We start from the raw sequence: 49,098 nt of genomic DNA, 5'->3' as shown, positions 1-49,098 counted from the left end.
CATCCAGACCGGCGAATACGCCAAGAGCTTCATCCTGGAAAACAAGGCCGGTGCACCGACCCTGATGTCGCGTCGTCGCATCAACGCCGAACACCAGATCGAAATCGTGGGCGAGAAGCTGCGCGCCATGATGCCCTGGATTAAGGCCAACAAGCTGGTCGATCAAAGCAAGAACTGATCTGCCGCTTGTGCAGAAAAACGCCACGGTTCGCCGTGGCGTTTTTTTTTCGCCCCTGCACCCCCTGCGCATCGATGTGGATGACAGAGCGCCATGCTGAAGGGCGATGTCGTTACCGCTTGTTGCATTTGCTCAAGAACCAAGCGGATGGGTAGTCGTCGAAGTGCAGGGTGAATGACTTGAATATGAAGTTATCATCACCCGTCCACGACCAAGAATAAAGAGGATCCCCTATGACACCTTCCCGCAAACTGATGTTGGGCGCCGCTTTGGCGACCGCTTGCCTGGCATCGCAGGTCCAGGCGCAGACTCCGGCGCAAGCCCAGGGCAGCATGCCGGCTGCCGTCGCCACCACCGGTACCATGGTAGTGGTTCCCGCCAATGGCGAGATCAGCGTACCCAATGACCAGGCCCGCGTGACCCTGCAGGTTGAAGAGCAAGACAAGGACAAGGCCACCGCTGCCTCCCGCGTGAACCAGAAGATGAAGCAGGGCATCGAGCTGTTGAAGCGCCAGGACCCGCAAGCCACGCTCAAGAGCTACGGCTACTACACCTATGCGGTCTATGCCGAGCCGCCCCAGGTCACGCCCCAACAACCGCGTCAGCCGGCCAAGGCCCGCGCAGTGGTGGGCTGGCGCGTCGGGCAGTACCTGGAGATGACCACCGAGAACCTGAGCGCGCTGCCCAAGACCGTGGCGTCGGCACAGAGCCTGTTGAACCTGAACGGCCTGCAGTTCGGGCTGAGCCCGGCGGCTGCCCGCAAGCTGGATGAGGCCCTGGTCAAGGCCACCTATCGCAACCTGGAAGAGCGCGTCGGCTTCATTGCCAACGCCATGCATCGCGCTCCGTCGGACGCCGTGATCGAGACAGTCGACTTCGAAGGCTCGGGCAACTATGCGGCACCGGCCGCCGCCCCCATGGCCAAGGCCGCCATGATGCGTTCGGACATGGTGCAGGAAAACGCCAGCGTGGCCGAACCCAGCTTCGAGCCGGGCGAATCCACCGTCAACATGCGTCTGGTCGGCAAGGTGCGTTTCAAGTAGGCAGGACCGGTGTCAAGAACTGTCAGCCTGCACGGGCTGACAGGGGAGGGAGGCTATAATCGGCCTCCCTTTCCGTTTTAAGGATCAACATGCGGAACATCGCCAAGCTCATCCTTCCCGTCGCGGCCGTCCTGCTGGCCGGTAGCGCCCATGCCGACATCTGTGCCGACCTGCGCGCCATGCAGCAGCAGGCCCCCTCGCATTTCGACGGCTGGAAGAAGGATGGCCAGGACTCGGTCGTCAAGGGCGACAAACGTGGCCCCGTCTACCTGTCCAATTTCATGCTTGATGGAGCCGAGGTCTGCACCATCTCCAGCAACTCCTCCGTCTATTCCTGCGTCTGGCGCCTGGCGTCACCGGCAGATCTGGGGCGCGCCTACCAGCGCATGGTCAACGACATCAAGGCCTGTGCGCCGCTGGGCAAGGAGCCTGCCGGCATCATCGCCGACGAACCTCAGCAGCGCAGCCAGGGTGACCTGCGCCAGGTCACCGAGGTGACCGGTTTCGACTATGCCGACGTCGAAGCGACCGTGCTGGTCGGCCAGATGCAACTGACCGGGCCGAAAGGTCTGGCGCGCAATGAACTGAAGTTCAGCTTCTCGCATCCCCAGGCCCGCTAGCGGCCGCTCGTCTGTACGGCCACCACCGCTCATCCCGGGTCGACAGCCACCGCCGGTGTCGACCTGCCCCGCGGGCGGATTGGCAAAACCTCTCCCAGACCGTCAAATAGCGTCCGTCAAGCGCCCCGGGCGGCGCATTTCGTTGCAATTAACGTGCGCTGGACTAGAATAGGCACGCTTTTACTTTTGAACTTTCCGCGAGCACAGCGCGATCATTGGAGCAACATTGAACAATAACCACTATCCCCACCCCATTATCGCCCGCGAAGGCTGGCCCTTCCTGACTATCGCCGTGGTCGTGGCACTGCTGGCCACCTATTTCTGCGGCGCCTGGTCCTTCCCACTGTGGATCATCGCGCTGTTCGTGCTGCAGTTCTTCCGCGATCCGCCGCGCGTGATCCCGCAGGCCGCCAATGCGGTGCTGTCGCCGGCCGATGGCCGTATCGTGGTGGTGGCCACCGCCCATGATCCCTATACCGACCGTGAAGCCCTGAAGATCAGCGTCTTCATGAACGTCTTCAACGTCCACTCCAACCGCGCCCCGGTGGATGGCAAGATCGAGAAGGTGCAATACTTCCCCGGCAAGTTCGTCAATGCCGACCTCGACAAGGCTTCGCTGGAAAACGAACGCAATGCCCTGGCCATCACCACCACCAGCGGCCACAGCGTGACCTGCGTGCAAGTGGCCGGCCTGATCGCCCGCCGCATCCTGTGCTACGTCAAGGCCGGCGACACCCTGGCCCGTGGCCAGCGCTACGGTTTCATCCGCTTCGGGTCGCGGGTGGACGTGTACCTGCCCCTGACCGCTGTTCCCAAGGTCAGCGTGGGTGAAAAGGTTTCCGCGACCGAAACCATTCTGGCCGAACTCTGATCACACCCGAATAGCCTGCGCCCGCCGCCGCATGGATGAGGCGGGTGGTTTTCTGCATAACCTCTACTGGACATCGATGCCAACACTAAGACGACGCAAGGCCAAGGCCGGCATTCCCTTCCCGAAATCCCTGCGCAGGCCCAAGGCGGCGCAACTGGACGAATCCGGGCAGGTGGTGGTGCGGCGCCGGTCGCGCGGGATCTACCTGTTGCCCAATGCCTTCACCACGGCCGCGCTGTTCTGCGGCTTCTACGCCATCGTGATGGCGATGAACCTCAAGTTCGACTATGCCGCCATCGCCATCTTCGTGGCCATGGTGCTGGACAGTCTGGACGGCCGGGTCGCCCGCATGACCAATACCCAGAGCGAGTTCGGTGCCCAGTACGACAGCCTGTCCGACATGGTCTCCTTCGGTGCCGCGCCGGCGCTGGTGGTCTACGAATGGTCGTTGCGCGGCATGGGCAAGCTGGGCTGGCTGGCGGCCTTCGTCTATTGCGTGGGCGGGGCGCTGCGGCTGGCGCGCTTCAATACCAACATCGCCGTGGTCGACAAGCGCTACTTCCAGGGCTTGCCCAGCCCGGCGGCAGCGGCGCTGGTGGCCGGTTTCGTCTGGCTCATGGATGACCTGCGCTTTGCCGGTACCGACCTCAGCTGGTACGCCTGGGTGATCACTCTGTACGCCGGCATCACGATGGTGACCAATGTGCCGTTCTACAGCTTCAAGGACGTCAATTTCCGCAAGCCGGTCCCCTTCATCGCGGCACTCCTGGTGGTGGTGGCGCTGGTGCTCATTTCCAGCGATCCGTCCAAGGTCTTGTTCGGCCTGTTCGTGCTGTACGGCCTGTCCGGCTATGGCGTCTATCTCTGGCGCCGTCTCAAGGGCCGCCCGGTCAGCATCGTGCAGACCAAGGATGAGCACGGGGACGAGCCCCATTGAGTTGCCCGGGCCATGGCCCTTGATGGTCATGACCATGCCAGTTACGCAGACACCCGGCCCCGTGCCGGGTGTTTTGCTCCCGGGCCAGCGCGGTTTTTTTGGGGTCGCCTTCACATCCGGCAAGTTTTTGCTAAACTGCGTTCAGCGCTTTATATATTTCTTCACAGTTCGCAATCGCGACATGAATGAAAATAAATCATGGCAATCGATACCACACTGACATCGCTGGGCAGTCTGAACTCCTACGGGCTTCCCGCAGAGAGTGGCGCCAGCAATCCGGTCAAGGCCAGCGACAATCCGGCAGCGGTGGCGCAGGCCATCGAACTGTCGACCGATGCCTCGGTGATCGTCAGCCTGGGAGGCGGCACCGCGGTGCAGGGGCAGGACGCCCTGACCTATAACGCCGCCGGCCTGTTCGATGCCATCGTCAGCGCCGGTTCGGCCGACAATACCTCGCCCGACCTGACCCAGAACCAGGCCAGTCAGTCCTATTACCAGGGCATCCTGGCCAGCATCACGACGCCTCCCACGGCCGCTGGCGTCTATGACGGCAACGGCCAGTTCAGCGGCAATGGCGGCCTCTCGCCGGATCTCACCTCACTGCTCAAATCCGACCCCAGCCTCACCAGCACCATCGTTGGCGACCTGGTCAATCAGGGCATCGTCGGCAGCCTCATTTCCACGACCGCCTGAGCGACCAGGTCGTCAAGTCGCAATCAGCGCAGCCAGTTGCTCGCGCAGGGCGGTATCGCGCGCGCTGCGCTCGCTGATGCGGTGATCGACGCCGGGCAGGTCGATGATGCGGCAGTCCGCCCCTGTGGCGTGTTGCCGTACCAGTTCCGCCACCTCCGCCGGTATCACCGCATCCTCGCTGGCCCGCACCAGGGTGAGGCGTCCCCGATAGTGGCGCATCAACGTCAGCACTGCGGCCTCGCGCCAGCTGCCGGGGCGGCGCAGGGCTGCGCTGAAGGCCGGCCCGAAGGGCAGGCTAAACGCCGCGCCATCATAAATGGCGCCCACCAGGGTGACCACGTGGGTGATCTGGTTTTCGGGGCGGCAGGCCAGGCGCAGCGCGATTTCGCCGCTCATGCTCACACCCACTACCGTGCGTGGCACGACGGTGTAGCGCGCCAGCGCCGCCTGAGCTTCATCGAGCCGTTTGGACAGGGAATTGGGGAGCCGGGCACTGCTGGAACCGTGCCCGGAAAAATCGATCGCGGCGCTGGCGCAGCCATGCCGGGCCAGGGTCTGGCGCAACGGCCATTGGCGCTGCCGGTGGCCATGTCCGGCACCGTGCAGCACCAGCGTATGGATGGCCTGACCATCCCCGGCACGGATCAGATCGACCGCCAGCGTTTCACCGCCGACGGCCAGCGTCATTTCCTCGCGCAGGCTGTCGGCCTCCGGCGGCATGGACTCAGTCGCCGGAATGGCGCCGTTCCAGCCCGGGACTGGTGGCGTAGTAGTGGCGCTTGGCTTCGTACATCAACGCATCGGCACGCTGCACCACGTGTTCCAGGCGCTCGCCCGGGGCGGCCGTGGCGGCCCCCATCGACAGGCTCAGCGTCACGCCGGAGTAATACTGGTTGTTGATCTCCACCAGCTTCTCGATCTGGTCCATCAGCAACTGACAACCGCGCTCGTCGGTGGCGGGCAGCAGGATGGCGAATTCGTCGCCGCCGGTACGCGCCACGCTGCCCGGCCGTTCAACCGCCTTGCCCAGCACTTCGCCCACCCGGCGCAGCAAGCCGTCGCCGGTGGCATGGCCGAGCTCGTCGTTGACTTCCTTCAGGCCGTTCAGATCGGCCACGATCACGCTGACCGGGAACGGGCCCTTGCGCTCCAGGCGGTTCAGTTCATCGACCATGTAGGCGCGGTTGTGCAGCTTGGTCAACTCGTCGTGCTTGCCCAGGAATTCCAGGTAGGCCTCGGCCTTCTTGCGGGCGGTGATGTCGGTCAGCGCCACCAGCACCAGATCCCAGTTGTCTTCGTGGCCGGGGAAGACCGAAAACTGCAGGTGAACGTGCAGGATCTCGCCATTGAGGGCGTAGTTGACCACCTCGCGATGGTGCAACAGGTTGCCGTTCCACAGTTCGATGAGCTGCTCGTTGAAATGCGGACGCATGTCATCGCGGAACACATCCGACAGGCGCGAGAGCAGGGTGGCCTTGTCCGGCGCGCCGAACATGGACAGGGTCTGCAGGTTGACATCGATGACGCGGATCTCCTGCATGCAGCGTTCCACGAACTCGGGGTGGACGTCGGTGAAGGTGCGGAAATCGGTGATGCCGATGCGGTGCAGGTCGTCGAAGAGCCGCTTGACGGCGCTGAAGTCCTCCACCCATAGCGAGATGGGCGAATACTCGAACAGCCCGCGCGCATAGTTTTCGCTGCGCGAGAGTTTCTTGCGGGCCGTCTCGCGTTCGGTGACGTTCTCGATGGCCAGCAGCACATAGTCCCAGCTTTCTTCGCTGCCCGGCATGATGCGACCTGACAGCTGGATGTCCAGCCGCTTGCCGCCCAGGGTGTAATTGACCGTGTAGCTGGAGAAGGTAGTGCCACCGTTCCAGAGCTGCACCATTTCATCGATGAAGGTATCGATCATGTCGTCCCGGAAGACCTTGTCCAGGTTCGCCACCAGATGCGCCAGGTCGCGTGCCTCATACCATTCCAGCGTGCGACGGTTGACGTCGACCACCCGGATCTGCATGGCGCAGGCCTGGGCGCGCGAGGTGTCCTGGGTCAGGTAGCTGCGCAGGTCGGTAATACCCGCGGCGCGCCATTGGTCGAACAGGCGCTTGAGGCCGCTGTAATCCTCTTTCCACAGGGAAACCGGCGTCAGGTCGAAGGTATCTTTTTCGGAAAGCGCCGGGGCGGCGGCCGGCGGAGGGCTTGCTGGGGACGGATCGTTCTGCATAACACTTCATCTTTTGCTGATGGTGAAGTGTAATGGTTTTACAGAAACTCCTGCACGTCCTGCCCGCCTGTTTGCGTGATTTCACACAAGTTTTATGCGTTCCAGCGCTAAAAATGGGCGAATTTGTTGACCGATAGTTAATTATCGTCCTTCACCGCCATCGCCGGCCCTCGTTTTCCGCTCCCGCTCACCGCGCCCGGCTCGGGTTCAGCGCGTGTCGCCAGCCTCCCAGGCGTCGCCACAGCGTCAGCAGTGGCGCATGCCAGCGCTGGCGCCGGTTGACCAGACAGAGCAGTTCCCCGCCCTGCGGCGCGAGGACGCCGACCCAGCCATCGTGCTGCAGCAGCAGGCATTCGCCATCGGCCAGGCGGCTCTGGCGGCTGACCAGGCGATCGACCTGCCATTGCGCCGCTTCGGTCACGCGCAACAGCGGGGCGTGGCACAGCAACTGGCTACCGGCCGGCAACCATAGTTGTCGGTGCTCGCCGCGACCCAGTGGCAGCCTGCGGGCTGTGGCGTGCGGGTCGGGAACAGGGGGATGGCTGGGGATGGGCATGCACTTTCTCCGAGGTGGTGGGGATGAGTGCAGTCTAGGGAGGCGCAGGGCGGTGCAACAGGCACAGGAAAATGCATGCTGCTGCGAAACAGCCTTGGATTTTTTGCCCTGTTATCGTTTCTTTTCGAATACTCTGTATCTGTTCCGGTTTGCCCCGGAAGAACATCATGACTGTTATGGATACCAGCCTGCGCCTTCCCGATCTCTCGCCAGCACCGCCCGCACCGCCGTCGGCGCTTCCTGAACCCCAGTTCGCGCCCGGTCCCGCCGAAGGCGGTCGCCAACCGCTCTACCGCCGGCTGGCGGACCACTATCAGGGCGCGATCCAGTCCGGCACCCTGGTGGCTGGCGACCGCATGCCTTCGGTGCGCGACCTGATGCGCCAGCATCAGGTGAGCCTGTCCACCGCCTTGCAGACCCTGCGCCATATGGAGGAGGGCGGCTGGCTGGAAGCCCGTCCGCGTTCCGGCTATTTCGTGCGCCAGCCGCGCCGCTCGGCCATCCGTCCGGTGCAGGAGCCCAAGAGCCTGATGGCCATCGATCCCGAGCAGTACGCCGGCATCCATGAAAAGGTGTCGCAATACATCGCCCTGCGCCAGAGCGGTGCGCCGCGCATCGACCTTTCCGGCATGACCTGCGCGCCCGAGCTGTATGCGGTGGAAACCTTGAAGCAGGCCGCCATGCGTGCCCTGCGCGACCGCCCCGAGCTGCTCACCAGCGCCATGCCGCACAACGGCAATGCCACCTTCCGCCAGGCCGTGGCGCGGCGGGCGCTACACCATGGCATGCGCATCGATCACGAAGAAGTGGTGGTCACCCACGGCTGTATCGAAGCGCTCAACCTGGCCCTGCGGGCGGTGGCCGGCCCCGGTGACACCATCGCCGTGGAGTCGCCGACCTATTTCGGCCTGTTGCAGGCCCTGGAAAACCTGGGCATGAAGGCGCTGGAGATTCCGACCAGCCCGCATACCGGCATCTCGGTGGAGGCGCTGGAACTGGCGGTGCGCACCTACGGCAATATCAAGGGCGTGGTGGTGGTGCCTAACCTGCAGAACCCGCTGGGCTGCATCATGCCCGACGAGCACAAGGACAAGCTGGTGCGCCTGTGTGAAGAATTGCGCCTGCCGCTGATCGAAGATGATGCCTACACCGAACTGGCCGACGGCAACGTGCCGCCGTCCAGTCTCAAGAGCCGCGATCGCAGCGGCAATGTGATCTATTGTGCCTCCCTGAACAAGGTGCTGGCGCCGGGCATGCGCCTGGGCTGGATGAATGGCGGGCGCTGGCATGAGCGGGTCAAGATGCTCAAGTTCACCCATACCCGCGCCAACGAGGAATGGACCCAGGTCACCGCCGCCGACTTCATCGCCAGCCCGGCCTACGACCGCCACCTGCGCCGCCTGCGCCAGTTGCTCAAGGAACAGCGCGAACGCATGGCCGAATCGATTGCGGCCTATTTCCCCGAGGGCACGCGCCTGAATGTGCCCAATGGCGGCGTCGGCCTGTGGGTGGAGCTGCCGGTGCAGGTGTGCTCGCAGCAGATGTTCGAACGGGCGCTGGCCGAGGGCGTGGGGGTGTCGCCGGGTGCCATCTTCTCCAATTCCAACCGCTACGGGCATTTCCTGCGCATCTGCTGCGGTCATCCTTTTACCCGCGAACTGGACCAGGCACTGCGCCGCCTGGGCAGCATCGGGCATAGCCTGGCCGCACAGTAGGGCCGTCGGTAACATGAAGTTTTCGTCAGGCCGCCCCGGGTACAGTCCCGGGGTGGCCTTTTTGCATTCCGGGCCGGTGATGAGGCAGGGATGGCAGAGAATCAGGCATTGCCCGAAAGCGCGGGCTGCGTCAGACTTGTAAAGAACATGTAAAGACGAAGGTTTGCATTCTCACGCGTGCTGCCTAGATCCGATGTCCTTTCCGGGAGACCAGTCCATGCCTGAACCCCAGCAGCAGACGCAGCACGCCCACCAGGTCCGTTTGCACGCGGCGATCGACGCCCACATGGCCGGGCGCCTGGACGAGGCCCGTGCTGTCTACGAGGCGGTGCTGGAAGAGGACCCCATCGAGCCGGTGGCATTGCACTTCTACGGCATCTGGCTGCATCAGGCCGGGCGCCATGAAGAAGCGCTGGACAAGCTGGAACTCTCCAGTGCGCTGGAGCCCGACAACGCGGCCTGGCACAACGACCTGGGCAATGTGCTGTTTGCGCTGGGCCAGGTGGAAGGCGCCGAACAGGCCTACGCCGATGCGCTGGCGCTGACGCCGCAAGACCACACCGTCTGGAACAACCTGGGCGCCGCCCTGCTCCAGCAAGAGCGCCGGGAAGACGCCATGGCGGCCTTCGAGCGGGCGGTGGAGATTGCCCCCGAGTTTGTGCCCTCCCTGCTGCACCTGGGCAGCCTGCATGAAGCCGCGGGCGACAAGATGCAGGCCTCGCACTACCAGTGCCGCGCCTACGTTCTGCCGCCGATGGAGGGCAAGTCCTGGGAGATGGTGGGGATTTCCTTCTATTTCCTCGGCCGTCTGGAGGAGGCTGCGCAAGCCTATCGCGCCTGGCTGCAAGAGCAACCGGACAACCCGATCGCAGCCCACATGCTGGCCGCCTGCTCACAGGACGAGGTGCCCGCCCGTGCCTCGGACCGCTACATCGAATCGCACTTCGACCGCTACGCCGAGACCTTCGAGACCAACCTGCTGCAAAGCCTGGCCTATCGTGGCCCCAGTCTGATCGCTCAGGGCCTGGCGCGACTGATGGCGCCGTCACGCCAGTTCGCCACCGTCGACATCGGCTGCGGTACGGGTCTGTGCGCGGCCCAGGTGGCGCCTTTCTCGCATCGCATCATCGGCGTCGACCTGGCGGGCAAGATGCTGGAAAAGGCCGCCAGCACCGGGCTCTACGCCCATCTGGAAAAGGCCGAGATCGGCGACTACCTGGCGCGGCATCCGCAATCCTGTGACCTTGTCACCGCCGCCGACACGATGATCTACTTCGGCGACCTGGATCAGGTCTTCGGCGCGGTCGCTGGCGCTTTGCGCAGTGGCGGCTATTTCGCCTTCACGGTCGAGGCACTGACGGCCCATGACCCCGCCGAGGACGGTTATTGCCTGCATGCCAGCGGTCGCTATCGCCACGGGCGCGACTATGTACGTCGGGTATTGCAGGCGCACGGCATGGAGGTGCTGCACGACAGCGACGAGATCCTGCGCGAGGAAGTGCGACAGCCGGTGAAGGGCATGCTGCTGGTGGCCCGCCGCCGCTGACCGGATCGGGTATTCAGGCCGCCGCGTGCAGTGCGGCTTCGACCTGGTTGCGGGTGGGGATGGGTTCCACCGCGCCATAACCGGTGGTGGACAGGGCAGCGGCCACGTTGGCGTAGCGCGCCGCCGCGAAGGGATTGCTGCCGCGCATCAGCTCGGCCATGAAGGCGCCGCCGAAGCAGTCGCCGGCGCCGGTGGCATCCAGTGCCTGTACCGGATACGGGGCCACCATGCGCCGCTCTTGCGGCGTGGCCACGTAGCAACCTTCCTTGCCCAGCTTGAAGGCCACCAGTTGCACGCCATAGCCCAGCAGGCGATCGACGATGGCGTCGCGATCTTCCAGCCCGGTCAGCGTGGACACGTCTTCCCAGCTCGGCAGGCAGATATCGCACAGGCCGAAGGCCTGTTCCATCTTTTCGCGGGCGCGCTCCAGCGACCACAGGCGCAGGCGCAGATTGGTGTCCAGCGAGGTCGGCACGCCGGCAGCACGGGCCTGGGCCATGGCGGCCAGGCCTGCTTCGCAGGCGCTTTCACTGATGGCCAGGCTGATCCCCGACAGGTGCAGGGCAGCCGCGCCGGCGATGCTCTCCAGCGGCAGGTCGGCCGGCTGGTACTGGCTGGCCGCCGAGCCGGCGCGGCGGTAGTGGAACTGATGGCCGCTGTCGTCATGGGTGACGAAATAGATGCCGGTGCTGGCGTCCGGGCGCACGGCCACGTGCTGCACGTCGACCTGTTCACGCTGCCACAGGGCCAGCAGGTCCTGCCCGAAATGATCATCGCCGACGGCGCTGACATAGGCCGAGGCCGCCCCCTGGCGGGCGGCGGCGATGGCGAAGTTGGAGGTGTCGCCGCCATATCCCTGCAGGAAATTGCGCGGCGACGCGATGCTCTGGTTGAATTCCACCATGGCTTCACCATAGGCGAGGATCTGCTTGCTCATGTTGTGCTGAAACGAAGTTGAAGTACGCAGGAACGAAAATGAATAAGAACCGGGATGGAAACCCGGATGAACCGGGCGGCCTCAGAAGAAGGTCTGCACGATGTCGGTGACATCGAAGCGCGCATCCACCACCACCAGATGACGCCACTTGTCGAAGGTCAGGCAGGGGTGGGAGATGTCGAAGGCAATCATGTCGCGGACCTTGATGTCGTCGCCTGCGGCGATCTTGAGGTAGGCGTGCTGGTCCATCATGCCGGTGACTTCCCAGTGCGCTGGCGTGGCCTGCGGCTGGGTGTCATGGCCCGGACGGAAGCGCGTCACCGGCGCCGGCAGGCCGGCATCGAAGGCGGCGTCGCGCTTGCCCAGGGCGATGATGGCCTTGTCGCTTTCCGGGATGGATTGCACGTAGGCCCATAGCTGCAGCGCCGGCTGCAACTGGCTGCGCATGCTGTGCGCCACCGGATTGCGCACCTGGATCTGGGCCTGCGCGGCGCGGTAGATGCCCACGTCGTGGGTCAGGTAGCAGCCCGGGCGCAGCACCACGTCCAGGGCCGCACCGATATCGGCCTGGCCGAATTCTTCGGCCACCACGTCGTACCAGGCCGAACCGGCCCCGGTCAGCACCGCCGGACCGTGCGCCAGGCGGCGCGCCAGCTTGCCCTGCGCGGCCAGTTCGCCGATACAGGCTACTGCGCGTTGCAGGAAGCGGCGGATATCGACCTCTTCCTTGAGCACGCCTTCATACACTTCCACCCCGGCCAGGGCGAGGCTGTCCCAGCGTTCGATCTCGGCCAGCACGGCAGCCTGCTGGTCGGCATTGCGCACGCCGGTGCGACCGCCGGCCGGGCCCAGTTCCAGCAGCACGTTCAGGGTTTGCTTGCGTTCGGCGAAGAAGCGGCCGAGCTGCTCCACCAGGTCGGCCGAATCGACCAGGCAGAAGAATTCGAAGGAGGGATCGGCCAGCAATTCCGAAATGATGGCCATGTTGCGCTTGCCCACCAGCTGGTTGGCCATGATCACGCGGCGCACGCCGTGGTGGTAGGCCGCCAGGGTCTGGTGCGCAGTGGCTAGGGTGATGCCCCAGGCGCCGGTGTCGAGCTGGCGCGCAAACAGCTTGGGCGCCATGGTGGTCTTGCCGTGCGGGGCCAGCTTGACCTGGTATTGGCCGACAAATTCCTGCATCCACTTCAGGTTGTGGGCGATCTTTTCTTCATACAACACCGCGGCCGGCAGGCTGATGTCCTCGTTGAGCAGGTTCCAGCGCACGCTGCCGGCCTGCTGCGGCGACAACGGCTGGGGCAGGGCGCCCAGACCCTTGTTGAGCGGGTCGACGATGCCGGGCTGATAAGGTCCGTGGTAGTTTGTATCATTCATCGCATTAATTCCTGTGAAATTAGGATTGACGTAATAATAGCCTTGAATTTACTATGTTTACGCCGTGTTAGTAAATAACATAAATTATTCTTGCGGCTCTTTTTGGTGCATCCGGCATGCACTTTTCTGGGTATTTTCCGCCGACCAGATCCTTTCACCCCATGGCGCAGACATTGGACATCATTTCCCGCATCAGCGAGCGTAGCAGCACCTTGCGACTGGCCGAACAGAAGGTGGCCGAGGCCATTCTGGGCGACCTCTCGGCCGCCGCCAGCGCCAGCATCGGTGAGCTGGCCGAGAAGGCCGGGGTGTCGGTGGCCAGCGTGACGCGCTTTGCCAAGGCCATGGGCTGCCGCGACGTGCGTGAATTCAAGTTCCTGCTGGCGCAGGCGGTGGCGGTGGGACAGCGCTTCTTCGATGGCGCCAAGACCCTGCCGTCGGAGCAGCCGCCGGAACTGGCTGACGTGGTCTATCGCGACATCCATGCGGTGCTGGAGCTGAACCGCGCCATGCTTAACCCGGACATGCTGATGCAAGCCGCGCACCTGCTGCAGGGCGCGCGCATGATCTACTGCTTCGGCATGGGTGGCGGCTCGACCATGATGTCCGACGAGGCGCGCTATCGCCTGGTGCGCCTGGGGCGACCGGTGGCGACCTATCACGATGCGGTGCTGCAGAAGATGGTGGCCGCCACCCTGGACAAGGAAGACGTGCTGCTGGTCTTCTCCACCACCGGCAGCGTGCCGGAACTGCTGGCCAGCTGCGAGGTGGCGCGGGAATACGGCGTCAAGCTGATCGCCATCACCGCCCTCGGTTCGCCACTGGCCAGGCTGGCCGATGTGCTCTTGCCCATCAAGACGCTGGAGACCGACCTGATTTTCAAACCGTCCTCGTCGCGCTACGCCATGATGGCGACGCTGGACATGCTGGTGCTGGAGCTGGCCCTGCTGCACAAGGAAAGCAGCCAGGAACGGCTGCGCCGCCTCAAGTACGTGCTCGACGCACATCGCGGCGGGGGCGACCTGCACCAGCCGCTGGGAGACTGACATGATATCCACCACCCATACCGAGGACGGGGAGCGTCGCTGCGACACCCTGTTCCGTCACGCCCTGGTGATCGACGGTTCCGGCGCCGAGCCCCAGGTGCTCGACGTGGCCGTCCACCAGGGCCGCATTGCCGCCATCGGCCAGCTCGACCAGTGGCATGCCGCGCAGGAGATCGATGCCACCGGCCGCGTGCTCTCGCCCGGCTTCATCGACGTGCATACGCATGACGACACCAATGTCATCCGCACCCCGGAGATGTTCCCCAAGCTGTCGCAGGGCGTGACCACGGTCGTGGTCGGCAACTGCGGCATCAGCGCCGCGCCGGTCACGCTCAAGGCCGATCCGCCGGACCCGATGAACCTGCTGGGCAAATCCGAGGCCTTCCACTATCCGACCTTTGCCAGCTATGTCGAGGCGGTCAATGCCGCGCAACCGTCCATCAACGTGGCCGCGCTGGTCGGCCACACGGCCCTGCGCAACAACCATATGGACCGTCTGGACCGCGCTGCCACGCAGAGCGAAATCGACGGCATGCGCGCCCAGTTGCGCGAGGCGCTGGAGCACGGCGCGCTGGGCCTGTCCACGGGTCTGGCCTATGGCAATGCCATCAATGCGCCCACCGAGGAGGTGCTGTCCCTGGCCGAACCGCTGGCCGAGTTCGGCGGCATGTATGCCACTCACCTGCGCAGCGAATTCGCCGACATCCTCGATGCCATGGACGAGGCCTTCCGCATCGGCAAGCATGCCCGCGTGCCGGTGGTGATCTCGCACCTGAAATGTGCCGGCGTGGAAAACTGGGGCCGCAGCAGCGAAGTGCTGCAGGCGCTGGAGGCGGCGGCGCGGCACCAGCACGTGGGCTGCGACTGCTATCCCTATACCGCCAGCTCATCCACACTGGACCTGAAGCAGGTGACGGCCGACTACGACATCCAGGTCACCTGGTCCGAGCCGCATCCGGAGCAGGGCGGCAAGATGTTGAAGCAGATCGCCGCCGAGTGGGACGTGGACCTGCACACGGCGGCCGGGCGCCTGATGCCGGCCGGCGCGGTCTATCACTGCATGTCCGATGACGATGTCAATCGCATCCTCTCGCACCCGGCCACCGTGGTCGGCTCCGACGGCCTGCCCAACGATCCGCTGCCGCACCCGCGCCTGTGGGGCGCCTTCCCGCGCGTGCTGGGCTATTACAGCCGCGAACAGAAGCTGTTCTCGCTGGCCACCGCCGTGCACAAGATGACCGGCCTGTCGGCGCAACGCTTCGGGCTGGACTTGCGCGGCTTCGTGCGGGTGGGCTATCACGCCGACCTGGTGCTGTTCGATGCCGACACCATCCGTGATGCGGCCAGCTTTACCGATCCTATGCAGCCGGCACACGGCATCGAGGGCGTCTGGGTCAACGGCCAGCTGGCCTATCGCGGCCAGGACAAGCAGTCCACTGCTGCACGCTCCGGTCGCTTCCTGGCGCGCAAATTGCAGAAGGAAGCCGCCTGAACGCAGTGGGGCCGGGCTTAAGTATTTTTCAGTGTTTCAAGTTTCAATGTGAATCAAAGTGAAGGAGCAACAATGAGTATTCAACGATTTGGCGTGGAAGGCGGCAGCGGGACCGGTGGTCAGCATCTGCCATTCGCACGCGCAGTGGCCGCTGACGGCTGGTTGTACGTCTCGGGCCAGGTGGCCATGGAAAACGGCGAAGTGATCGATGGTGGCATCGTGGCGCAATCGCACAAGGCCATCCAGAATGTGCTGGCGATCCTGAAGGAAGCCGGCTACGGACCGGAACACGTGGTGCGCTGTGGTGTCTGGCTGGATGACGCGCGCGACTTCCAGTCCTTCAACAAGGTCTTCAAGGAGTACTTCGGCGCCAATCCGCCGGCCCGCGCCTGCGTGGTGTCGAGCATGGTGGTGGATTGCAAGGTCGAGGTCGATTGCGTGGCCTTCAAGCGCTGATGAGCTGGCGGGCTGGCATCGAAGGGAGCGTCAAGTATCCCGATGCAGCCTGCTGCTGAAGTCGCCGCAGTGAATGATGTGAGTCTGATGATTTGAGTCGTATAAATAATCTAAATTATTTAAATCATTTGATTCATATGGGCGTTTCAAGAGTTCTGTTCGATTTGGCAGTTCATGTTTGCCGGCAGGGGTGTGGTATCGCCGGCGGGCGTCTTTTTACCTTCTGAAGAGGAGCAACAGATGGAGGCTGTACAAGGGAGTGCGCTACTGGTCTATGCACTGGTAGCGGTGATTGCACTGATCGTGCTGATCGCCAAATTCAAGATGAATCCGTTCATCGTGCTGATCGTGGTCTCGCTGCTGCTGGGCCTGTCCGTGGGCATGCCGATGGGTAACATCGTCAAGGCCTTCGAAACCGGTGTGGGCGGTGCGCTGGGCCACATCGCGCTGGTGGTGGGCCTGGGTACCATGCTGGGCAAGATGATGGCCGAGTCCGGTGGTGCCGAGCGCATCGCCAACACCATGATCAAGGCCTTCGGTGAAAAGAACGTGCACTGGGCCATGATGACGGTGGCCTTCATCGTCGGTCTGCCGGTGTTCTTCGAAGTCGGTTTCGTGCTGCTGGTGCCGATCGCCTTCAACGTCGCCAAGCGCACCGGTACCAACATGGTGCTGGTCGGTATCCCGATGGTGGCCGGTCTGTCCGTGGTGCACGGTCTGATCCCGCCGCACCCGGCGGCGCTGCTGGCAGTGACCGCCTATAGCGCCGATATCGGTCGTACCATCCTGTTCGCGCTGATCGTGGGCATTCCCACCGCCATCATCGCCGGCCCGATCTTCGGCAAGCTGATTTCCAAGGTGGTGATTCCCGATCCCGACAATCCGCTGATCTCGCAATTCGTCGACGCCGGCAAGAAGGACCGTGAACTGCCGGGCTTCGGCATCACGCTCTTCACCATCCTGCTGCCGGTGGCACTGATGCTCATCGGTAGCTGGGCCGATCTGTTCTTCGCGCCCAAGACCTTCGCCAACGACTTCCTGCGCCTGATCGGCAACTCGGTCATCGCGCTCCTGATCGCCACCCTGGTGAGTTTCTGGACCTTCGGTCGTGCCCGTGGTTTCGGCGCCGACCAGATCCTCAAGTTCACCAACGAATGTCTGGCCCCGATCGCCAGCATCACGCTGGTGGTGGGTGCGGGTGCCGGCTTCGGTCGCATCCTGATGGATGGCGGTGTCTCCAAGGCCATCGTCGGTATCGCCACCGATGCGCATCTGTCGCCGCTGATCCTGGGCTGGTTCGTGGCTGCCCTGATCCGCGTGGCCACCGGTTCGGCCACGGTCGCCATGACCACCGCCTGCGGCATCGTCGCGCCCATCGTCTCCACCGTCGGTGGCGTGCGTCCGGAGCTGATGGTGCTGGCCACCGGCGCCGGTTCGCTGATCCTGTCGCACGTCAATGACGGTGGTTTCTGGCTGGTCAAGGAATACTTCAACATGACCGTGCCGCAGACCTTCAAGACCTGGACCGTGATGGAAACGCTGGTCTCGGTGCTGGCCCTGCTGTTCACGCTGGCGCTGGCCACCGTGGTCTGAGCCTGACCGAACGTCCTCGTGACAAGGCCGCCCGCTGCAGTGCAGAGCGGGCGGCCTTTTTCATGGCGGCAATGGGTGGGTCAGAAGCGCGAGCGGGTGTCGTCGAAGCGCGGGTCGGGGCCGTTCTCGACCTTTTCCACGATGCCCTGGTCGGTGAAATAGACGGTCATCTGCGAATTCCATACGCCGCTTTCCTTGAAGCCGTAGTTCCAGGCCTCGAAGGGGATGCGGGCATAACGCGTCACTTCGGTGGGACGACCGACCCTGCGCAGTACGTCCAGTTTGGTGTCCTGCTTGGGGCGGATGGCACGGAAGTTTTCGATCGTCCAGACTTGCTGGTAGGAAACCAGGCGATGATCAGGGCCGATGCGGGCCATGTACTGATACTGGCCGAAGGCGCCGGCAGCGTATTCGAAGAGGCGACTGTCGCCATCCGGATACACATTGCTGGGCGCGCCCAGGCGGGCGACTACCTGTTCTTCGCTCTCGCCGGGCGTGACTGGCGGCTGGAACAGCGAGGCACAGCCGCTCAGTGCGGCGCTGGCCAGCAGGGCTGCGGCCAGCAGCGGGCGGCCGCGGCGCAGGAGGGGGGAGAGTTGCTTCATGGTGATCTTCCTGTTGTTGTCATTCCAATACGGCCCGGCTGCGGCCAGCCCCTGGGCTGGTCTGACAGATCCTGTCGGCAAATGTTTGTTGGAATGGCTTTTTGCTATATAATTTCGCGTCCGGTCGTTTTGGCCGGATTCTCATTTTTTGTTCACGGTATGCAGGGCACATCATTTGACGCTCCGCACACCGCTTGTGAAAGGTAAAAGCAATGTCCATCGAAAAAGCAGCCAAGGCTGCCATTATCTCCGAAAACGCCCGCGGCACGAACGACACCGGTTCTCCGGAAGTGCAAGTCGCGCTGCTGACCGCACGCATCAACGACCTGAACGGCCACTTCAAGGCCCACGTCAAGGATCACCACTCCCGTCGTGGCCTGATCAAGATGGTCAACCGTCGCAAGAGCCTGCTGTCCTACCTGAAGAACAAGGACGCCGATCGTTACCGCGCCCTGATCGAGAAACTCGGTCTGCGTAAGTAATTTGACTTCGCGTCTGGGTCTCCGGGCTCTGCCCCGGGACCACCACGAAATGCCTGCGTCACTCGTTGACGCGGGCATTTTGTTTTTTGCGATTCCGCAAGCTCAGGCGTAGGCCGGGGCGCAACGAAGCGCAATGCCCTGCGGGCAGGAATAGATCATTGTTTCATCGCGGCAGGCTGTTTGTTTGATCAATGCCGCGTTCGTCGTGAGTGACCGGTTTCGCCGGCCACTGTGGTGAGGTGAACGACAGCGCCTGAAAATCTGTCGGCAAAAGGAAGTCGCGCACCGCGGACACAGTCGGGGCAGGCTCCATAAAAGAAAGGAAATACCGTGTTCAATAAAGTAAGCAAGACCTTCCAGTACGGTCAGCATCAAGTCACCCTGGAAACCGGCGAAATCGCCCGCCAGGCCTCCGGCGCCGTCGTGGTCTCGGTGGAAGACACCGTGATCCTGGCTACCGTGGTGGCCCGCAAGGAAGCCAAGCCCGGTCAGGATTTCTTCCCCCTGACGGTCGACTACATCGAGAAGACCTATGCTGCCGGTCGTATCCCCGGTGGTTTCTTCAAGCGTGAAGGCAAGCCCTCGGAAAAGGAAACCCTGACCTCGCGCCTGATCGATCGTCCGATCCGCCCGCTGTTCCCGGAAGGCTACCTCAACGAAGTCCAGGTGATCATCCACGTACTGTCGGTGAACCCTGAAATCGATCCGGACATCCCCGCCATGATCGGCGCCTCGGCTGCCCTGTCGCTGGCCGGCATCCCCTTCAACGGCCCGGTGGGCGCCGCCCGCGTGGCCTACATCGACGGCCAGTACGTCCTGAACCCGACCCAGACCCAACTGAAGTCCTCGCAACTGGATCTGGTGGTGGCCGGTACCGAAACCGCCGTGCTGATGGTGGAATCCGAAGCCGACCAGCTGTCCGAAGAAGTGATGCTGGGCGCGGTCGTGTTCGGTCACGAACAGTCCAAGGCCGTCATCGAAGCCATCCACGCGCTGGTGCGCGACGGTGGCAAGCCGGAAGTCCAGTGGACCGCCCCGGCCAAGAACGAAGCCCTGATCGCGCGCGTCTCGCAACTGGCCGAAGGCCCGCTGCGCGAAGCCTATCAGACCAAGGACAAGCAAGCCCGTACCGAGAAGCTGAAGGCCGTCTCGGCCCAGGTCAACGAAGCCCTGGTCGCTGAAGCCGCTGCCAACAACGGCGTGGCCGCTGACGCTGCCGAAGTCGGTTCCATCCTGTTCGACCTGGAAGCCAAGATCGTGCGTTCGCAGATCCTGGAAGGCGAACCGCGTATCGACGGTCGCGACACCCGCACCGTGCGTCCGATCTCGATCCGTACCGGCGTGCTGCCGCGTACCCACGGCTCGGCCCTGTTCACCCGTGGCGAAACCCAGGCCCTGGTCATCGCGACCCTGGGTACCGCCCGTGACGAGCAGAAGATCGACGGCCTCTTGGGCGAATACACCGACCGCTTCATGCTCCACTACAACATGCCTCCGTTCGCCACCGGCGAAACCGGTCGCGTGGGTACCCCGAAGCGTCGTGAAATCGGTCACGGCCGCCTGGCCAAGCGCGCGCTGATCGCCGCACTGCCGGCGGCTGACGAGTTCAGCTACTCGGTGCGCCTGGTCTCGGAAATCACCGAGTCCAACGGCTCCTCCTCGATGGCATCGGTCTGCGGCGGCTGCCTGGCACTGATGGACGCCGGCGTGCCGATGAAGTCGCACGTGGCCGGTATCGCCATGGGCCTGATCAAGGAAGGCAACAAGTTTGCCGTGCTGACCGACATCCTGGGCGATGAAGATCACCTGGGCGACATGGACTTCAAGGTGGCCGGTACTGCCAATGGCATCACCGCACTGCAGATGGACATCAAGATCCAGGGCATCACCAAGGAAATCATGCAGGTCGCGCTGGAGCAGGCCAAGGAAGGCCGCCACCACATCCTGGACAAGATGCAGGAAGCCGTCCCGGCCGGTCGTGCCGAGCTGTCCGACTTCGCACCGCGCCTGATCACCATCAAGATCAATCCGGAAAAGATCCGTGACGTGATCGGCAAGGGCGGCGCCGTGATCCGCGCGCTGACCGAAGAAACCGGCACCCAGATCGACATCAGCGACGAAGGCGTGGTCACCATCGCCTCCGTGGACGCATCGGCTGGCCAGGAAGCCAAGCGCCGTATCGAAGAGCTGACCGCTTCTGTGGAAGTGGGCAAGATCTACGAAGGTACCGTGCTGAAGCTGCTGGACTTCGGCGCCATCGTCCAGGTCCTGCCGGGCAAGGATGGTCTGCTGCACATCAGCCAGATCGCCAACGAGCGCGTCAATGCCGTGGCCGACTACCTGAAGGAAGGCCAGCAAGTGCGCGTGAAGGTCCTGGAGACCGACGACCGCGGTCGCCTGAAGCTGTCGATGAAGGCTGCCCAGGCTGAAGAGGGGGGCGAAGCTGCTCCGCAAGACCCGCAGTAAGTCCTTGCTCTGCCGGCGCTGACAAGGCTGCCGGCGAGTGACCGACAGAGAAATCCCCCATGCCTCGCGGCGTGGGGGATTTTTCTTTGGGTGCATGCGCTTGCTTGTTGGCCGGGCGGGACAATCTGTCCCAGTGATTTCGAACCAAAAGTATGAGAACCTGTCCTTCTGCAATGAGGGACATCAAGCTTGCTGCGATGTCCCCGGGTGTCACGGCCGCAAGGGGAGCCGCGTGCCCGTCTGCAGGTGCATCCGAATAGAGAGTAGGGGACATCTGTAGTGCCTGATCCGGCGCGATCCGGTGGGTACATACAGGCAGAACAACACATTACTTTTGAAAGGAAGGCGATGCCCCATGTCATCATCATCGGTTGTGGATTCGGCGGCCTAGCTGCCGCGCGTGAGCTGGCCAGTGCCGACCTGCGCATCACCATGATCGATCGCAGCAACCACCACCTGTTCCAGCCGCTGCTGTACCAGGTGGCGACGGCCGGGTTGTCGGCGCCGGCCATCAGCGCGCCGATCCGCGCCATCCTGGCGCACCAGAGCAACCTGACCACCCTGATGGCCGCAGTCACCGGCATCGATACCGCCGGCAAGAGCGTCACCCTGGAAGACGGCGGCGTACTGTCCTATGACCATCTGATCGTCGCGGCAGGCTCCACCCACAGCTATTTCGGTCATGACGAGTGGAGCGCGCTGGCCCCCGGTCTGAAGACGCTGGAAGATGCCTTTGAAATCCGCAAGCGCATCCTGATGGCCTTCGAGCGGGCCGAGCGCGAAACCGATGCGCGGCGCCGCCAGGAGTGGCTGACCTTTACCGTCATTGGCGGTGGTGCCACCGGCGTGGAAATGGCCGGGACGCTGGTGGAAATCGCCCGGCATACCTTGTCTGGCGAATTCCGCAATATCGATCCGCATTCGGCGCGGGTGGTGCTGGTGGAAGGCTCGGAGCGGGTACTCGGGGCCTATCCACCGGACCTGTCGGAAAAGGCGCGCGAGCAGTTGCAAAAGCTGGGCGTGGATGTGCGTACCGGTTGTCGCGTGGTGCATATCGACGAGACCTGCGTGCGCTATGCCAATTTCGACGGCGAGCAGAGCCTGGCCACGCGCACCGTGATCTGGTCGGCGGGGGTCGCGGCCTCGCCGTTGGGCAAGCAGCTCGGGGTCGAGGTGGACCGTGCCGGTCGCGTACCGGTGTCGCCGGAGCTCAATATCGCCGGGCATGAGGATGTGTATGTGATCGGTGACCTGGCGGCCGCGCAGTCCGATGGCAAGCCGGTACCGGGCGTGTCGCCGGCGGCCAAGCAGATGGGGCGGGTGGCAGCGCGCAATATCAAGCATCGCATCGCGGGACAGAAGCCCGAGACCTTCGTCTATCAGGACTACGGTTCGCTGGCCACCATCGGTCGCAAGGCCGCCATCGCCATGGTCGGCAAGCTGAAGTTCTCAGGCTACCCGGCCTGGCTGTTCTGGCTGTTCGTGCACGTGTACTTCCTGATCGGCTTCCGCAACCGCATCATGGTGATGGCCGACTGGGCCTGGGCCTACTTCACCTTCAAGCGCAGTGCGCGGGTCATCTCGGCGACCATGCCTACGCAGGCCGAAGCGCCCTCATTGCGCAAGGAAGTGGCCGAGTAGTTTTCGCCGCGTCACAGAAACAACGCCCGCGTTTCCATGGCTGGAAGCGCGGGCGTTGTGCTGTGTGGAGAAGGGTGTCGGCCTCAGTCTTCCAGCGCCAGCATGGCGAAGCTGGCCAGCCAGTGGCCGCCACTGTAGTGGCTGCCGACCACCTGATCGATGGAGGCGCCGATGTGACGCTGTACGGAGCTCTCCATGGCAGCCCGTGCCGCGTGGGTGGCGGGCAGGTGTCGCAGCACGGTCTTCATGCACCAGGCGCGCGACAGGTTCAGACCATCCAGGTGCGCGATCTTGGGATCGGTGGGGTCCGAGACATGCGCCGGCTGCATGATCTGCGAGACCTCGGCCACGCGCGGCAGGTAGCGGTCGAACCAGGCGGGGAAGTCGGCGCTGGAAAGAACCTTGCTCATCAGGAGCGCTTCGGTCAGCGCGCCGGAAATGTACTCGTCTCCGCCCGGTTCGTAGTGAGCCGGGTAATCGGTGTCCTTGCCGTAATAGCGCTGTGCACTGTCCACGATGACGGTTTCCAGTTCGCCGTCCTGCACGTGGCGCGCATAGTCCAGCGAAAGCGCCAGTGCGAAGGCGGTGTTGTAGTGGGTACCCACGCGGATGGGATAGCTGAGCTTGGAGAGATAGTCCAGCAGGCGGCTGCGGATTTCCATGGTCAGCGGTGCCATGGCGCTGCGCCAGGCAGTGGCGCGGGGCAGGGCCGATCGTGCCAGTTCCTGATCCAGCGCCAGGATCCAGCCGAAGCCATAGGGGCGTTCGAAGGGGCCGCGACCGCCGACGCGGAAGTAATCGGTCTCGCGTTCCATCAGTTCCCGCGTGAAGTGCTCATCGAAGATGTCTTCGATGTCGCTGCGTGCCGGCAGGGCCGGGAAACGTTGCACGCAGCGCAGCAGCAGCCAGAAGCCGTGGACCGCCGAGTGCCAGTCGTAGCAGCCGTAGAACACCGGATGCATGGCGCGCGGCGAGAGCACGTCGGCTGCGCCATGGAGCACATGCATGATGTGGTTGGGATATTCCTGGCGCAGATAGGCCAGTGGCATGCGGGCAAAGTCTTCTGCCCGTTCGATGGTGAGTTGCATGGGGGATTCCTTGGACTTCATGAGGCGGGGATGGAACGAAGTGGCCGCGCTTGGACGGCCACTTCAGGCGCGTCGATACGATCAGCGGAAAGCCAGGAAATACATCAGGAACACGTTGACCGTCAGCAGCGTCAGGGCGGTGGGAATCTGTACCTTGATGACCTGGTACTTGTTCTTCAGTTCCAGCAGTGCTGCCGGCACGATGTTGTAGTTGGCGGCCATGGGGGTCATCAAGGTCCCGCAGTAGCCGGAGTACATGCCGATGGCCACCAGCGGCGCCGGGTCGGCATGATGGCCGACGATCAGGAAGGGCAGGGCGATGCCCGCGCTCATCACCGGGAAGGCGGCAAAGGCGTTCCCCATCACCATGGTGAACAGTGCCATGCCCACGCAATAGATCACCACCACCAGGAAACGGTTGTCCGGATTGACGAACAGGCTCACCACCTGCTGTACCGAGGTGCCGGTCTTGGCGGCCACGAAGACGCCTCCCAGCATGGCCAGCATCAGCGGCAGGATGGCGGCCCAGCCGATCGAGTCCACCAGTCGGCGCGACTGGCGCACCGCCTGCAGCGGCGTGCCACGGGTCAGCACGCAACCGGCGATGAGGGCGCAGATACAGGCTACGCAAAGTGCGGCCAGGGTCAGTTGCTTCTGGTCCAGCAGCATCACGCCACCGATCGACACGCCCTTGAGCAGCACGGTACAGGCCACCGTGATCACCGGGATCAGCACGGCCGGGAAGAACAGCCAGTTGCCCAGACGCTTGGCCGAGCTCACGCGTTCTTCGTAGCTCGAAGTGGCGTAGCTGCCCATGGAAAGCATGCCGGTGCCGGCGATGAGCGAGATGATGATGACGGTGGCGCCGATGATGCGGTGGCCCATGGACTTGCCCAGGTGTTCCACCAGCAGGTCACCGAACAGGAAGACGGCGCCGAACAGGAACCAGAACAGTGCCGTGCTCAGGCGCTTGGGGTTGCCCTTGTCGCGCAGGGTCATCACCACCAGCATCATGACGATGATGCCGATGAGGTAGTAGATGCGGTTGATGGAAATGAGTGTGTTCATGCGGCCACCTTGGAAGAGTCGTTTTGGCCGGCTTTCCAGGCATCCACGTCGCGGCGGATGGAGGCGTCCAGGCGGGTCAGGCGGAACATGTGGATCACCAGCGCCGAGAGGGCGGTGGGGATGGCCCACAGGCCGATGTGCAGGGGTTCGATGTTGGTGATGCCGTTTTCCTTGAGGAAGGCATCCATCAGCAGGACGGCGCCGAAGGCGATGAAGATGTCTTCGCCGAAGAACACGGCGATGTTGTCGCAGGCGGCAGCGTGCGCCTTGATCTTGTCGCGGATGGGTTGCGGCAGGTCTTCGCCATAGGCGTTGACGGCGGCACCTTCGGCCATCGGCGCCAGTAGCGGACGCACGGTCTGCGCCTGGCCGCCGAGATAGATCAGACCCAGCGCGGCAGTTCCTTCACGCAGCAAAAAATAGAGCATGAGGATGCGCGCGGAAGTGGCGCTGGCAATGCCTGAAATCCAGGCCTGTGCACGTTCCTTCAGACCGTAGTGTTCGAGCAGCCCGATGATGGGCAGGATCAGCAGGAAGGTCGCCAGGGAACGGCTGTTGACGAACTTCTCGCCGAAGGTTTCCAGCAGCATGCCGAAATCCATGCCGACCGAGAGTCCGGTCGTCAGCCCCGCGACCGTGACCACCAGCAGCGGGTTGAAACGTAGTGCAAATCCGGCCACGACGATCGGTATCCCGATCAGTGGCAATAGTGTCGTGCTCTCCATGAAGACTCCTGGTTGTGAATGAGTTGAACCAGTCGCTGCAAGGGCCATGCCAGCCCGACCGCTGTCTGCCCTGCTGATCTGCGCTGATGGGCGCAGGCGTGGCGTGGCCGCGGTCTCATGGTCTCCCTGCTGCGACATTTCTAGTTGTTATGGGGTACTGCAACTTGCCCGTGAACCGGGCAATTCCTTTCAGCCCGTGCGCGATGAAAATGCCTCAGGCTGCGGCGCGCACGGCAATGCGTTCTTCATGCAGGCGGGCGCGGATCTGGCGCGCAAAATCCAGCGCATGCGGGCCGTCTCCGTGCAGGCAGACGGTCTGGGCATTCACGCTGACGAGGCTGCCGTCGATGGCCTTGACCTGCTTTTGCTGGACCAGCATCAGGGTCTGGGCGATGGCATCCTGATCGTTCTCGATCATGGCGCCCGGTTTGCTGCGCGCGACCAGACTACCGTCGGGCTCATAGGCGCGATCGGCGAAGACTTCTTCCACTGCATTGAGGTCTGCATGACGGGCGGCGGCGATCAGTTCGCTGCCGGCCAGACCATACAAGCTCAGTTCCGGATTGAAGGTGCGGATGGCGGCGCAGATGGCGTTGGCCAGCACGGCATCCTTGGCGGCCTGGTTGTAGAGCGCGCCATGCGGCTTGACATGGCGCAGGCGGCCGCCTTCGGCGCGCACGATGGCGTCCAGTGCACCGAGTTGGTAGAGCATGCCGCTGACGATGTCTTCGGGCGGCAGGTGCATGGTGCTGCGGCCGAAGTTCTCGCGATCGGGGAAGCTGGGGTGGGCGCCGATGGCGACGTGGTTCTGGATTGCCCAGCGCACGCAGCGGCGCATGGTGGCGGCGTCGCCGGCATGCCAGCCGCAGGCGATGTTGGCCGAGCTGACCAGGGTCAGCAGTTCTTCATCGGTGTCGCAGCCTTCGCCGAGATCGGCATTCAGGTCGATGTGCATGGCGTAATCCTCATTTCTTGTAGAGCGTGGCGCGCGACCAGTCCAGCGCCGCCACGGTATCGCGGATGGTATCGAGATAGCGCTGCTGTTGCTCGGCCGCGAGCAGGGCTTGTTCCAGGGTGCAGGGCTCAAGCCGCAGGGTGGCATTGAGCGGGGCCTGCGCCAGCTTCCACAGATCGGCGCCGATGACCACGCCGATCTTGGGATAGCCCCCGGTGGTCTGGGCATCCCCCATCAGGATGATGGGCTGGCCCGAAGGCGGCACCTGGATCACGCCCGGTACCACGCCATGGGACAGCATATCGCGGGCGTGCTTGCGCTTGAGATCTTCTCCTTCCAGCCGGTAGCCCATACGGTTGCTGCTGGGGGTGATGCGCCAGGGCGTGGACCAGAAGGCTTCGCGTGCGGCCTTGGTGAATTCCTCGATCTCGGGGCCGGGCAAGACGCGCAAAGTGATATGCCCGCCGCGCTGATGCGCTGGCAGGTCGCTGCGGCTCCAGTCGGGGGCGCGGACACCGAAGGCTGGGCCGCTGACTGCGCGCAGGGCGGCCTGGTCGTCGCCGACGGCAAGTTTGTCGCCACGCTTGAGGGCGCGTCCCTGATGCCCGCCGAAGCCGGCTTTCAGGTCGGTGCTGCGTGAATCCAGGACCACGGGCACATCGATGCCACCGGCCACGGCCAGGTAGCTGCGCATGCTGTGGCGCGCCGGGTGCTGCGGCAGGTCGGACGCCACCGGGGCCAGGCGCAGCACGCTGCCGGCGCTTACCGGCAGGCTCCAGCAGGCCGATATCGGTTTGCCGTTTAGCGTGGCACCGATATCGTCACCGCCCAGTGCAATGCGGGTGGCGCGACCAAAGCGCAGTTCGCAGAGGCCCATGGTGATCTCGATGCCGGCGGCACCGGGCGCATTGCCGACCAGCAGGTTGGCGCTGGCCAGGGCCAGTGCGTTCAGAGCCCCACCGGGATGGATGCCCTGGCTGCGATGGCCGGGGCGTCCGAGGTCTTGTACCGAGGCCAGCATGCCGGGTTGGAGGATCTCGATCATGCGTCGATCCTTTCCACGGTGAAGCGCACATGGTCACCCGGACGCAGCAGCGTCGGCGGTTCCTGGGCCGGGTCGAACAGGTGCAGGGCGGTCTGGCCGATCACCTGCCAGCCACCGGGCGAGGGCATCGGGTAGATGCCGGTCTGCTCGCCGCCGATGCCCACCGAACCGGCAGGAATGGTCATGCGCGGGGTGGTGTGGCGTGGCGTGGCCAGTTCCGGGGCCAGGCCACCCATGTAGGCAAAGCCCGGCATGAAGCCGAGGAAATAGACCACGTAGTCACCGGCGCTATGGCGGGCGATGACCTCCTCCCTGGACAGGCCGGTGTGGCGCGCCACGTTCTCCAGGTCAGGGCCGGCATCGCCGCCATAGACCACCGGGATTTCGACCACGCGGCCCTGGTAGCGGCTGGCATGCAGGCCAGGCCAGGCTTGCGTGATGCGTTCGCGCAAGGTGTCCAGGTCACGCACCGGGCGGTGCAGGAACAGGGTCAGGTTGTTCATGCCGGGGACCACTTCGCTGACTTCGTCCCATTGGGCGGCCAGTTGGGCCAGGTTCCAGATGCGCTGCTGCTGGGGCAGGCTCGCAGGCGCGGGCAGGCTGCAGAGCAGCGCGCTGTCGCCTAGCGGATGAATCTTCGGGGGCTGCATGTTCTTGTTGTTGCTCGGTATGGATGAAGCGATCGGCCCGTGATGGCGTCGGCGCGTGAATCGGCGGCAGTTCTTGTCGGCTTGTAAATTTAAGGCGACTACCTGGATGCCGATATTACCTTCCGCGCAAAATACAGACAATGTGTCGATAAATTATTTATTTTGCTTTGCGATATAGTGTTGCCATTTTGTCGTGACTGAACTTGCCCTGATGAACCAGCCCAACCCACCTTCCAACGCACCCCAGATCGTCTCTTCCCAGCATCTGGTTTCCGAGCGCAGTGCCGAGATGTCCGAGCTGGAATACGGACTGATCATGGCGGGCAACGCCTTCAATCGCTGGATGGTACGCTGCATGTCGGCCGCCGGCGCCAAGGACATGACGGCCATCGAAGTCTCCCTGCTGCACCACGTGAACCACCGCGAGCGCAAGAAGAAGCTGGCCGATATCTGCTTCGTATTGAACGTCGAAGATACCCACGTGGTCACCTATGCATTGAAGAAGCTGGTGAAGGCCGGTCTGGTGCAAAGCGAGAAGGCCGGCAAGGAACTGCTGTTTTCCACCACGCCCGAGGGGCAGGCGCTGTGCATGCGCTACCGTGAGGTGCGCGAGCGCTGCCTTATCGAGACCCAGGCCGAAAGCGGCGTCTCCAATCACGACATCGGCCAGGCGGCCCAGCTGTTGCGCAATGCCTCCGGGCTCTATGACACGGCTGCGCGCGCCGCGGCGTCGCTCTGAACCCTCTATCGATCAAGGACAGGACCCATGCGAGCAATCGAAATCAAGGAATTTGGCGGCCCCGAGGTATTGCAACCTTGCGAGCGCCCGGTGCCGGAGTTGAAGTCCGGTGAAGTGTTGATCAAGGTGCATGCCGCCGGCGTGAACCGTCCGGACGTGTTCCAGCGTACCGGCAACTATCCGGTGCCGCCGGGCGCCTCCGACCTGCCTGGCCTGGAAGTGGCCGGCGAGATCGTGGCCGGTGAGCTGGGCGACAGCGGCTTCAAGCTGGGCGACCTGGTCTGTGCGCTGGTGCAGGGTGGCGGCTATGCCGAATACTGTGCGGCCCCGCTGGCGCAGTGTCTGCCGGTGCCGAAGGGCTTGAGCGCCCTGGAGGCGGCCGCGCTGCCGGAAAACTACTTCACGGTCTGGAGCAATGTCTTTGACCGGGGCCAGTTGTCGGGCGAGGAAACCCTGCTGGTGCAGGGCGGTTCGTCCGGGATCGGCGTCACGGCCATCCAGATCGCCCGCGCCCTGGGGCATCGCGTGTTCGCCACCGCCGGCAGTGCCGACAAGTGCCGGGCCTGCGAAGAGCTTGGTGCGAAGCGCGCCATCAACTACAAGACCGAGGATTTCGAGGCCGTGGTCAAGGAGTTGACCGGTGGCCGTGGGGTGGATGTCATCCTGGACATGGTCGGTGGGGATTACCTGCCACGTGAAATCAAGGCGCTGGCCGACGATGGTCGGCTGGTCTTCATTGCCCAGCTGGGCGGTGCCAAGGGGCAGCTCGACATGGGGCAGGTGATGCGTCGCCGCCTGACCATTACCGGCTCGACCTTGCGCCCGCGCCCGGTGGCGTTCAAGGCCGCCATTGCGGCCAATCTGCGTCAGCACGTCTGGCCGCTGATCGAAGCCGGCAAGATCAAGCCGGTGATCCACCAGCGCTTCCCGCTGGAACAGGCGGCCCAGGCGCACGCGATGATGGAATCGAGTGCCCACATCGGCAAGATCATGCTGGAACTGTAGGCGCGCAGGTGAAGCTCGGGCGGTCCGGTTTGACCGCCTTTGCAGCAAGCGGCTACAATACGAGGTTATCCAAATTGACACCCATCTCGTAGAACACAGCCTATGCGTCGCAAACTTGTAGCCGGTAACTGGAAAATGAACGGCAGCCTGGCTGCCAATGCGGCCCTGGTGGCCGGCATCAAGGAAGGCCTGCCGGCCGCTGTCTGTGACGTCGCGGTATGTGTTCCGGCACCTTATCTGGCACAGGTGCAGGGCGCCGTCGCCGGTTCGGCCGTGGCGCTGGGTGCGCAGGACATGTCGGCCCACGCCTCCGGTGCCTATACCGGCGAGGTGTCGGCATCGATGCTGCAGGAGTTCGGTGTGCAATACGTCATCCTCGGCCACTCCGAGCGTCGCGCCTACCATGGCGAATCCGACGCGGCGGTGGCGGCCAAGACGGTGGCGGCGCTGAACGCCGGCCTGGTACCGGTGGTCTGCGTGGGCGAGACGTTGGATCAGCGCGAAGCCGGCCAGACCAATGAAATCGTGGGCGGTCAGCTTGATGTGGTGCTGACGGCGCTGAATGTCGAGGATGCAGCGCGCATCGTCGTGGCTTACGAGCCTGTCTGGGCCATCGGTACCGGCAAGACGGCAACACCGGAAATGGCGCAGGAAGTACATGCCATGCTGCGTGCACGCCTGGGCGCCAAGAGTGCCGAGGCAGCCGCCAAGGTGCGTATTCTGTACGGTGGCAGCATGAAGCCGGACAATGCGCAGCAATTGCTGGCCATGGCCGACATCGATGGGGGTCTCATCGGTGGCGCGGCACTGAAGGCAACGGATTTTCTGGCCATCGTCAACGCGGCGGCTTGAAGGGTAGAGTAAGGGGTTTGTCAGTTGCGGAAGCGATACTTCGGCAAGGGGCAATTGAAACATCAAGAGTGGACTTGTTTAAATGAATACTTTGTTTTTGGTTGTGGTGGTAATTCAGGTGCTGGCGGCGCTGGCGATCATCGGTCTGGTGCTGTTGCAGCACGGTAAGGGTGCCGACATGGGTGCGGCCTTTGGCTCCGGTGCTTCCGGCAGTCTCTTCGGTGCCACCGGCTCTTCAAACTTCCTGTCGAAATCGACCGCGGTTGCGGCCGGCATCTTCTTCGTCGCAACCCTGGGTCTGACCTTCATCGGCAATCACCACGTCTCGCAAAGCGGCGGCGTGATGGATAATCTGCAGGCACCGGCCGTTCCGGCGCAGCAGGCAGCTCCTGCGGCTCCTGCCGCCCCGGCTGATGCCGCCAAGCCGGCCGACCAGTCGAATCAGATTCCGAAATAAGCCTTTGCGCATTCTGGAATAATCCCGGAATAAACATAGAAGAATCTTTCTTTTTAGCTGATTGTGCATTGAACAAGAGTAACAAATGAAGGTACAATAGCAGTCTCAGGCCGACGTGGTGAAATTGGTAGACACGCTATCTTGAGGGGGTAGTGGCGAAAGCTGTACGAGTTCGAGTCTCGTCGTCGGCACCATAGAAATGAAATGAAAAGCCAGCGAAGGTCCTAGTGCCTGAGCTGGCTTTTTGTCGAGGAAGTTTCTGATTGATATTGAGAATCATTCCCATCGATAAACCAACGCATAGCGGCCAATCGTGAACCTCGAAAATTACTTCCCAGTCCTCCTGTTTATTCTTGTCGGCATCGGTGTCGGTGTCGCTCCCCAGCTCCTCGGTCGTCTTCTCGGTCCGCACAAGCCGGACGCTCAAAAAACTTCTCCTTACGAATGCGGTTTCGAAGCATTCGAAGATGCGCGCATGAAGTTCGATGTGCGCTACTACCTGATCGCCATCCTGTTCATCCTGTTTGATCTGGAAACCGCCTTCTTCTTCCCTTGGGGCGTGTCCATGCGTGAGCTGGGCTGGCAAGGTTTCGTCACGATGATGGTCTTCATCGCTGAATTTGTTGTCGGATTTTGGTACATCTGGAAAAAGGGTGCCCTGGATTGGGAGTAAGCCATGTCTATTGAAGGCGTATTGAATGAGGGGTTTGTTACCACCTCGCTGGATAAGGTAATCAACTGGACCCGTACCGGATCCCTGTGGCCCATGACCTTCGGTCTGGCCTGCTGCGCGGTTGAGATGATGCACGTCGGTGCTTCGCGTTACGACCTGGACCGCTTCGGTGCGGTGTTCCGTCCGTCGCCGCGCCAGTCCGACCTGATGATCGTGGCCGGCACCCTGTGCAACAAGATGGCGCCGGCGCTGCGCAAGGTCTACGACCAGATGCCGGAGCCGCGCTGGGTCATCTCCATGGGCTCCTGTGCCAATGGCGGCGGCTACTATCACTACTCCTACTCGGTGGTGCGCGGTTGCGATCGCATCGTGCCGGTGGACGTGTACGTTCCGGGTTGCCCGCCGACGGCTGAGGCGCTGCTGTATGGCGTGATCCAGCTGCAGAACAAGATCAAGCGCACCAATACCATCGCGCGCTAAGAGGGCAGTATGACGACAAAATTGGAAACTCTCGAAGCCGCCCTGCGTAATGCGCTTGGAGGGTATCTTCAGAATCTGACCGTGGCCCTCGGTGAAGTCACCGTGGTGGTCAAGGCGGCCGACTATCTGTCGGCCATGCGCGTTCTGCGCGACCATGCCGACACCCGCTTCGAGCAGCTGCTCGATCTGTGCGGCGTGGACTATTCGACCTATGGCGACGGCGCCTGGGAAGGCCCGCGCTTTGCCGTGGTGTCGCACCTGATGTCGATTGCGCACAACTGGCGTGTGCGTGTGCGCGTGTTCGCCCCGGATGACGACCTGCCCATCGTGGCGTCGGTCGATCCGATCTGGAATTCGGCTGGCTGGTACGAACGCGAAGCCTTTGACTTCTACGGCATCCTGTTCGACGGCCACCCCGACCTGCGCCGCATCCTGACTGACTATGGTTTCATCGGCCACCCGTTCCGCAAGGACTTCCCGGTGTCGGGCTATGTCGAAATGCGCTACGACGCCGAACAGAAACGCGTCATCTATCAACCCGTGACGATCGAGCCGCGCGAGATTACTCCGCGCATCATTCGTGAAGAAAACTACGGGATCAAATAATGGCAGAGATCAAAAACTATACGCTGAACTTCGGTCCCCAGCACCCGGCCGCGCACGGTGTGCTGCGTCTGGTGCTGGAGCTGGACGGTGAAGTCATCCAGCGCGCCGACCCCCATATCGGTCTGCTGCATCGTGGCACCGAAAAGCTGGCCGAGCAGAAGACCTTCCTGCAGTCCGTGCCCTACATGGATCGCCTGGACTATGTCTCGATGATGAGCAACGAGCACGGTTATGTGCTGGCCATCGAGCGTCTGCTAGGTCTGGAAGTGCCGCTGCGCGCGCAATACATCCGCGTGATGTTCGACGAGATCACCCGCCTGCTGAACCACCTGATGTGGATCGGCGCGCACGCGCTGGACGTGGGTGCAATGGGCGTGCTGCTGTATGCCTTCCGCGAACGCGAAGACCTATTTGACTGCTACGAAGCCGTCTCTGGCGCCCGCATGCATGCGGCCTACTACCGTCCGGGTGGCGTCTATCGCGACCTGCCGGACAGCATGCCGCAGTACAAGGCATCGATCGTGCGCAACGAGAAGGCCATCCGCGAACTGAACGAAAACCGTCAGGGTTCGCTGCTGGACTTCATCGAAGACTTCACCAACCGTTTCCCGACCTACGTCGACGAATACGAAACCCTGCTGACCGATAACCGTATCTGGAAGCAGCGTCTGGTGGGCGTGGGCGTGGTGTCGCCGGAACGTGCCCTGCAGATGGGCTTCTCCGGTCCGATGCTGCGTGGCTCGGGCATCGCCTGGGATCTGCGCAAGAAGCAGCCCTACGAGGTCTATGACCTGCTGGACTTCGACATCCCCGTCGGCAAGAACGGTGACTGCTACGATCGTTACCTGGTGCGCGTGGCCGAAATGCGCCAGTCGAATCGCATCATCAAGCAGTGCGTGGAATGGTTGCGCAACAACCCGGGTCCGGTCATCACCGACAACCACAAGATCGCTCCTCCCAAGCGTGCGGACATGAAGTCCAACATGGAAGACCTGATCCACCACTTCAAGCTGTTCACCGAAGGCTTCCGCGTGCCTGCCGGCGAAGCGTATGCCGCCGTCGAACACCCGAAGGGCGAGTTCGGTGTCTACCTGGTCTCGGACGGTGCCAACAAGCCGTACCGCCTGAAGATCCGCGCGCCGGGCTTTGCCCACCTGCAGGCCCTCAACGAAATGGCCAAGGGTCACATGATTGCCGACGCGGTCACCATCATCGGTACCCAGGACATCGTGTTCGGGGAAATCGACCGGTAAGTCGAACGAGAGTAAGAGTCAAGGCGGGCTTCGATGAGAAGCCCGTCAGGTTTGGGGAATATCCAATAACCGCGCAGTAATGATGCGCATGGATGGCCAACGATATGCTGTTAAGTCAAGAAGCCCTTAAGAAGATCGATCGCGAACTCGCGAAATACCCGGCGGACCAACGCCAGTCTGCGGTCATGTCCGCGCTGCGTATCGCCCAGGTGGAACATGGCTGGTTGCCGGCCGAGTTGCAGCAGGAAATCGCCGACTACATCGGCATGCCCGCCGTGGCTGTGCAGGAAGTTGCGACCTTCTACAACATGTTCAACACCAGCCCGGTGGGCAAGCACAAGATCACCGTGTGCACCAACCTGCCGTGTCTGCTGTCGGGTGGCGAACGCGCCGCCCATCACCTGAAGCACAAGCTGGGCATCGATTATCGTGAAACCACGGCTGACGGCCAGTTCACGCTGATGGAAGGCGAATGCATGGGCGCCTGCGGCGACGCACCGGTCATGCTGGTCAACAACCATCAGATGTGCAGCTGGATGTCCAACGAAAAGATCGACGCGCTGCTGGAGGAACTGAAGAAATGACCTGCCTGCACGACCGCCACATCAAACCGCTGATCCTCGCCGACCTGAATGGCGAGAACTGGCACCTCGAGGATTACGTCAAGCGCGGCGGCTATGATTCGCTCAAGCGCATCCTCAACGACAAGATCACGCCCGAACAAGTCATCGCCGACCTCAAGGCCTCCGGCCTGCGTGGTCGCGGTGGCGCAGGTTTCCCGACCGGCCTGAAGTGGAGCTTCATGCCGCGTCAGTTCCCGGGTCAGAAGTACCTCGTCTGCAATACAGATGAAGGCGAGCCGGGTACCTTCAAGGACCGCGACATCATTCGTTACAATCCGCACGCGCTGATCGAAGGCATGATCATCGGCGGTTACGCGATGGGTATCACCGTCGGCTATAACTACATCCACGGCGAGATCTTCGCCGAGTACGAGCGCTTCGAGGCTGCTCTGGAAGAGGCGCGCGCCGCCGGCTTCCTGGGCGACAACATCCTCGGTACCGGCTTCAGCTTCCAGCTGCATGCGCACCATGGTTATGGTGCCTACATCTGCGGCGAAGAAACGGCGCTGCTGGAATCGCTGGAAGGCAAGAAGGGCCAGCCGCGCTTCAAGCCGCCGTTCCCGGCCAGCTTCGGCCTGTACGGCAAGCCGACCACCATCAACAACACCGAGACCTTCGCGGCCGTGCCCTTCATCTTCAAGGTAGGCCCGCAGGCCTACGCCGAGATGGGCAAGCCCAACAACGGCGGCACCAAGATCTTCTCGATCTCGGGCGACGTCGAGCGTCCGGGCAACTACGAGATCCCGCTGGGCACGCCGTTCTCCACCCTGCTGGAACTGGCAGGTGGCATGCGCGGCGGCAAGAAGATCAAGGCGGTCATTCCTGGCGGCTCGTCCGCTCCGGTGATCCGTGGCGATGTCATGATGGACACCACCATGGACTACGACGCCATCGCCAAGGCCGGCTCGATGCTGGGTTCGGGCGCGGTGATCGTGATGGACGAGACCCGTTGCATGGTCAAGTCGCTGCTGCGCCTGTCCTACTTCTACTACGAAGAATCCTGCGGCCAGTGCACGCCGTGCCGCGAAGGCACCGGCTGGATGTACCGCATGGTGGAGCGTATCGAGAACGGTCACGGCAAGATGGAAGATCTGGACGTGCTCAACTCGGTGGCCGACAACATCCAGGGGCGCACCATCTGTGCGCTGGGTGATGCAGCGGCCATGCCGGTACGCGCGTTCGTGAAGAATTTCCGCGAAGAGTTCGAGTACCACATCGAGCACAAACACTGCCTGGTTCCGGCATACATCTGAACAGGGCAGGGGATGCCGGGCGGAATGCGATGAGCCTTCCGCCGGTATCGTTGGCAAAGAATATTTAGCTTGGGCAAACAGCCATGGTTGAAATCGAAATAGACGGCAAGAAGGTTGAAGTGCAGGAAGGCAGCATGGTCATGGACGCTGCCAACAAGATCGGCACGTACATCCCTCACTTCTGCTATCACAAGAAACTGTCCATCGCGGCCAACTGCCGCATGTGCCTGGTCGAGGTCGAAAAGGCCCCGAAGCCGCTGCCTGCCTGCGCCACGCCCGTGAACAACGGCATGATCGTGCGCACCGCCAGCGACAAGGCCGTCAAGGCCCAGAAGGGCGTGATGGAATTCCTCCTGATCAACCACCCGCTGGATTGCCCCATCTGCGACCAGGGCGGTGAGTGCCAGCTGCAGGATCTGGCCGTCGGTTACGGCGGTTCTTCCTCGCGCTACCAGGAAGAAAAGCGTGTCGTGGAGCCCAAGGACGTCGGTCCGCTGATCTCCATGAAGGAAATGAACCGCTGCATCCATTGCACCCGCTGCGTGCGCTTCGGCCAGGAAGTGGCCGGCGTGATGGAGCTGGGCATGCTGGGTCGCGGTGAACACTCCGAGATCACCACCTTCGTCGGCAAGACCGTGGACTCCGAGCTGTCGGGCAACATGATCGACCTGTGCCCGGTCGGTGCGCTGACCTCCAAGCCGTTCCGCTACAGCGCCCGCACCTGGGAACTGTCGCGTCGCAAGTCGGTGAGCCCGCACGACAGCGTCGGCGCCAACCTGATCGTCCAGGTCAAGAATGGCAAGGTCATGCGCGTGCTGCCCTTCGAAAACGAAGAAGTCAACGAGTGCTGGATCTCCGACAAGGATCGTTTCTCCTATGAGTCCCTGGACAGCGCCGAGCGCCTGACCAAGCCCATGCTGAAGCAAGACGGCAAGTGGCAGGAAGTGGACTGGCAGACCGCGCTGGAATACGTCGCCCACGGCCTGCGCAACATCCGTCATGAACATGGCGCCGATGCCATCGCCGCGTTGGGTACCCCGTACTCCACCCTGGAAGAACTGAATCTGCTGCAGAAGGTGGTGCGCGGTGTTGGTTCGGACAACGTCGACTTCCGCCTGCGTCAGTCCGACTTCGCTCTGGATGGCCAGATCAAGCCGTGGCTGGGCATGTCCATCGTTGAGTTCTCGCAGCTGAACCGCGTCTTCGTGATCGGCTCCTTCCTGCGCAAGGACCACCCGCTGCTGTCGGCCCGCCTGCGCCAGTCCGTCAAGAGCGGTGCCAAGCTCAGCGTGCTGCACGCAACCGACGACGACCTGCTGATGCCGGTGGCCAACAAGATCATCGCCGCTCCTTCGGCATGGCTGTCCGCCCTGGCCGAAGTGGCCGTGGCCGTGGCCGAAGCCAAGGGCGTGGCTGCTCCCGCCGCCTATGCCGGCGTGACCGCCTCCGATGCTGCCAAGGCCACCGCCGCCAGCCTGCTGTCGGGCGAAGGCCGTGCCGTGTTCCTGGGCAATGCCGCCGTCCAGCATCCGCAAGCTGCTCAACTGCATGCTGCGGCTCAGTGGATCGCTGAACAGACCGGTGCCAAGCTGGGTGTGCTGACCGAAGGCGGCAACGCCGTCGGTGGTTACCTGGCCAACGCCGTGCCGACCCCGGGCAAGGGCGCCAACGCTGCCGCCGTGTTCGCACAGCCGCGCAAGGCCTACCTGCTGCTGAACGCCGAGCCGGAACTGGACAGCCATGACCCGCAAGCTGCGCGTGCTGCCCTGAGCCAGGCCGAGATGGTCGTGGTCATGTCGGCCTTCAAGCATGGTGCCGACTACGCTGACGTCCTGCTGCCGATCGCTCCGTTCACAGAAACCTCCGGCACCTTCGTCAACGCCGAAGGCCGCGCACAAAGCTTCAACGGTACCGTCAAGCCGGCCGGCGATGCTCGTCCGGGCTGGAAGGTCCTGCGTGTGCTGGGTAACCTGCTGGAACTGGAAAACTTCGACTACGAGACTTCCGAATCCATCCGCGATGAGCTGCTGGGCAAGGAAACCGACCTGTCGGCCCGCCTGAACAACACTGCCGCCGTGCAGCTGCAGGCAGTTGCTGCGGCCACCGGTGCCGTGGAACGCGTGGCCGATGTGCCCATCTACTTCGCCGACGCCGTTGCCCGTCGTTCCGCACCGCTGCTGGAAACCCGCGATGGCCAGGCGCCCAAGGCATGGCTGTCGGCTGCACTGGCAGCCAAGCTGGGCGTGGCCGAAGGCGACCAGGTCAAGGTCAAGCAAGGCTCGGGCAGCGCTGCGCTGACCGCGGCCATCGATAAGAAACTGCCGGAAAACGTGGTCCGCGTCGCTGCTGCGCACGCCTCCACCGCTGCACTGGGCGGCATGTTTGGCGCAATCGTCGTGGAGAAAGCGTAAAAATGGATCACCTGATCGCCCAAATCAACACCGTAGGCCCGGCCTACCTGGGTCCGACCCTGTTCACCCTGGTGTGGACGCTGGTCAAGATCCTGGTGGTGATGGTCCCGCTGCTGGTCTGCGTGGCCTACATGACCTACTGGGAGCGCAAGCTGATCGGCTGGATGCACGTGCGTCTGGGCCCGAACCGCGTCGGTCCTGCCGGTCTGCTGCAGCCTATCGCTGACGCCGTCAAGCTGATCTTCAAGGAAATCTCGACCCCGTCCAAGGCCAACAAGGCGCTGTTCTACCTGGCCCCGGTGATGACCATCATGCCGGCGCTGGCCGCCTGGGCCGTGGTTCCGTTCTCGCCCGAGCACGTGCTGGCCAACGTCAACGCCGGCCTGCTGTACCTGATGGCCATCACCTCGATGGAAGTCTACGGCATCATCATCGCCGGCTGGGCCTCCAACTCGAAGTACGCCTTCCTGGGCGCGATGCGCGCCTCGGCACAGATGGTGTCCTACGAAATCTCCATGGGCTTCTGCCTGGTGGTGGTGCTGATGGTCTCGGGCAGCCTGAACATGACCGACATCGTCATGGGCCAGACTACCGGTCATTTCGCCAGCATGGGTCTGAACTTCCTGTCCTGGAACTGGCTGCCGCTGCTGCCGATCTTCGTGATCTATTTCGTCTCCGGCGTGGCCGAGACCAACCGTCACCCCTTCGACGTGGTGGAAGGTGAGTCCGAAATCGTGGCCGGTCACATGATCGAATACTCGGGCATGTCCTTCGCCATGTTCTTCCTGGCGGAATACGCCGCGATGATCCTGATCTCGATCCTGACCGCATTGCTGTTCTTCGGTGGCTGGTCGGCTCCGGTATCGGCGCTGGACTTCATCCCGGGCTGGATCTGGCTGGGCTTGAAGACCTTCTTCTTCCTGTCGCTGTATGTGTGGATTCGCGCATCGTTCCCGCGCTACCGCTATGACCAGATCATGCGTCTGGGCTGGAAAGTGTTCATTCCGCTGACCCTGGTGTGGCTGGTGGTCGTGGCGATCTGGATTCAGTCGCCGTGGAATATCTGGAAATAAGTTGGAAGGCTGAGGCTAAAAATGGAAGCTATTAAGGATTTTTTCGGCAGCCTGATGCTCCGCGAGCTGTTCAAGGGCCTGGCCCTGACCGGTCGCTACCTGTTCAAGCGCAAGATCACGGTGCAATTCCCTGAGGAAAAGACACCGATGTCGCCGCGTTTCCGTGGTCTGCACGCACTGCGTCGCTATCCCAACGGTGAAGAACGCTGCATCGCCTGCAAGCTGTGCGAAGCGGTCTGCCCGGCGATGGCCATCACCATCGAATCCGAGCAGCGTGCCGACGGTACCCGTCGCACCAGCCGCTACGACATCGACCTGACCAAGTGCATCTTCTGCGGTTTCTGCGAAGAATCTTGCCCGGTCGACTCGATCGTTGAAACGCACATCCTGGAATACCACGGTGAAAAGCGGGGCGACCTGTACTACACCAAGGAAATGCTGCTGGCAGTGGGCGACCGTTACGAAAACGAAATCGCCGCGGCCCGCGCCGCTGACGCCGCCTACCGTTGATAGGTACTGCCGGGCCACCTGAGGGCGGCCGGGCAGGGTGGTGGAAGGCTGGCAGGAATCTGTTGGATGTATTGCGATGGGATGGCCGTAGCTGCGGTCCCCCGTGCTGATTGAATGAACCAACTTCTGGTTGATTATGGAATTTAAAACTGTCTTGTTCTACGTGTTCGCGGTGATCCTGGTGATTGCCGCCGTACGCGTCATCACGGCCCGCAACCCGGTGCATGCCGCGCTGTTCCTGGTGCTGTCCTTCTTCTCGGCAGCCGGTCTCTGGATGCTGCTCAAGGCCGAATTCCTGGCCATCGTGCTGGTGCTGGTCTACGTCGGCGCGGTGATGGTGCTATTCCTGTTCGTGGTGATGATGCTCGACATCAACCTGGACAAGCTGCGCGAAGGCTTCTGGGGTTACTTCCCCCTGGCCGCTACCATCGGCGTGATCATCGTGCTGGAGATGGCTGCGGTGCTGCTGCGCAGCTTCTGGGTCTCCGAGTCGCAGGTGCCGGCGGCTGCCGACACCATTGGCCAGACCAAGCCGCTGGGCAAGCTGATCTTCACCGAATACGTGTATGCCTTCGAAATCGCCGCTGTCATCCTGCTGGTGGCCATCGTTGCCGCAGTGGCACTGACGCTGCGCAAGCGCAAGGACAGCAAGTACTTCGACCCGGCCCAGGCGGTCAAGGTCAAGGCATCGGACCGCGTGCGTCTGGTCAGCATGCCTGCCGAATCCACCCGCAACGCGCCGGCCACCGATGCCGCCGTCGTGGCCGACAAGCCGGCCGCCGGTCAACAATCTTAAGAAGGGCGAACAAGAATCATGGCAATCACGCTCTCCCACTACCTGATCATCGGCGCGATCCTGTTCGCGATCTCGATCGTCGGTATTTTCCTGAACCGCAAGAACATCATCGTGCTGCTGATGGCGATCGAACTGATGCTGCTGGCGGTCAACATGAACTTCATTGCTTTCTCGCATTACCTCGGTGACGCGGGCGGACAGATCTTCGTGTTCTTCATCCTGACCGTGGCCGCGGCCGAGTCCGCGATCGGTCTGGCGATTCTGGTGGTGCTGTTCCGTAACCTGGATACCATCAACGTGGAAGACCTCGATAGCCTCAAGGGCTGAGTCGGCATCCGCAGCATCCTGTTTTTGCGTTCTGGTTTGGATTTCATTTAAAGATGGGAGGCCCCCTTGCAGCAGATGGTGCAAGCGGGGCAGCCAATAAGCGATAAGGTTCATCATGGCTGGGCAACTTAACCCACATCTTCTTCTTGCTGTACCCCTGGCGCCGCTGGCAGGCTCGGCCATCGCCGGTCTGCTGGGTACCAAATTCTTCGGCAACGTGGTTGGCCGCAAGGTGTCGCATACCGTGACCATCCTTGGCGTGCTGATCGCTGCCATCATCTCGATCCAGACCCTGCTTGCAGTGCTGGATGGCGCCACCTACAACGGTACGCTGTACAACTGGATGACGGTGGCAGGTCTGAAGCTGGAGATCGGCTTCATGGTCGACAGCCTGACCGCGATGATGATGTGCGTGGTGACCTTCGTATCGCTGATGGTCCACATCTACACCATCGGCTACATGGCCGAGGATGAGGGCTACAACCGCTTCTTCTCCTACATCTCGCTGTTCACCTTCTCCATGCTCATGCTGGTCATGAGCAACAACTTCCTGCAACTGTTCTTCGGTTGGGAAGCGGTGGGTCTGGTGTCCTACCTGCTGATCGGTTTCTGGTACACCCGCCCGACCGCCATCAAGGCCAACATGAAGGCCTTCCTGGTCAACCGCGTGGGTGACTTCGGCTTCATCCTGGGTATCGGCCTGCTGCTGGCCTACGCCGGTTCGATGAACTACACTGAAGTCTTCGCCAAGCGTGCGGAACTGGCTACGCTGACCTTGCCCGGTATCGACTGGATGCTGTTGACCGTGGCCTGCATCTGCCTGTTCGTGGGTGCGATGGGTAAATCGGCGCAGTTCCCGCTGCACGTCTGGCTGCCGGACTCGATGGAAGGTCCGACCCCGATTTCCGCGCTGATCCACGCTGCGACCATGGTGACGGCCGGTATCTTCATGGTGACCCGCATGTCGCCGCTGTTCGAACTGTCCGATACCGCACTGTCCTTCATCCTCGTGATCGGTGCCATCACGGCGCTGTTCATGGGCTTCCTGGGCACCATGCAGAATGACATCAAGCGCGTCGTGGCGTACTCCACGCTGTCCCAGCTGGGTTACATGACGGTCGCACTGGGTGCGTCGGCCTATTCGGTGGCCGTGTTCCACCTGATGACCCACGCCTTCTTCAAGGCGCTGCTGTTCCTGGGTGCGGGCTCGGTCATCATCGGTATGCACCACGATCAGGACATGCGCAACATGGGCGGCCTGCGCAAGTACATGCCCATCACCTGGATCACCTCGCTCTTGGGTTCGCTGGCCCTGATCGGTACCCCGTTCTTCTCCGGCTTCTACTCCAAGGATTCGATCATCGAAGCCGCAGCCGAGTCGCACCTGCCGGGTTCGGGCTTTGCCTATTTCGCCGTGCTGGCCAGCGTGTTCGTGACCGCCTTCTACTCGTTCCGCATGTACTTCATGGTTTTCCATGGCAAGGAACGTTTCGGCCAGGCCCATGCAAATGACGAGCATCACGCACCGGCTGCCGCCCACGGCGTACACGACGACCACGCACATGATGCCCATGACGATCATGGTCACGATGAACATCACCATGGTCTGGCTCCTGGACAGAAGCCGCACGAGTCGCCGCTGGTGGTGACCCTGCCGCTGATCCTGCTGGCCATTCCCTCGGTCATCGTCGGTTTCTTCGCGATCTCGCCGATGCTGTATGGCGATTTCTTCAAGGGCGTGATCTTCTTCGGTGAAAACCACAAGGTCATGGAAGAGCTGGCCCACGAATACCACGGTCCGGTGGCCATGGTGCTGCATGCCTTCACCAGTGCGCCGCTGTGGCTGGCCATTGCAGGTGTGGTCGTGGCCTACTACTGCTACATGATCAACCCGCGCGTTCCGGCCTGGTTCAAGGAAAAGTTCAGCCTCATCTACACCATCCTGGACAACAAGTACTACATGGACAAGTTCAACGAAGTCGTCTTCGCTGGCGGTGCCCGTCTGCTGGGTAGCGGCCTGTCCACCGTGGGCGACCGTGGCCTGATCGACGGCCTGTTCGTCAACGGCAGCGCCAAGGTTGTTGGCTGGTTCTCGAAATTCACGCGTCTCTGGCAGTCCGGTTACATCTATCACTATGCATTCGTGATGATCATCGGGGTGCTGGGTTTCCTGGTGTGGTTCATGCCGTTCCCGTTCGCCAAATAAGCTGTCCGAGTAAATAACAACCATGATGCAGTCAACATTTCCCATCTTGAGCCTTGCGATCTGGGTACCGATCGTCTTCGGCATCCTCGTCCTGGCACTGGGCCGCGACAGCAATCCGGCGCTCAGCCGCTGGCTGGCGCTGTTCGGTTCGCTGGTCGGCCTGGTCGTTACTTTCCCTCTGATCCAGCATTTCGATCCGCTGGCGCACGGTTACCAGTTCGTCGAAAAGACGCCCTGGATCGACCGCTTCAATATCAGCTACTTCCTCGGGCTGGACGGCATCTCGCTGTGGTTCGTACCGCTGACCGCCTTCATCACGGTCATCGTGGTGCTGGCTGGTTGGGTGGTGATCCAGAAGCGTGTCGCCCAGTACATGGGTGCCTTCCTGATCCTCTCGGGCATCATGGTCGGCGTCTTCTCGTCGCTGGATGCGATGCTGTTCTATGCCTTCTTCGAAGCGACCCTGATCCCGATGTTCATCATCGTGGGCGTCTGGGGCGGTGACAACCGCGTGTATGCAGCCTTCAAGCTGTTCCTGTACACGCTGCTGGGCTCGCTCCTGATGCTGATCGCGCTGATCTACCTGTACTACGTGTCCGGTGGCAGCTTCGAGATCCCGACCTGGCATCAGGTGCCGCTGTCGATGCTGGAGCAGAAGATCCTGTTCTTCGCCTTCCTGGCCGCCTTCGCCGTGAAGGTGCCGATGTGGCCGGTGCACACCTGGTTGCCGGATGCCCACGTGCAGGCGCCGACCGGTGGCTCCATCGTGCTGGCGGCCATCATGCTGAAGCTGGGCGCCTACGGTTTCCTGCGCTTCTCGCTGCCGATCCTGCCTGACGCCAGCCATGCATTGTCCGGCTTCATGATCTTCCTCTCGCTGGTGGCCGTGATCTACATCGGTCTGGTGGCGCTGGTGCAGCAGGACATGAAGAAACTGGTCGCCTATTCGTCGATCGCCCACATGGGCTTCGTCACCCTGGGCTTCTTCATGTTCAACGACATGGCATTGCAGGGCGGCATCGTGCAGATGATCTCGCACGGTTTCGTCTCCGGCGCCATGTTCATGTGTATCGGCGTGCTGTACGACCAGATGCATACCCGCGAGATTTCGCAGTACGGTGGTGTGGTCAACAAGATGCCGCGCTTCGCCTTCTTCTTCATCCTGTTCTCGCTGGCCAACTGCGGCCTGCCGGCCACCTCCGGTTTCGTCGGCGAATTCATGGTGATTCTGGGTGCGGTGAAGTTCAACTTCTGGATCGGCCTGCTGGCGGCCACCGCCCTGATCCTGGGTGCGGCCTACTCGCTGTGGCTGGCCAAGCGCGTCATCTTCGGCGCCGTGACCAACCACCACGTGGCCGAGCTGGTCGACGTGAATGCCCGCGAGTTCTTCATCCTGGGTCTGCTGGCCATCGCTACCCTGGTCATGGGTATCTATCCCGGCATCATCACCGACAGCATCCAGACTTCGGTGACCGACCTGTTGAAGCACGTGGCGGTCTCCAAGATCAACTGATCTGCGCAACAAAGATGTGAAGGGCGGGGCGCTCGCGTCCCGCCAGCCAGAAAGCTGGGCAACAACGAGTAACGAGACGAGCCGGTGTGACATTGCCGGTCGGGCGGCGCGACCGGAAGTCGCGACACAAGCGGGCGAACACAAGCGGTAGTAACTAAATGAATAACATGAATCTGATCCCTGTCTATCCGGAAATATTTCTGCTGATCGCGACTTCCGCGATCCTGCTGATCGATATGTTCCTGCCGGAAAGCAAGCGCGTCATCACCTATCTGCTGTCTCTGGCGGCACTGGTGGTGTGCGCGGTATTGACCTTTGTCGATCTCAACAGCGGCGCGACGGTCTACACGTTCAACAACATGTTCGTGTCCGATCCGCTGGCCAATCTGTTGAAGCTGTTCACCTACCTGAGTGTGGGTGTGACGCTGATCTACTCGCGCCAGTACAATACTGCGCGCGGCATCACCGGTGGCATGCTGGGCGGCGAATACTATGCCCTGGCGCTGTTTGCCCTGCTGGGCCAGATGGTCATGATTTCCGGCAACAGCTTCCTGTCCATCTACCTGGGCCTGGAACTGATGTCGCTGTCGCTGTACGCGCTGGTGGCCCTGCGTCGTGACCACGCCGCTTCCACCGAAGCCGGTATGAAGTATTTCATCCTGGGCGCGCTGGCTTCCGGCTTCCTGCTGTACGGCATGTCCATGCTGTATGGTGCGACCGGTGGCGCGCTGGAATTGAACGAAGTGTTCCGTGCCATCGTCTCCGGTACCGTTGACCGTACTCCGCTGGTGTTCGGCATCGTGTTCGTGGTGGCTGGCCTGGCCTTCAAGCTGGGTGCCGTTCCCTTCCACATGTGGGTGCCGGACGTCTACCAGGGTTCGCCGACTCCCGTGACCCTGCTGCTGGGTGCCGCTCCCAAGCTGGCCACCTTCGCCATCACCTTCCGTCTGCTGGTCGAAGGCATGCTGCCGCTGGCCGTGGACTGGCAACAGATGCTGATGGTGCTGGCCGTGCTGTCCATCATCCTGGGTAACGTCACCGCCATCGCGCAGACCAACATCAAGCGCATGCTGGCCTACTCGACCATTTCGCACATGGGCTTCATGCTGTTGGGCATGATGTCCGGCGTGGTCGATGGCAACCTGTTCTCGGCCGTGAACGCCTACAGCTCGTCGTTGTTCTATGCGGTGACCTATGTGATCACCACGCTGGGTTCGTTCGGCGTGATCATCCTGCTGTCGCGCTCCGGTTTCGAGGCCGATACCCTGGAAGACTTCAAGGGTCTGAACCAGCGCAGTCCCTGGTTTGCTGCCGTGATGATGATCATGATGTTCTCGCTGGCCGGTATTCCTCCGCTGGTGGGCTTCTATGCCAAGCTGTCCGTGCTGCAGGCCGCCATGGCCACCGGTCAGATCTGGCTGCCGGTGCTGGCCGTGATCTTCTCGCTGATCGGTGCCTTCTACTACATCCGTGTGGTCAAGGTCATGTACTTCGATGAGCCGACCGATACCGCCAAGATCGTCGCCACACCGGAAATGCGCGTGGTGCTGAGCTTGAACGGTATCGCTGCTCTGGCCATCGGCCTGTGGCCGGGTCACCTGATGGATGCCTGCACCAATGCCATCGTCAGCACGCTGGCGACCTTCCTCAGCAAGGTCGTGGCGTAAGGAAACAGGGAAATGAACGTTTCCCTGTTCAGCTGGATCGTGATCCTGTTGGCCGCCTTCGCGGCCAATTTGCCTTTCTTCAACCAGCAATTGTTCGGCCTCATCCCGCTCAAGCGCGACGCCGCCTGGGTCAAGCCGGTCTGGGTGCGGCTGATCGAGCTGCTGGTGCTGTATTTCGGCGTCGGCGTCGTTGCCCATTTCCTGGAAGCAGGTATCGGCAACGTCTTTTCGCAGGGCTGGGAATTCTATGCCATCACCGGTTGTCTGTTCCTGGTATTGGCTTATCCCGGTTACGTGATGCGCTACCTGCGCAAGCAGCACGCCTGAACCTGCCAGCAAGAGGCGTCGATCCGAGATCGGCGCCTTTTTTCCATGGCGACCGCCATCCTCGTTCCACACCCGATCCTCACTTCATCCCCCCACTTTCACACCACGCTCACATCATGGACGCCCATCTCAAAGAGACGCAGAAAGACAGCCGCCGGGTCTACGAAGGTCATTTCCTCAAGGTTCAGAAGGACACCATCGTGCTGCCCGATGGCAAGGAAAGCACACGCGAATACATCAAGCATCCCGGCGCCGTGACGGTGCTGCCCTTGTTCGATGACGGCAGCGTACTGATGGAGCGCCAGTTCCGCTATCCGCTGGATCGCGTCTTCATCGAAGTGCCGGCGGGGAAGATCGACCCGGGCGAAGATACGCTGGAGTGTGCCAAGCGCGAACTCAAGGAAGAGACCGGCTATACGGCCACCGAGTGGCAGTACGTCTGCACCATTCACAATGCCATCGCCTATTCTGACGAACACCTGGTGCTCTACCTGGCGCGTGGACTGAAGGAAGGGGAGCGCGAGCTGGATGAGGGTGAGTTCCTGGATGTCTACAAGGCGCCGCTTGCCGATTTGCTGGAACAGGTGCGCAACGGCCAGATTACCGACGTCAAGACTGTCATCGGCCTGTTTTGGCTGGAGAAGATCGTCAACGGCAGCTGGACGCCGCCGCAACGCCCGGCTGGCGTCTGACGACGGCAACATGCAAAAAGCCGCATCCGAGGATGCGGCTTTTGTGCTTATGGGGCAGGGTGCTTACATGCCCGAGTAGTTCGGCCCGCCGCCGCCTTCAGGCGTAACCCAGACGATGTTCTGCGTCGGGTCCTTGATATCGCAGGTCTTGCAGTGCACACAGTTCTGGGCGTTGATCTGCAGGCGGTCGGTATTGTCCTCGTTCTTGACGAATTCATAGACACCCGCCGGGCAGTAGCGCGCCTCCGGGCCGGCGTATTTGGCCAGATTGATCTGGACCGGTACGGCCTTGTCCTTGAGCGTCAGGTGCGCGGGCTGGTCTTCACCATGGTTGGTATTGGAGATGAAGACCGAAGACAGGCGATCGAAGGTCAGCTTGCCATCCGGCTTGGGATAGGCGATCGGCGCGAAGTCCGAGGCCGGTCGCAGGCATTCGTGATCGGCATGCGTATGACGCAGGGTCCAGGGGGCCTTGCCGCCGAACAGGACCTGGTCGATGCCCACCAGCAGGGTGCCGGTCACCAGGCCCTTGCTCATTGATGGCTTGAAGTTGCGCGCCTTGTGCAGTTCGTCTTTGAGCCAGGATGCCTCGAAGGCCGCCGGGTAGGCCGCCAGTTCGTCGGACTGGCGATTCTCGCCCAGGGCATTGAATGCCGCATCCGCTGCCAGCATGCCGCTCTTGATCGCCGCATGGCTGCCCTTGATGCGCGAGGCATTGAGGAAGCCGGCATCGCAACCCAGCAGCGCACCACCGGGGAACACCAGCTTGGGCAGGGATTGCACGCCGCCGGCGGTGATCGCGCGGGCGCCGTAGGAGAGGCGCTTGCCGCCTTCGAAGAACTTGCGGATTTCCGGATGGGTCTTGTAGCGCTGGAATTCCTCGAACGGCGACAGGTAGGGATTCTGGTAGGCCAGGCCGACCACGTAGCCCACGGCCACCTGGTTGTTGTCCAGGTGATAGAGGAAGGAACCTCCGTAGGTGTCGTTGGCTAGCGGCCAGCCAGCGGTGTGGACCACCAGGCCGGGCTGGTGCACTTCCGGCTTCACTTCCCACAGTTCCTTGATGCCGATGGCATAGGTCTGCGGATCGCGGCCGGCATCCAGCTTGTACTTTGCGATCAACTGCTTGCCCAGGTGGCCGCGCGCACCTTCGGCGAAGAAGGTGTATTTGGCGTGCAGTTCCATGCCCAGCTGGAATTCGGGACCGGGTTCGCCCTCCTTGTTGATGCCCATGTTGCCGGTGGCTACGCCCTTGACCGAGCCATCCTCGTGGTAGAGCACTTCGGCAGCGGGGAAGCCCGGGAAGATTTCCACGCCCAGCGCTTCGGCCTGCTGGCCCAGCCAGCGGGTGACGTTGGAGAGCGAAATCACGTAGTTGCCATGGTTCTGGAAGCAGGCGGGCAGCAGCCAGTTGGGGGTCTTGTAGGCCTTGTCGGCCGAGAGGAAGAGAAAGCGGTCTTCAGTCACCGGAGTGTTCAGCGGCGCGCCTTGCTCCTTCCAGTCAGGGATCAGCTCGCTCAGCGCACGCGGGTCCATCACGGCGCCTGAGAGGATATGGGCGCCGACTTCGCTGCCTTTTTCCAGCACGCAGACCGAGACCTCGCGATGTTGCTGGGTAGCCAGTTGCTT

Annotated in this window: 47 protein-coding genes, 1 tRNA gene and 1 pseudogene; 36 read left to right on the top strand and 13 right to left on the bottom strand. The window is 62.4% G+C overall.

Translation table 11 applies throughout. The features are described 5' to 3' along the window. The 6 genes and pseudogenes from VE092_RS21545 to VE092_RS21520 all read left to right on the top strand — a co-directional run. A pseudogene (locus VE092_RS21545) lies at positions 1-178 on the top strand (ketol-acid reductoisomerase); the annotation flags it as partial. Positions 179-411: 233 nt separating this feature from the next. Then, entirely contained in the window at positions 412-1,221 is an 810-nt protein-coding gene (locus VE092_RS21540) for an SIMPL domain-containing protein (RefSeq protein ID WP_324879968.1), read from the top strand. Between the two features lie 89 nt (positions 1,222-1,310). Further along, positions 1,311-1,841: a vesicle formation protein gene (locus VE092_RS21535; protein ID WP_324879967.1), complete on the top strand. Its 531-nt coding sequence runs from the start codon at positions 1,311-1,313 to the stop codon at positions 1,839-1,841. Positions 1,842-2,067: 226 nt separating this feature from the next. After that, positions 2,068-2,712, top strand: coding sequence for a phosphatidylserine decarboxylase (locus VE092_RS21530; protein ID WP_324879966.1), 645 nt, complete (start codon positions 2,068-2,070; stop codon positions 2,710-2,712). A gap of 76 nt (positions 2,713-2,788) precedes the next feature. Beyond that, a complete protein-coding gene (gene pssA / locus VE092_RS21525) occupies positions 2,789-3,649 on the top strand; it encodes a CDP-diacylglycerol--serine O-phosphatidyltransferase (protein ID WP_324879965.1) in 861 nt (286 codons plus the stop codon). 198 nt (positions 3,650-3,847) lie between these two features. Then, positions 3,848-4,342, top strand: coding sequence for a hypothetical protein (locus VE092_RS21520; RefSeq protein ID WP_324879964.1), 495 nt, complete (start codon positions 3,848-3,850; stop codon positions 4,340-4,342). A 12-nt stretch (positions 4,343-4,354) separates the two neighbouring features. Here VE092_RS21520 and VE092_RS21515 read toward each other — a convergent pair whose 3' ends face one another. The 3 genes from VE092_RS21515 to VE092_RS21505 form a co-directional block, all read right to left on the bottom strand. Continuing rightward, positions 4,355-5,062 carry an alpha/beta hydrolase gene (locus tag VE092_RS21515; protein ID WP_324879963.1) on the bottom strand — a complete coding sequence of 236 codons (708 nt, stop codon included), beginning with the start codon at positions 5,060-5,062 and terminating at the stop codon, positions 4,355-4,357. 4 nt (positions 5,063-5,066) lie between these two features. Then, positions 5,067-6,566: a sensor domain-containing diguanylate cyclase gene (locus tag VE092_RS21510; RefSeq protein ID WP_324879962.1), complete on the bottom strand. Its 1,500-nt coding sequence runs from the start codon at positions 6,564-6,566 to the stop codon at positions 5,067-5,069. A gap of 187 nt (positions 6,567-6,753) precedes the next feature. Beyond that, entirely contained in the window at positions 6,754-7,122 is a 369-nt protein-coding gene (locus tag VE092_RS21505; protein WP_324879961.1) for a hypothetical protein, read from the bottom strand. 176 nt (positions 7,123-7,298) lie between these two features. On the opposite strand from VE092_RS21505, the gene VE092_RS21500 reads away from it, so the two are divergent. Both VE092_RS21500 and VE092_RS21495 read left to right on the top strand, forming a co-directional pair. Continuing rightward, complete coding sequence (locus VE092_RS21500) at positions 7,299-8,837, top strand: PLP-dependent aminotransferase family protein (protein ID WP_324879969.1); 1,539 nt, start codon at positions 7,299-7,301, stop codon at positions 8,835-8,837. Positions 8,838-9,054: 217 nt separating this feature from the next. Then, entirely contained in the window at positions 9,055-10,383 is a 1,329-nt protein-coding gene (locus tag VE092_RS21495) for a tetratricopeptide repeat protein (RefSeq protein WP_324879960.1), read from the top strand. A gap of 13 nt (positions 10,384-10,396) precedes the next feature. Here the strand turns inward: VE092_RS21495 and VE092_RS21490 are convergent, their stop codons facing one another. Continuing rightward, positions 10,397-11,320: a sugar kinase gene (locus VE092_RS21490; RefSeq protein ID WP_324879959.1), complete on the bottom strand. Its 924-nt coding sequence runs from the start codon at positions 11,318-11,320 to the stop codon at positions 10,397-10,399. Positions 11,321-11,401: 81 nt separating this feature from the next. Next, positions 11,402-12,694: an amino acid deaminase gene (locus tag VE092_RS21485; RefSeq protein ID WP_324879958.1), complete on the bottom strand. Its 1,293-nt coding sequence runs from the start codon at positions 12,692-12,694 to the stop codon at positions 11,402-11,404. 161 nt (positions 12,695-12,855) lie between these two features. Here VE092_RS21485 and VE092_RS21480 point away from each other — a divergent pair, with 161 nt between their 5' ends. From VE092_RS21480 to VE092_RS21465, 4 genes are all read left to right on the top strand, one after another. Beyond that, positions 12,856-13,740 (top strand): MurR/RpiR family transcriptional regulator, encoded by an 885-nt coding sequence (locus VE092_RS21480; protein ID WP_006712912.1) that lies wholly within the window; start codon positions 12,856-12,858, stop codon positions 13,738-13,740. Position 13,741: 1 nt separating this feature from the next. Then, the gene (locus VE092_RS21475; RefSeq protein WP_324879957.1) at positions 13,742-15,232 is read left to right on the top strand and encodes a D-aminoacylase; all 1,491 of its coding nucleotides are present in this window, start codon (positions 13,742-13,744) and stop codon (positions 15,230-15,232) included. A gap of 72 nt (positions 15,233-15,304) precedes the next feature. Beyond that, positions 15,305-15,688: a RidA family protein gene (locus tag VE092_RS21470; RefSeq protein ID WP_006712914.1), complete on the top strand. Its 384-nt coding sequence runs from the start codon at positions 15,305-15,307 to the stop codon at positions 15,686-15,688. 240 nt (positions 15,689-15,928) lie between these two features. After that, the gene (locus VE092_RS21465; RefSeq protein ID WP_324879956.1) at positions 15,929-17,281 is read left to right on the top strand and encodes a GntP family permease; all 1,353 of its coding nucleotides are present in this window, start codon (positions 15,929-15,931) and stop codon (positions 17,279-17,281) included. Between the two features lie 80 nt (positions 17,282-17,361). Here VE092_RS21465 and VE092_RS21460 read toward each other — a convergent pair whose 3' ends face one another. Then, the gene (locus VE092_RS21460) at positions 17,362-17,886 is read right to left on the bottom strand and encodes a hypothetical protein (RefSeq protein ID WP_234296140.1); all 525 of its coding nucleotides are present in this window, start codon (positions 17,884-17,886) and stop codon (positions 17,362-17,364) included. A 212-nt stretch (positions 17,887-18,098) separates the two neighbouring features. Between VE092_RS21460 and rpsO the strand changes: the two genes are divergently transcribed. The 3 genes from rpsO (at position 18,099) to VE092_RS21445 (ending at position 22,475) form a co-directional block, all read left to right on the top strand. After that, complete coding sequence (rpsO, locus tag VE092_RS21455; RefSeq protein ID WP_006712917.1) at positions 18,099-18,368, top strand: 30S ribosomal protein S15; 270 nt, start codon at positions 18,099-18,101, stop codon at positions 18,366-18,368. Between the two features lie 330 nt (positions 18,369-18,698). Further along, a complete protein-coding gene (gene pnp / locus VE092_RS21450) occupies positions 18,699-20,834 on the top strand; it encodes a polyribonucleotide nucleotidyltransferase (RefSeq protein ID WP_077235622.1) in 2,136 nt (711 codons plus the stop codon). Between the two features lie 348 nt (positions 20,835-21,182). Further along, complete coding sequence (locus tag VE092_RS21445) at positions 21,183-22,475, top strand: NAD(P)/FAD-dependent oxidoreductase (protein WP_324879955.1); 1,293 nt, start codon at positions 21,183-21,185, stop codon at positions 22,473-22,475. A gap of 83 nt (positions 22,476-22,558) precedes the next feature. Here VE092_RS21445 and VE092_RS21440 read toward each other — a convergent pair whose 3' ends face one another. The 6 genes from VE092_RS21440 to pxpB all read right to left on the bottom strand — a co-directional run bounded on the left by VE092_RS21440 (position 22,559) and on the right by pxpB (position 28,006). Further along, entirely contained in the window at positions 22,559-23,563 is a 1,005-nt protein-coding gene (locus VE092_RS21440) for a DUF2891 domain-containing protein (protein ID WP_324879954.1), read from the bottom strand. Positions 23,564-23,644: 81 nt separating this feature from the next. Beyond that, a complete protein-coding gene (locus tag VE092_RS21435) occupies positions 23,645-24,631 on the bottom strand; it encodes a DUF979 domain-containing protein (protein WP_324879953.1) in 987 nt (328 codons plus the stop codon). Continuing rightward, a complete protein-coding gene (locus VE092_RS21430) occupies positions 24,628-25,356 on the bottom strand; it encodes a DUF969 domain-containing protein (RefSeq protein WP_324879952.1) in 729 nt (242 codons plus the stop codon). The genes VE092_RS21435 and VE092_RS21430 overlap by 4 nt, the downstream gene beginning before the upstream one ends. A gap of 214 nt (positions 25,357-25,570) precedes the next feature. After that, a complete protein-coding gene (pxpA, locus tag VE092_RS21425; RefSeq protein ID WP_324879951.1) occupies positions 25,571-26,311 on the bottom strand; it encodes a 5-oxoprolinase subunit PxpA in 741 nt (246 codons plus the stop codon). A gap of 10 nt (positions 26,312-26,321) precedes the next feature. Then, entirely contained in the window at positions 26,322-27,356 is a 1,035-nt protein-coding gene (locus VE092_RS21420) for a biotin-dependent carboxyltransferase family protein (protein ID WP_324879950.1), read from the bottom strand. Next, on the bottom strand, positions 27,353-28,006 hold the full coding sequence (gene pxpB, locus VE092_RS21415) for a 5-oxoprolinase subunit PxpB (RefSeq protein WP_102664575.1): 654 nt from the start codon (positions 28,004-28,006) through the stop codon (positions 27,353-27,355). The genes VE092_RS21420 and pxpB overlap by 4 nt, the downstream gene beginning before the upstream one ends. Positions 28,007-28,217: 211 nt before the next feature. On the opposite strand from pxpB, the gene VE092_RS21410 reads away from it, so the two are divergent. The 21 genes from VE092_RS21410 to VE092_RS21310 all read left to right on the top strand — a co-directional run bounded on the left by VE092_RS21410 (position 28,218) and on the right by VE092_RS21310 (position 47,469). Next, positions 28,218-28,745, top strand: coding sequence for a winged helix DNA-binding protein (locus VE092_RS21410; RefSeq protein WP_006712932.1), 528 nt, complete (start codon positions 28,218-28,220; stop codon positions 28,743-28,745). A gap of 27 nt (positions 28,746-28,772) precedes the next feature. Beyond that, positions 28,773-29,750: an NAD(P)H-quinone oxidoreductase gene (locus VE092_RS21405; protein WP_324879949.1), complete on the top strand. Its 978-nt coding sequence runs from the start codon at positions 28,773-28,775 to the stop codon at positions 29,748-29,750. Positions 29,751-29,852: 102 nt separating this feature from the next. After that, the gene (tpiA, locus tag VE092_RS21400) at positions 29,853-30,602 is read left to right on the top strand and encodes a triose-phosphate isomerase (protein ID WP_324879948.1); all 750 of its coding nucleotides are present in this window, start codon (positions 29,853-29,855) and stop codon (positions 30,600-30,602) included. A gap of 82 nt (positions 30,603-30,684) precedes the next feature. Then, positions 30,685-31,059, top strand: coding sequence for a preprotein translocase subunit SecG (secG, locus tag VE092_RS21395; RefSeq protein ID WP_324879947.1), 375 nt, complete (start codon positions 30,685-30,687; stop codon positions 31,057-31,059). Positions 31,060-31,168: 109 nt separating this feature from the next. Next, positions 31,169-31,253, top strand: a tRNA-Leu gene (locus tag VE092_RS21390). Positions 31,254-31,372: 119 nt separating this feature from the next. Beyond that, positions 31,373-31,732, top strand: a complete 360-nt coding sequence (locus VE092_RS21385) for an NADH-quinone oxidoreductase subunit A (RefSeq protein ID WP_006712939.1) — start codon at positions 31,373-31,375, stop codon at positions 31,730-31,732. Positions 31,733-31,735: 3 nt separating this feature from the next. Beyond that, positions 31,736-32,212, top strand: coding sequence for a NuoB/complex I 20 kDa subunit family protein (locus VE092_RS21380; protein ID WP_006712940.1), 477 nt, complete (start codon positions 31,736-31,738; stop codon positions 32,210-32,212). A 9-nt stretch (positions 32,213-32,221) separates the two neighbouring features. Then, complete coding sequence (locus tag VE092_RS21375) at positions 32,222-32,818, top strand: NADH-quinone oxidoreductase subunit C (protein WP_039876418.1); 597 nt, start codon at positions 32,222-32,224, stop codon at positions 32,816-32,818. After that, a complete protein-coding gene (locus VE092_RS21370; RefSeq protein WP_324879946.1) occupies positions 32,818-34,071 on the top strand; it encodes an NADH-quinone oxidoreductase subunit D in 1,254 nt (417 codons plus the stop codon). Before VE092_RS21375 ends, VE092_RS21370 begins: the two co-directional genes overlap by 1 nt. 92 nt (positions 34,072-34,163) lie before the next feature. Next, the gene (gene nuoE, locus VE092_RS21365; RefSeq protein ID WP_006712943.1) at positions 34,164-34,655 is read left to right on the top strand and encodes an NADH-quinone oxidoreductase subunit NuoE; all 492 of its coding nucleotides are present in this window, start codon (positions 34,164-34,166) and stop codon (positions 34,653-34,655) included. After that, positions 34,652-35,947 carry an NADH-quinone oxidoreductase subunit NuoF gene (gene nuoF, locus VE092_RS21360; RefSeq protein WP_324879945.1) on the top strand — a complete coding sequence of 432 codons (1,296 nt, stop codon included), beginning with the start codon at positions 34,652-34,654 and terminating at the stop codon, positions 35,945-35,947. The genes nuoE and nuoF overlap by 4 nt, the downstream gene beginning before the upstream one ends. Positions 35,948-36,030: 83 nt before the next feature. Beyond that, positions 36,031-38,358 carry an NADH-quinone oxidoreductase subunit NuoG gene (gene nuoG, locus VE092_RS21355; RefSeq protein WP_324879944.1) on the top strand — a complete coding sequence of 776 codons (2,328 nt, stop codon included), beginning with the start codon at positions 36,031-36,033 and terminating at the stop codon, positions 38,356-38,358. A 2-nt stretch (positions 38,359-38,360) separates the two neighbouring features. Further along, positions 38,361-39,431 carry an NADH-quinone oxidoreductase subunit NuoH gene (gene nuoH / locus VE092_RS21350; protein ID WP_324879943.1) on the top strand — a complete coding sequence of 357 codons (1,071 nt, stop codon included), beginning with the start codon at positions 38,361-38,363 and terminating at the stop codon, positions 39,429-39,431. Between the two features lie 21 nt (positions 39,432-39,452). Next, positions 39,453-39,941, top strand: a complete 489-nt coding sequence (nuoI, locus tag VE092_RS21345; protein ID WP_006712947.1) for an NADH-quinone oxidoreductase subunit NuoI — start codon at positions 39,453-39,455, stop codon at positions 39,939-39,941. Between the two features lie 136 nt (positions 39,942-40,077). Next, a complete protein-coding gene (locus tag VE092_RS21340; protein WP_324879942.1) occupies positions 40,078-40,737 on the top strand; it encodes an NADH-quinone oxidoreductase subunit J in 660 nt (219 codons plus the stop codon). An 18-nt stretch (positions 40,738-40,755) separates the two neighbouring features. Then, positions 40,756-41,064 carry an NADH-quinone oxidoreductase subunit NuoK gene (gene nuoK / locus VE092_RS21335; RefSeq protein WP_006712949.1) on the top strand — a complete coding sequence of 103 codons (309 nt, stop codon included), beginning with the start codon at positions 40,756-40,758 and terminating at the stop codon, positions 41,062-41,064. Positions 41,065-41,179: 115 nt separating this feature from the next. Further along, positions 41,180-43,270 (top strand): NADH-quinone oxidoreductase subunit L, encoded by a 2,091-nt coding sequence (gene nuoL, locus VE092_RS21330; RefSeq protein ID WP_324879941.1) that lies wholly within the window; start codon positions 41,180-41,182, stop codon positions 43,268-43,270. Positions 43,271-43,292: 22 nt separating this feature from the next. Next, entirely contained in the window at positions 43,293-44,783 is a 1,491-nt protein-coding gene (locus VE092_RS21325) for an NADH-quinone oxidoreductase subunit M (RefSeq protein ID WP_324879940.1), read from the top strand. Between the two features lie 158 nt (positions 44,784-44,941). After that, positions 44,942-46,450 carry an NADH-quinone oxidoreductase subunit NuoN gene (gene nuoN, locus VE092_RS21320; RefSeq protein WP_324879939.1) on the top strand — a complete coding sequence of 503 codons (1,509 nt, stop codon included), beginning with the start codon at positions 44,942-44,944 and terminating at the stop codon, positions 46,448-46,450. Between the two features lie 12 nt (positions 46,451-46,462). After that, positions 46,463-46,777, top strand: a complete 315-nt coding sequence (locus tag VE092_RS21315; protein ID WP_006712953.1) for a DUF2818 family protein — start codon at positions 46,463-46,465, stop codon at positions 46,775-46,777. Positions 46,778-46,893: 116 nt separating this feature from the next. Next, positions 46,894-47,469 (top strand): NUDIX domain-containing protein, encoded by a 576-nt coding sequence (locus VE092_RS21310; protein ID WP_077235639.1) that lies wholly within the window; start codon positions 46,894-46,896, stop codon positions 47,467-47,469. 63 nt (positions 47,470-47,532) lie between these two features. On the opposite strand, the gene VE092_RS21305 is transcribed toward VE092_RS21310, so the two are convergent. Then, positions 47,533-49,098, bottom strand: a 1,566-nt coding sequence (locus tag VE092_RS21305) for an electron transfer flavoprotein-ubiquinone oxidoreductase (RefSeq protein ID WP_324879938.1), incomplete at its 5' end; no start/stop codon positions are given.

It is taken from the genome of Herbaspirillum sp. (assembly GCF_035644555.1).
Taxonomy (GTDB): Bacteria; Pseudomonadota; Gammaproteobacteria; order Burkholderiales; family Burkholderiaceae_D; genus Herbaspirillum.
Note: the sequence above shows the minus strand (reverse complement) of the source record. Positions and strands in the feature narration are given on the sequence as shown.

Bases quoted from the DNA above. Each gene is read 5' to 3' on its own strand.
- VE092_RS21540 (WP_324879968.1), top strand. From the start codon at position 412: ATGACACCTTCCCGCAAACTGATGTTGGGCGCCGCTTTGGCGACCGCT.
- VE092_RS21535 (WP_324879967.1), top strand. From the start codon at position 1,311: ATGCGGAACATCGCCAAGCTCATCCTTCCCGTCGCGGCCGTCCTGCTG.
- pssA (WP_324879965.1), top strand. From the start codon at position 2,789: ATGCCAACACTAAGACGACGCAAGGCCAAGGCCGGCATTCCCTTCCCG.
- VE092_RS21520 (WP_324879964.1), top strand. From the start codon at position 3,848: ATGGCAATCGATACCACACTGACATCGCTGGGCAGTCTGAACTCCTAC.
- VE092_RS21515 (WP_324879963.1), bottom strand. From the start codon at position 5,062: ATGCCGCCGGAGGCCGACAGCCTGCGCGAGGAAATGACGCTGGCCGTC.
- VE092_RS21510 (WP_324879962.1), bottom strand. From the start codon at position 6,566: ATGCAGAACGATCCGTCCCCAGCAAGCCCTCCGCCGGCCGCCGCCCCG.
- VE092_RS21505 (WP_324879961.1), bottom strand. From the start codon at position 7,122: ATGCCCATCCCCAGCCATCCCCCTGTTCCCGACCCGCACGCCACAGCC.
- VE092_RS21500 (WP_324879969.1), top strand. From the start codon at position 7,299: ATGGATACCAGCCTGCGCCTTCCCGATCTCTCGCCAGCACCGCCCGCA.
- VE092_RS21495 (WP_324879960.1), top strand. From the start codon at position 9,055: ATGCCTGAACCCCAGCAGCAGACGCAGCACGCCCACCAGGTCCGTTTG.
- VE092_RS21490 (WP_324879959.1), bottom strand. From the start codon at position 11,320: ATGAGCAAGCAGATCCTCGCCTATGGTGAAGCCATGGTGGAATTCAAC.
- VE092_RS21485 (WP_324879958.1), bottom strand. From the start codon at position 12,694: ATGAATGATACAAACTACCACGGACCTTATCAGCCCGGCATCGTCGAC.
- VE092_RS21480 (WP_006712912.1), top strand. From the start codon at position 12,856: ATGGCGCAGACATTGGACATCATTTCCCGCATCAGCGAGCGTAGCAGC.
- VE092_RS21475 (WP_324879957.1), top strand. From the start codon at position 13,742: ATGATATCCACCACCCATACCGAGGACGGGGAGCGTCGCTGCGACACC.
- VE092_RS21470 (WP_006712914.1), top strand. From the start codon at position 15,305: ATGAGTATTCAACGATTTGGCGTGGAAGGCGGCAGCGGGACCGGTGGT.
- VE092_RS21465 (WP_324879956.1), top strand. From the start codon at position 15,929: ATGGAGGCTGTACAAGGGAGTGCGCTACTGGTCTATGCACTGGTAGCG.
- VE092_RS21460 (WP_234296140.1), bottom strand. From the start codon at position 17,886: ATGAAGCAACTCTCCCCCCTCCTGCGCCGCGGCCGCCCGCTGCTGGCC.
- rpsO (WP_006712917.1), top strand. From the start codon at position 18,099: ATGTCCATCGAAAAAGCAGCCAAGGCTGCCATTATCTCCGAAAACGCC.
- VE092_RS21445 (WP_324879955.1), top strand. From the start codon at position 21,183: ATGCCCCATGTCATCATCATCGGTTGTGGATTCGGCGGCCTAGCTGCC.
- VE092_RS21440 (WP_324879954.1), bottom strand. From the start codon at position 23,563: ATGCAACTCACCATCGAACGGGCAGAAGACTTTGCCCGCATGCCACTG.
- VE092_RS21435 (WP_324879953.1), bottom strand. From the start codon at position 24,631: ATGAACACACTCATTTCCATCAACCGCATCTACTACCTCATCGGCATC.
- VE092_RS21430 (WP_324879952.1), bottom strand. From the start codon at position 25,356: ATGGAGAGCACGACACTATTGCCACTGATCGGGATACCGATCGTCGTG.
- pxpA (WP_324879951.1), bottom strand. From the start codon at position 26,311: ATGCACATCGACCTGAATGCCGATCTCGGCGAAGGCTGCGACACCGAT.
- VE092_RS21420 (WP_324879950.1), bottom strand. From the start codon at position 27,356: ATGATCGAGATCCTCCAACCCGGCATGCTGGCCTCGGTACAAGACCTC.
- pxpB (WP_102664575.1), bottom strand. From the start codon at position 28,006: ATGCAGCCCCCGAAGATTCATCCGCTAGGCGACAGCGCGCTGCTCTGC.
- VE092_RS21410 (WP_006712932.1), top strand. From the start codon at position 28,218: ATGAACCAGCCCAACCCACCTTCCAACGCACCCCAGATCGTCTCTTCC.
- VE092_RS21405 (WP_324879949.1), top strand. From the start codon at position 28,773: ATGCGAGCAATCGAAATCAAGGAATTTGGCGGCCCCGAGGTATTGCAA.
- tpiA (WP_324879948.1), top strand. From the start codon at position 29,853: ATGCGTCGCAAACTTGTAGCCGGTAACTGGAAAATGAACGGCAGCCTG.
- secG (WP_324879947.1), top strand. From the start codon at position 30,685: ATGAATACTTTGTTTTTGGTTGTGGTGGTAATTCAGGTGCTGGCGGCG.
- VE092_RS21380 (WP_006712940.1), top strand. From the start codon at position 31,736: ATGTCTATTGAAGGCGTATTGAATGAGGGGTTTGTTACCACCTCGCTG.
- VE092_RS21375 (WP_039876418.1), top strand. From the start codon at position 32,222: ATGACGACAAAATTGGAAACTCTCGAAGCCGCCCTGCGTAATGCGCTT.
- VE092_RS21370 (WP_324879946.1), top strand. From the start codon at position 32,818: ATGGCAGAGATCAAAAACTATACGCTGAACTTCGGTCCCCAGCACCCG.
- nuoE (WP_006712943.1), top strand. From the start codon at position 34,164: ATGGCCAACGATATGCTGTTAAGTCAAGAAGCCCTTAAGAAGATCGAT.
- nuoF (WP_324879945.1), top strand. From the start codon at position 34,652: ATGACCTGCCTGCACGACCGCCACATCAAACCGCTGATCCTCGCCGAC.
- nuoG (WP_324879944.1), top strand. From the start codon at position 36,031: ATGGTTGAAATCGAAATAGACGGCAAGAAGGTTGAAGTGCAGGAAGGC.
- nuoH (WP_324879943.1), top strand. From the start codon at position 38,361: ATGGATCACCTGATCGCCCAAATCAACACCGTAGGCCCGGCCTACCTG.
- nuoI (WP_006712947.1), top strand. From the start codon at position 39,453: ATGGAAGCTATTAAGGATTTTTTCGGCAGCCTGATGCTCCGCGAGCTG.
- VE092_RS21340 (WP_324879942.1), top strand. From the start codon at position 40,078: ATGGAATTTAAAACTGTCTTGTTCTACGTGTTCGCGGTGATCCTGGTG.
- nuoK (WP_006712949.1), top strand. From the start codon at position 40,756: ATGGCAATCACGCTCTCCCACTACCTGATCATCGGCGCGATCCTGTTC.
- nuoL (WP_324879941.1), top strand. From the start codon at position 41,180: ATGGCTGGGCAACTTAACCCACATCTTCTTCTTGCTGTACCCCTGGCG.
- VE092_RS21325 (WP_324879940.1), top strand. From the start codon at position 43,293: ATGATGCAGTCAACATTTCCCATCTTGAGCCTTGCGATCTGGGTACCG.
- nuoN (WP_324879939.1), top strand. From the start codon at position 44,942: ATGAATAACATGAATCTGATCCCTGTCTATCCGGAAATATTTCTGCTG.
- VE092_RS21315 (WP_006712953.1), top strand. From the start codon at position 46,463: ATGAACGTTTCCCTGTTCAGCTGGATCGTGATCCTGTTGGCCGCCTTC.
- VE092_RS21310 (WP_077235639.1), top strand. From the start codon at position 46,894: ATGGACGCCCATCTCAAAGAGACGCAGAAAGACAGCCGCCGGGTCTAC.